The organism is Mesorhizobium newzealandense (assembly GCF_042682145.1).
GTDB classification, from domain to species: domain Bacteria; phylum Pseudomonadota; class Alphaproteobacteria; order Rhizobiales; family Rhizobiaceae; genus Mesorhizobium; species Mesorhizobium newzealandense.
The window spans coordinates 111,803-169,473 of sequence record NZ_JBHUGZ010000029.1; the positions used below are offsets into that span (position 1 = coordinate 111,803).

Annotated in this window: 51 protein-coding genes, 1 tRNA gene and 2 pseudogenes (2 of these 54 running past the window's edge); 29 read left to right on the plus strand and 25 right to left on the minus strand. The window is 59.4% G+C overall.

The window, feature by feature from the left end:
* The 7 genes from ACFSOZ_RS33805 to ACFSOZ_RS33835 all read right to left on the minus strand — a co-directional run.
* Positions 1-301, minus strand: the 5' portion of a protein-coding gene (locus ACFSOZ_RS33805; RefSeq protein WP_379105380.1) for a SagB/ThcOx family dehydrogenase. The gene continues 254 nt to the left of window position 1, outside the view; only the first 301 of its 555 coding nucleotides appear in the window; the start codon lies at positions 299-301; the stop codon falls past the left edge of the window.
* A 264-nt stretch (positions 302-565) separates the two neighbouring features.
* Complete coding sequence (locus tag ACFSOZ_RS33810) at positions 566-1,666, minus strand: YcaO-like family protein (protein WP_379105382.1); 1,101 nt, start codon at positions 1,664-1,666, stop codon at positions 566-568.
* 240 nt (positions 1,667-1,906) lie between these two features.
* Complete coding sequence (locus tag ACFSOZ_RS33815; RefSeq protein ID WP_379105384.1) at positions 1,907-3,049, minus strand: TOMM precursor leader peptide-binding protein; 1,143 nt, start codon at positions 3,047-3,049, stop codon at positions 1,907-1,909.
* 163 nt (positions 3,050-3,212) lie between these two features.
* A complete protein-coding gene (locus ACFSOZ_RS33820) occupies positions 3,213-3,419 on the minus strand; it encodes a hypothetical protein (RefSeq protein ID WP_379105386.1) in 207 nt (68 codons plus the stop codon).
* 92 nt (positions 3,420-3,511) lie between these two features.
* On the minus strand, positions 3,512-3,757 hold the full coding sequence (locus ACFSOZ_RS33825; protein WP_379105388.1) for a hypothetical protein: 246 nt from the start codon (positions 3,755-3,757) through the stop codon (positions 3,512-3,514).
* A gap of 14 nt (positions 3,758-3,771) precedes the next feature.
* Entirely contained in the window at positions 3,772-4,002 is a 231-nt protein-coding gene (locus ACFSOZ_RS33830) for a hypothetical protein (RefSeq protein WP_127209031.1), read from the minus strand.
* 31 nt (positions 4,003-4,033) lie between these two features.
* Positions 4,034-5,077: a radical SAM protein gene (locus tag ACFSOZ_RS33835; protein WP_379105391.1), complete on the minus strand. Its 1,044-nt coding sequence runs from the start codon at positions 5,075-5,077 to the stop codon at positions 4,034-4,036.
* A gap of 886 nt (positions 5,078-5,963) precedes the next feature.
* On the opposite strand from ACFSOZ_RS33835, the gene ACFSOZ_RS33840 reads away from it, so the two are divergent.
* The 10 genes from ACFSOZ_RS33840 (at position 5,964) to ACFSOZ_RS33885 (ending at position 15,259) form a co-directional block, all read left to right on the plus strand.
* Complete coding sequence (locus tag ACFSOZ_RS33840; protein WP_379105393.1) at positions 5,964-7,790, plus strand: sensor histidine kinase; 1,827 nt, start codon at positions 5,964-5,966, stop codon at positions 7,788-7,790.
* A gap of 8 nt (positions 7,791-7,798) precedes the next feature.
* Entirely contained in the window at positions 7,799-8,416 is a 618-nt protein-coding gene (locus ACFSOZ_RS33845) for a response regulator (protein WP_379105395.1), read from the plus strand.
* 115 nt (positions 8,417-8,531) lie between these two features.
* A complete protein-coding gene (locus ACFSOZ_RS33850; protein WP_379105397.1) occupies positions 8,532-9,011 on the plus strand; it encodes a response regulator in 480 nt (159 codons plus the stop codon).
* Between the two features lie 76 nt (positions 9,012-9,087).
* Entirely contained in the window at positions 9,088-9,882 is a 795-nt protein-coding gene (locus ACFSOZ_RS33855; RefSeq protein ID WP_379105399.1) for a DUF2092 domain-containing protein, read from the plus strand.
* On the plus strand, positions 9,879-10,091 hold the full coding sequence (locus ACFSOZ_RS33860) for a hypothetical protein (RefSeq protein WP_379105401.1): 213 nt from the start codon (positions 9,879-9,881) through the stop codon (positions 10,089-10,091). The genes ACFSOZ_RS33855 and ACFSOZ_RS33860 overlap by 4 nt, the downstream gene beginning before the upstream one ends.
* 196 nt (positions 10,092-10,287) lie before the next feature.
* A complete protein-coding gene (locus ACFSOZ_RS33865) occupies positions 10,288-10,722 on the plus strand; it encodes a DUF2721 domain-containing protein (protein WP_379105403.1) in 435 nt (144 codons plus the stop codon).
* A gap of 78 nt (positions 10,723-10,800) precedes the next feature.
* Complete coding sequence (gene gntH / locus ACFSOZ_RS33870; protein WP_379105405.1) at positions 10,801-12,246, plus strand: guanitoxin biosynthesis MBL fold metallo-hydrolase GntH; 1,446 nt, start codon at positions 10,801-10,803, stop codon at positions 12,244-12,246.
* A 54-nt stretch (positions 12,247-12,300) separates the two neighbouring features.
* Complete coding sequence (locus ACFSOZ_RS33875) at positions 12,301-13,332, plus strand: CobW family GTP-binding protein (protein ID WP_379105407.1); 1,032 nt, start codon at positions 12,301-12,303, stop codon at positions 13,330-13,332.
* A 267-nt stretch (positions 13,333-13,599) separates the two neighbouring features.
* A complete protein-coding gene (locus ACFSOZ_RS33880; RefSeq protein ID WP_379105409.1) occupies positions 13,600-14,271 on the plus strand; it encodes a VOC family protein in 672 nt (223 codons plus the stop codon).
* 385 nt (positions 14,272-14,656) lie between these two features.
* Complete coding sequence (locus ACFSOZ_RS33885; protein ID WP_379105411.1) at positions 14,657-15,259, plus strand: hypothetical protein; 603 nt, start codon at positions 14,657-14,659, stop codon at positions 15,257-15,259.
* Between the two features lie 296 nt (positions 15,260-15,555).
* On the opposite strand, the gene ACFSOZ_RS33890 is transcribed toward ACFSOZ_RS33885, so the two are convergent.
* From ACFSOZ_RS33890 to ACFSOZ_RS33900, 3 genes are all read right to left on the minus strand, one after another.
* On the minus strand, positions 15,556-17,976 hold the full coding sequence (locus ACFSOZ_RS33890) for a serine/threonine-protein kinase (RefSeq protein WP_379105413.1): 2,421 nt from the start codon (positions 17,974-17,976) through the stop codon (positions 15,556-15,558).
* A gap of 88 nt (positions 17,977-18,064) precedes the next feature.
* Positions 18,065-19,054, minus strand: coding sequence for a glycosyltransferase family protein (locus tag ACFSOZ_RS33895; RefSeq protein ID WP_379105415.1), 990 nt, complete (start codon positions 19,052-19,054; stop codon positions 18,065-18,067).
* 187 nt (positions 19,055-19,241) lie between these two features.
* Entirely contained in the window at positions 19,242-21,053 is a 1,812-nt protein-coding gene (locus ACFSOZ_RS33900) for a glycosyltransferase family protein (protein ID WP_379105417.1), read from the minus strand.
* Between ACFSOZ_RS33900 and ACFSOZ_RS33905 the strand changes: the two genes are divergently transcribed.
* Positions 21,021-21,296, plus strand: coding sequence for a hypothetical protein (locus ACFSOZ_RS33905; RefSeq protein WP_379105419.1), 276 nt, complete (start codon positions 21,021-21,023; stop codon positions 21,294-21,296). The genes ACFSOZ_RS33900 and ACFSOZ_RS33905 overlap by 33 nt on opposite strands.
* Before the next feature lie 174 nt (positions 21,297-21,470).
* Here the strand turns inward: ACFSOZ_RS33905 and ACFSOZ_RS33910 are convergent, their stop codons facing one another.
* Positions 21,471-21,905 carry a hypothetical protein gene (locus ACFSOZ_RS33910; protein WP_379105421.1) on the minus strand — a complete coding sequence of 145 codons (435 nt, stop codon included), beginning with the start codon at positions 21,903-21,905 and terminating at the stop codon, positions 21,471-21,473.
* A 95-nt stretch (positions 21,906-22,000) separates the two neighbouring features.
* The gene (locus ACFSOZ_RS33915; RefSeq protein ID WP_379105423.1) at positions 22,001-23,704 is read right to left on the minus strand and encodes a heparinase II/III domain-containing protein; all 1,704 of its coding nucleotides are present in this window, start codon (positions 23,702-23,704) and stop codon (positions 22,001-22,003) included.
* A gap of 532 nt (positions 23,705-24,236) precedes the next feature.
* On the opposite strand from ACFSOZ_RS33915, the gene ACFSOZ_RS33920 reads away from it, so the two are divergent.
* The 5 genes from ACFSOZ_RS33920 (at position 24,237) to ACFSOZ_RS33940 (ending at position 30,151) form a co-directional block, all read left to right on the plus strand.
* Positions 24,237-25,949, plus strand: a complete 1,713-nt coding sequence (locus ACFSOZ_RS33920; RefSeq protein WP_379105425.1) for a caspase family protein — start codon at positions 24,237-24,239, stop codon at positions 25,947-25,949.
* 246 nt (positions 25,950-26,195) lie between these two features.
* A complete protein-coding gene (locus ACFSOZ_RS33925; protein WP_379105427.1) occupies positions 26,196-26,768 on the plus strand; it encodes a caspase family protein in 573 nt (190 codons plus the stop codon).
* 10 nt (positions 26,769-26,778) lie between these two features.
* The gene (locus ACFSOZ_RS33930; RefSeq protein WP_379105429.1) at positions 26,779-28,407 is read left to right on the plus strand and encodes an extracellular solute-binding protein; all 1,629 of its coding nucleotides are present in this window, start codon (positions 26,779-26,781) and stop codon (positions 28,405-28,407) included.
* Between the two features lie 426 nt (positions 28,408-28,833).
* Positions 28,834-29,130, plus strand: coding sequence for a hypothetical protein (locus tag ACFSOZ_RS33935; RefSeq protein WP_379105431.1), 297 nt, complete (start codon positions 28,834-28,836; stop codon positions 29,128-29,130).
* A gap of 130 nt (positions 29,131-29,260) precedes the next feature.
* Positions 29,261-30,151 (plus strand): adenylate/guanylate cyclase domain-containing protein, encoded by an 891-nt coding sequence (locus ACFSOZ_RS33940; protein ID WP_379105433.1) that lies wholly within the window; start codon positions 29,261-29,263, stop codon positions 30,149-30,151.
* A 30-nt stretch (positions 30,152-30,181) separates the two neighbouring features.
* Here the strand turns inward: ACFSOZ_RS33940 and ACFSOZ_RS33945 are convergent, their stop codons facing one another.
* Positions 30,182-30,346: a hypothetical protein gene (locus ACFSOZ_RS33945; protein ID WP_379105435.1), complete on the minus strand. Its 165-nt coding sequence runs from the start codon at positions 30,344-30,346 to the stop codon at positions 30,182-30,184.
* Between the two features lie 174 nt (positions 30,347-30,520).
* Here ACFSOZ_RS33945 and ACFSOZ_RS33950 point away from each other — a divergent pair, with 174 nt between their 5' ends.
* The 6 genes and pseudogenes from ACFSOZ_RS33950 to ACFSOZ_RS33980 all read left to right on the plus strand — a co-directional run.
* Entirely contained in the window at positions 30,521-31,345 is an 825-nt protein-coding gene (locus tag ACFSOZ_RS33950; RefSeq protein ID WP_379092658.1) for an IS5 family transposase, read from the plus strand.
* A gap of 283 nt (positions 31,346-31,628) precedes the next feature.
* Positions 31,629-33,644: an AAA family ATPase gene (locus ACFSOZ_RS33955; protein WP_379105437.1), complete on the plus strand. Its 2,016-nt coding sequence runs from the start codon at positions 31,629-31,631 to the stop codon at positions 33,642-33,644.
* Positions 33,641-34,690, plus strand: a complete 1,050-nt coding sequence (locus ACFSOZ_RS33960) for a 5-methylcytosine restriction system specificity protein McrC (RefSeq protein WP_379105439.1) — start codon at positions 33,641-33,643, stop codon at positions 34,688-34,690. The genes ACFSOZ_RS33955 and ACFSOZ_RS33960 overlap by 4 nt, the downstream gene beginning before the upstream one ends.
* A gap of 597 nt (positions 34,691-35,287) precedes the next feature.
* A complete protein-coding gene (locus ACFSOZ_RS33965) occupies positions 35,288-36,199 on the plus strand; it encodes a PD-(D/E)XK nuclease domain-containing protein (RefSeq protein WP_379105441.1) in 912 nt (303 codons plus the stop codon).
* A gap of 187 nt (positions 36,200-36,386) precedes the next feature.
* Positions 36,387-36,953, plus strand: coding sequence for a hypothetical protein (locus ACFSOZ_RS33970; RefSeq protein WP_379105443.1), 567 nt, complete (start codon positions 36,387-36,389; stop codon positions 36,951-36,953).
* Between the two features lie 582 nt (positions 36,954-37,535).
* Positions 37,536-37,850, plus strand: a pseudogene (locus ACFSOZ_RS33980) (leucine zipper domain-containing protein); the annotation flags it as partial.
* Here the strand turns inward: ACFSOZ_RS33980 and ACFSOZ_RS33985 are convergent.
* The 6 genes and pseudogenes from ACFSOZ_RS33985 to ACFSOZ_RS34010 all read right to left on the minus strand — a co-directional run.
* A pseudogene (locus ACFSOZ_RS33985) lies at positions 37,838-38,131 on the minus strand (DoxX family membrane protein); the annotation flags it as partial. The pseudogenes ACFSOZ_RS33980 and ACFSOZ_RS33985 sit on opposite strands and share 13 nt — an antisense overlap.
* Positions 38,132-38,493: 362 nt before the next feature.
* Positions 38,494-40,431 (minus strand): GAP1-N1 domain-containing protein, encoded by a 1,938-nt coding sequence (locus tag ACFSOZ_RS33990; protein ID WP_379105445.1) that lies wholly within the window; start codon positions 40,429-40,431, stop codon positions 38,494-38,496.
* Positions 40,428-41,291: a TRAFAC clade GTPase domain-containing protein gene (locus tag ACFSOZ_RS33995; RefSeq protein ID WP_379105447.1), complete on the minus strand. Its 864-nt coding sequence runs from the start codon at positions 41,289-41,291 to the stop codon at positions 40,428-40,430. Before ACFSOZ_RS33995 ends, ACFSOZ_RS33990 begins: the two co-directional genes overlap by 4 nt.
* Positions 41,292-41,303: 12 nt before the next feature.
* Complete coding sequence (locus tag ACFSOZ_RS34000; protein WP_379105449.1) at positions 41,304-42,308, minus strand: TRAFAC clade GTPase domain-containing protein; 1,005 nt, start codon at positions 42,306-42,308, stop codon at positions 41,304-41,306.
* Positions 42,308-43,384 carry a GTPase-associated system all-helical protein GASH gene (locus ACFSOZ_RS34005; RefSeq protein WP_379105451.1) on the minus strand — a complete coding sequence of 359 codons (1,077 nt, stop codon included), beginning with the start codon at positions 43,382-43,384 and terminating at the stop codon, positions 42,308-42,310. The genes ACFSOZ_RS34000 and ACFSOZ_RS34005 overlap by 1 nt, the downstream gene beginning before the upstream one ends.
* The gene (locus tag ACFSOZ_RS34010) at positions 43,384-44,709 is read right to left on the minus strand and encodes a metallophosphoesterase (RefSeq protein WP_379105453.1); all 1,326 of its coding nucleotides are present in this window, start codon (positions 44,707-44,709) and stop codon (positions 43,384-43,386) included. The genes ACFSOZ_RS34005 and ACFSOZ_RS34010 overlap by 1 nt, the downstream gene beginning before the upstream one ends.
* Positions 44,710-45,231: 522 nt before the next feature.
* On the opposite strand from ACFSOZ_RS34010, the gene ACFSOZ_RS34015 reads away from it, so the two are divergent.
* From ACFSOZ_RS34015 to ACFSOZ_RS34035, 5 genes are all read left to right on the plus strand, one after another.
* Positions 45,232-45,600, plus strand: a complete 369-nt coding sequence (locus tag ACFSOZ_RS34015) for a DUF3489 domain-containing protein (protein WP_379105455.1) — start codon at positions 45,232-45,234, stop codon at positions 45,598-45,600.
* 76 nt (positions 45,601-45,676) lie between these two features.
* A complete protein-coding gene (locus ACFSOZ_RS34020; RefSeq protein WP_379100243.1) occupies positions 45,677-47,308 on the plus strand; it encodes an IS66 family transposase in 1,632 nt (543 codons plus the stop codon).
* A gap of 30 nt (positions 47,309-47,338) precedes the next feature.
* Positions 47,339-47,833: a DUF2924 domain-containing protein gene (locus tag ACFSOZ_RS34025; protein WP_379105456.1), complete on the plus strand. Its 495-nt coding sequence runs from the start codon at positions 47,339-47,341 to the stop codon at positions 47,831-47,833.
* The gene (locus ACFSOZ_RS34030) at positions 47,830-49,524 is read left to right on the plus strand and encodes a recombinase family protein (protein WP_379105458.1); all 1,695 of its coding nucleotides are present in this window, start codon (positions 47,830-47,832) and stop codon (positions 49,522-49,524) included. The genes ACFSOZ_RS34025 and ACFSOZ_RS34030 overlap by 4 nt, the downstream gene beginning before the upstream one ends.
* A gap of 517 nt (positions 49,525-50,041) precedes the next feature.
* The gene (locus ACFSOZ_RS34035; RefSeq protein WP_379105460.1) at positions 50,042-50,263 is read left to right on the plus strand and encodes a hypothetical protein; all 222 of its coding nucleotides are present in this window, start codon (positions 50,042-50,044) and stop codon (positions 50,261-50,263) included.
* On the opposite strand, the gene ACFSOZ_RS34040 is transcribed toward ACFSOZ_RS34035, so the two are convergent.
* From ACFSOZ_RS34040 to ACFSOZ_RS34050, 3 genes are all read right to left on the minus strand, one after another.
* The gene (locus ACFSOZ_RS34040) at positions 50,241-51,872 is read right to left on the minus strand and encodes an IS66 family transposase (protein ID WP_379078746.1); all 1,632 of its coding nucleotides are present in this window, start codon (positions 51,870-51,872) and stop codon (positions 50,241-50,243) included. The two genes, ACFSOZ_RS34035 and ACFSOZ_RS34040, sit on opposite strands and share 23 nt — an antisense overlap.
* 107 nt (positions 51,873-51,979) lie before the next feature.
* Positions 51,980-52,056: transfer RNA gene (locus ACFSOZ_RS34045), tRNA-Arg, on the minus strand.
* 84 nt (positions 52,057-52,140) lie between these two features.
* Positions 52,141-53,304, minus strand: a complete 1,164-nt coding sequence (locus tag ACFSOZ_RS34050) for a M20 aminoacylase family protein (RefSeq protein ID WP_379105462.1) — start codon at positions 53,302-53,304, stop codon at positions 52,141-52,143.
* Between the two features lie 216 nt (positions 53,305-53,520).
* Here ACFSOZ_RS34050 and ACFSOZ_RS34055 point away from each other — a divergent pair, with 216 nt between their 5' ends.
* Together ACFSOZ_RS34055 and ACFSOZ_RS34060 are read left to right on the plus strand one after the other, a co-directional pair.
* Positions 53,521-54,687 carry a serine hydrolase gene (locus tag ACFSOZ_RS34055; RefSeq protein WP_379105464.1) on the plus strand — a complete coding sequence of 389 codons (1,167 nt, stop codon included), beginning with the start codon at positions 53,521-53,523 and terminating at the stop codon, positions 54,685-54,687.
* Positions 54,688-54,756: 69 nt separating this feature from the next.
* Positions 54,757-55,860, plus strand: coding sequence for a CobW family GTP-binding protein (locus ACFSOZ_RS34060; RefSeq protein ID WP_379105466.1), 1,104 nt, complete (start codon positions 54,757-54,759; stop codon positions 55,858-55,860).
* Between the two features lie 3 nt (positions 55,861-55,863).
* Here the strand turns inward: ACFSOZ_RS34060 and ACFSOZ_RS34065 are convergent, their stop codons facing one another.
* The 3 genes from ACFSOZ_RS34065 to ACFSOZ_RS34075 form a co-directional block, all read right to left on the minus strand.
* Positions 55,864-56,106 carry a sulfurtransferase TusA family protein gene (locus tag ACFSOZ_RS34065; protein WP_379105468.1) on the minus strand — a complete coding sequence of 81 codons (243 nt, stop codon included), beginning with the start codon at positions 56,104-56,106 and terminating at the stop codon, positions 55,864-55,866.
* A 10-nt stretch (positions 56,107-56,116) separates the two neighbouring features.
* Positions 56,117-57,436, minus strand: a complete 1,320-nt coding sequence (locus ACFSOZ_RS34070) for a L,D-transpeptidase family protein (protein ID WP_379105469.1) — start codon at positions 57,434-57,436, stop codon at positions 56,117-56,119.
* A 218-nt stretch (positions 57,437-57,654) separates the two neighbouring features.
* Positions 57,655-57,671, minus strand: partial view of an acetyl-CoA carboxylase carboxyltransferase subunit alpha gene (locus ACFSOZ_RS34075; protein ID WP_379105470.1) — the 3' end only. Its footprint extends 934 nt past the window's final position; the window shows 17 of its 951 coding nt (coding positions 935-951); the start codon falls outside the window, past its right edge; the stop codon is at positions 57,655-57,657.

Below are 57,671 nucleotides of genomic sequence, written 5' to 3' on the forward strand. Positions count from 1 at the left end.
CCGCTGCATTGTCGACCGCCTCGGGAATGAACACCGCCTTCTTTACCGATGCCAGGCAGTCCGCTCTGCCAAGTTCGCACAGGGCATGCGAGCGCGGATCGTAGTGATAAAGACCGGCTGGCAACTGCTCCACGCGAGCGACCACCACATAGAGTTCGAGTGGATAGAGCCCGCCGCCCGACGGCACACAGCGTCTCTGTCCCTTGTCCGGCGTGCCCAGCGCGTAAAACGCCAGGTCCGCTACGCACTGGAGATCAATCTCCTCACCCGAGTAGCTGCGCCCCGATCGGCGCGACGTCATGATATCCCAGATGCTATCCGTCTCAGCCGTGCTTGGATCGGGCAATGCAACGCGGGGAGCATAGATGTATCGCTTGAATCCCGACGGGGCGACGAGAGCAGATTGCGGGCTCTGCGCAATCCGCGGCGCGGATCGGCTGATCCTGCTGTTCTCATGAAACAGCTCCGAGACGGAGAACAGATTGCGTTCGCCTAGAAGCCGGCCTCGGATTTTGGATATGTCAGTCCCATGAGGATTGGGCATGAATGACCTTTGCGAGATTGACTATGGGAAAGGATGCGGGTGGAGGTTGATCCGCTTGCTCGCACGATCGGCATATTCGACGCTGGTGGCGCGAACACTGATCCTGTGCAGGCCGCTGCCAAAGTAGAGCGGCTGTGCACCCGGAATGATGGCGCGAAATACATGCAGCCCGGACTCTCTGATATCCGGGGAGGTCACATCGACTACAATGACCTCCAGCCCGGCGCGCGCGATGCGTTCGACACAATGCGTAATCGAATCGAGTATGTCGGCAGGCCCGTCAAGGTCTTGCGGTATCTCGGTCTCACACGAAGAGGAAAGGACGAATTCGAAGGCCTGGCGGTTTTCCGGCAAGAGGGGCCATAGGACGTGCTCCTCGATCTGCGCAATGTCCTCAAGCGACGGGTTGGGCAGGTGCGCACCCTTATCGACAAGGCTGTTCACCCACAACAGGCATTGCGCCAGTTCGGTGAGCGCACCAACGGCCGCGCGACTGGCGACCAGACTGGCGCATGAGGAAAATGTCGCGCCGCGCTTTCCGGCCATGGGTACATCGGAGACGGCAACATAGGTTGGAATCGCAAGATCGGTCGTGACGTCGAGCAAGGTGACGTGCCCTTCGATCGGTCCAAAGCGGGCAAGCGTCTCCCGCACCACCTTTGGGGTCCGCAAGTCGATGACGGCTTTCGGCGGACGACGGCTTTGAAGCCACATGAGCATCGCGGCGTCGCGCTCCACGACCTCGCAGATGGCCGAAAGGATCGCTTCCTCCGCCGTGTTGCCGCAGGCCAAACCCGTCGTGATCTGTTGCACCACCGGCGCTTCTCCGGTGCGACCTATGTACGGTTGATAGACCGCGAATGCCGGAACGAGGATCGGCTGCTTGCGAGTGAGCGAGAAGCCGATGACCCAGCCGATCGTGTCATCGGGCCGCAGGGCGCAATAGCCGAAACCGGGCCGTGCCAACTGGACCTCGTCATATAGCGAGAGCGACCAGGGCGAAACCGCAGTAGCCGACACGAGGCTGATGGGGCGATAGATGATCTCGTCGTAGGGAACATAGGCGGCGGAATACCGTTCGACCGCCTCGCCGATCGCCCCGACAAGCGCCTGGTCGCGCACGAGTGACGTGGAGCCGCTGATCGGGCTTTCGGAGGGAAATCCGAAACGACTGTAGTCGCTGGACAGCGCTCCGCAACCGAATATCCTTGGCGAGTCGGGCGCGCATGGCGCCTCGTGCAGGATTTTTATGATCCCTGTCTCATCGTCGACAAGCCTGAGCGCCTTGTGCAGGGTATCCTCGATCGGCGATGCCATGTGGTGGTGAAGTTGCATTCGCACTTTCTCCGGATGCTGCCGTGCTCAGCCGACCGACCGCGTTTCGGTGGGGATGATGTCCCATATCTTGGTTGGTCTGCGGTCTCTCAGCCGCGAGCATGCCGGGCATCTCGGCAGCTTCAGCACCTCATGGACGCTCCGTTCCATCGTCGGAAGGTCGATATTGATGATGCGCCCCGCTGCTGCCGAAAGATGCTCGCCCGCAAGGACGCGTAACAAGTCCAACGCGACGAAATTCCCCACGATACCCGCGAAAGGAAGTAGGGACGGCCACATGTCGCGTCTGCCGTTCAGTTGTTTCCAGTGACGGTAGAGTGCCTCGTGATCTTCTGGATGATCCGCGTTGGCCCGACTGCGGGCCTCGAAGCACGCGAAGCACGCGGTCTGGTTTGGAATGACGAACGGGCCGATGATGGCGCGTTGGCGATCGATCCTAGCCGAAACCCAAGGCACGCCATGTTTGATGCATACTTCGTTCGCTCGGTCGTAGCCGCCCATCGACATGGTGTCGCTCAAGACCGCAACAACGCTCGCAGCGGCGACCGTCTCTTCCCAGCCGGCTGCGTCGTTGATAGTCGTCGGTATCGTCATGACGCGGCATGCATACTGCTCGCGCAGCGACAGTCCGGTCTTCTCTGCCTCCGACGCTTTGGCCTCTTGGCGGCCGCCCGATCGGGCCGAAGGTGTGGCGCCCTCGACAAGAACGAGGTTCCCGACGCCGGAGGCGGCGAGGATGGTGGCAACGATTTTGCCGACGTCCCCAAGTCCTGCAACCACCACGGTCGATTGCGCCAGTCGTCTTGCCGCCTCACTGGCGCTCGCGCCGTATAGAGACCAGTACGCGCAGTCCTTGCTCGACAGCATGACCGCGTCATCTTCTCGACCGTGCAGTGCCGCCTTGCCCAGGAAACCCTTGTGTTGGATCAGTGTCAGGAAGTCTTCGATCTCCGGCCGCAATGTCTCGTCGAATTTGGCCGCCAGCTCCTCAAACCCATGCCTTCCGTCGAGCAGCGGAAGAAGCGACGGAAGGACGACCGCAACGAAATCACCAGAGAGCATCACACTTCCCGTGAACGAGCGCAGGAGGACTTTTCCTTCCTCAACGGGAACGATCTCCACGCCATACTGGAGGCGAGGAAAGGACGGAATGGATAAAGGCTTGTTCATAGGTCACCGTAAACCGGACGGTCGTTTTTTGAGCAAACCCTGGCGCGCCGCTCCCGGACGGAAGGCGTGTCAAGCGACCGCCGCGGCGATCGCGTGAGGGCTCGTTGGGGTTGGAATGGAAGGCATCCCGATCGAAGGGATGCCTTCACACGTCCGACGCACCCTATCTTGCGATCGTTTCGAGCAGTGCGCTCTTGGAGGAACTGGAGCAGTTCCCGATGATGTTGCAGCCGGAATCTGAGGCGCGTTCGCCCGCCCGCTGCAACTCGCGATAAACTTGAACCGCAATCAGATCGCCAGCGATTTCAGCGACCTGCTCTCGCTGTTCGACGCTCAGTTTCAGAGTTGCAAGGCTCAATCTGTCAGCCATGTTACGTCTCCCAAGTTACGAGATAAGTTTTAGCGTTAGTCCAAGATGTTTCGTGCGAAGCCCTCCCTTGGTTGTTGAGCGCGAAATTGACTTCAGCCTCCCGGTTTTCGGCCACCCGGTTTCGACCCCGCGCGCTGAGCAGCGACGGCGGACAGCCGGCCTGGCGGTTCTCTTTTCCCGGGTGTCGCCGGTTTTCGATCGTCAAGATTCTCGCGCACGATCAGCGCGACCTCCTCATCAATGATTTGCGTCAGGACATCGACGAGCTTGTCGTCGCCAGGGCGACCAATCTCGATGGTCGAAAGGCTCTCCTCGACCAGTGCGCGTGTGCCGCTCATCCAATTGTCCTCCGTCACAGCATGTCCTTGGAAGATGACGAACAATTGCCGATGATGTCGCAGCTTCCGTTGGAGCAGTTGCCGATAATCGAGCATCCCGCCACTTTCGCCAGATCGTTGCGGATTTGCAGCTCGCGGTAGACGTGGATTGCAATCAGATCGCTGGTGACCTCGGCCACTTTCTCGCGGTCCGTTGCCGATAGGCCCAGTTGTGACAGCATTCCAGGTGATCGTGTATCCGACATCGTTCCCTCCTCGGATAGTGACCGTACTGCACTAGATCGGCAGCACCGATTGCGCCCCGAATTCCTTCAGGCCTGCCAGTCTTGAATTGTCGGCCGGCCACTCGCTTTCGGGAAGCGCGGCCAGATCGCTCACCAGCAGATCCGCCCACTCGGCCGCCATCTCGGCGTATTTCGGCGAAGACAGCATGAAATGGCATAGATGACACTGATCGCTGAAACGTTCCGGAATCTCGTCGTCAATGTCTTGCTGACGCAGGAAAGGCAGGAAAAACCCCGGCCCGACGGATTCCAGGACAGCGAGAAGCTTGTTCTGGTCCGATGCCTTCACGATCTCGCCAAGCGTGGAGCGATGCCCGCTTCCCATCCGTAGCGGCTCGGTAAAGCCCCCGGGTGAACAGCACGGATAGACATCGCCGGAAAGGTCCACTGCCAGCTTTTTGAAATGCTCCCGGCAGTTGCCTAGTGGCCAAGTGAATTCCGCAGGGAATTCTTGTTGTTCCACCCTCGTCAAGGCGCGGCCAGCCGGCAAGCAGGGCATGACGACAAACCGCACCCTGTCTCCCAAGTCATTGAATGCGTGACGGACGTCGTCAACCGCCGTAGTAGACGTCGAGACGATGTTCACGGTTACCTTCAGTCCGACACTCAGCGCTGTCTTTGCCGCGCCGAGAATCCTACTCAGCGACAGGAATTCCTGATGGAACGGGCTGGTGCTGATGTTGATGGCGCCGAGCCCTGCTTCCCTTAGCTCATCCAATTGCCGGCCCGCTCCTGACGAGCCGCCCCAAAACCCGTTAGTGGTTACGGAGGACGTATATCCGCAGGTGCGGGCGTAGGAGATGATCTCTTTTAAGAGCTTGAGGTAGAGAAACGGCTCACCGCCGCTTATTCCGATCTCTCTGATCGACGGAATCTCCGCGGCTTCGTCGATCAACTGGGAGATCCGCTCGAACGATGCCGATTCCGAGTTGGCGGGCTGAGAATCGTTACAGCAGTGCCTGCACGTAATGTTGCACTTGGAGGTCACCAATAGCCCCAGGACTTCGGGGCACGCGTGTGCGTGGCCGATGGTCATACGACTGGCTCCAACGGCACGCGGTGCCGTCAAGTTTCTATAACGATTTCGAAGGCGCATATGGCGTTGTGCAGTAACAACGTCGAAAATTAAAAATATGCGGAATTAAGATACATGAAGAGATTTCGATCATCAATATTAGATAAATCTTGCCTAACGGTATGGTTTCGGAATCGTTAACAGTTAGGCAGTTAAGCTACGTTTCGGTTTCCTAGGCAGGGCCAGTGCATCTTCGATGTCCACTCCGAGATACGGCACGGTGTTTTCGATCTTGGTGTGTCCTAGTAGAATCTGCACCGCTCGAACGTTGCAAGTCGCGGAGACACTACGCGTGGGCCATGGCCTTGGAAGCGGCTCTTAAGAGAGGTGTTGTCCTTCGATGTCGGAGATCCCAGATCTGTACCCGCGTAGCCGAGCAGGCGTATGCTTGCGAAGTTGCTGAAAGCATCGACGATTGGAATGCCGGAACCGGTTGTCATCGAATGTCCGCTTCTGACCCCACAGGCGACCTTCGTTACATCAATTTTCAACGGCGGCTTTGCGCCTCATATCGGTCACCAAAGTTAGCTGTGCCACTGCCTGAGAGCGGACATTACCGGCGACCGCGCTGGAGGTCGCTGTTGCGCCATAAGCGGGGATTCTTGGCGCTTCTGCGAAGCAGACCTTCGAGCAGGCCGGTGTCCGCCCGTGAGACATTCCTGGAGTGAAATTGCGATGTTGGGTGAACCACTTCGAAAGAGGCCCGCCCCCCGGAGCCGATGGCGCCTCGTGACCTAGGCCCACGCACCCGATGCTTAAGTACATCTCGGGATCGGATTTCGTTCGTGTCCCGCAACTGCTATCCTGAAGACATGAACGGCAATCCGCGAGCGGTCTGCTTAAAATTATGAAAGGCTATCCCTCCAGGACGTTGTTGTATCGGGCTTGGCTGGTGGGAGCCTTCCTCTTACTTTTCACGCTTGGGGCGAACGCAACGGACGCAAAGCGCGTACTTTTGCTGCACTCGTTCGGGCGTGATTTTGCGCCTTTCAGCGAGATGACCAAGAGTTTTCAGTCTGCGCTCGTGAAACGATCGCCGGAGCCGCTTGATATTTATGAAGCGTCGATTTTTACGGCCCGGTTTCAGGAACCCGAGAACGAGGGTTCGCTGGTCAAATACCTGCAGGATCTTTTTTCCGGACGCAGGCTTGACTTGATTGTTGCTCAAGGTGGGCCGGCTGCGGCCTTCGTTGAGAAGTATCGGCAACAGCTGTTTTTTGACACGCCGATGGTGATAGCAGGAGTAGATTCGCGGCTCATGGCTGATCCCGCCATTACACCCAATGCCACCTACATCGGGGTCAAGCTCGATCTGCCAGCTTTCGTCGAGAATATTCTGCGCGTGCGGCCCGAGACAACAGACATTGCGGTCGTCATCGGAGATTCTCCAAACGAGCAATTCTGGGCCAGTGAATTGCATCGTGAGTTTCAACCGTTTGCGGATCGCGTGCATTTCGAATGGCTCGACCAGGTGTCGCTCGACGAAATGTTGCACCGGGTCGCCGGTCTGCCGCCGCAATCTGCCGTTCTCTATTTCATGCTGGCGGTGGATGGTGCGGGTGCCGTGCACCCGCTGGATGCTGCCTTCACACGGATACGTGAGGTCGCTACCGTGCCTGTTTTCGGTTATGGCGACTACCACTTGGGGCAGGGCTCTGTTGGTGGGCCTTCGGATCAAACTCAAGCTGTAGGCCAGCAAACCGCTCAGGTTGCTCTCCGCGTTCTCGCGGGCGAGAGGGCGGGCGACATAAAGACCCCGCCATTTGGACTCGGGATACCAGCCTATGATTGGAGGGAACTGCAGAGATGGGGGATCAGCGAAGCCATCCTGCCGCCAAACAGCGAAGTTCGTTTTCGCTCGCCGAGCGTGTGGGATCTCTATCGCTGGTACATCGTCGGAACGTTTTCGCTAATCCTGCTTCAGACACTTCTCATTGCGAGCTTTCTCGTGCAACGCGCCAGGCGGCGCACGGCCGAGACTGGCATTCGCGCAAAGGAAAGCGAGCTTCGCGTCAGCTACGACCAGGTTCGCCAATTGGCTGGCCGGCTTATCTACGCGCAGGAGGAGGAGCGGACCCGAATTGCGCGGGAGCTCCATGATGATGTCGGGCAGCGCGTCGCGTCCCTGTCAATCGGATTGAGCAGCCTCAAGCGGCGCGTCCTGAATCCAGACGATACCGCACGAAGCGAGTTGTCGGGACTTCAGCAGCAGGTCGTGGGGTTGGCGAAGGACCTGCGGGATTTGTCGCACGAACTGCATCCAGGAGCGCTTGAGCATGTTGGATTTCTGGAGGCTTTGCGGGGCCGCTGCGACGAAATCAACAGCGAGTCCGGCACAAGGGTGGATGTCGAGGTCGCCGATGGATGGTCCGAAGTCGCGGACGAGATCGAACTTTGCCTTTACAGAGTCGCGCAGGAAGCGCTTCGCAACATAACGAAGCATGCCCATGCCACGACGGTCCGCATATGGCTCGCGCGTCGGAATGGAGAAGTCGTGATGCGGATTACCGACGACGGACGTGGGTTCCAGGAGAGCGGCTCGAATGGACAGCCCGGGATCGGGCTGCTGAGCATGCGTGAGCGCGTCAGAATGCTCGAGGGGAGTTTCGAGGTGGAGTCGTCCAGTCGAGGTACCGTCGCCACCGTCGTCATTCCGGCGGGAGAGAGGCATTGAGACCGCGCGTGATCCTCGCGGACGACCATCTAATGGTTGCCGAAGCACTTGGACGGCTGATCGATGAGGTCGCCGATCTGGTTGGACGGGCCGCCGATGGGCAGCAACTCGTCGAGAGCGCGCGGCGTCTCAAGCCGGACATCATCGTTTCGGATATAACGATGCCGGTGATGAGTGGTTTGGATGCTCTGCGTCAGCTCAAGTCGGAGCAATCCAGCGCGCGCTTCATATTCTTGACAGTCCACACCGAGGCGAGCGTTGCCGCCGAAGCCATGCGTGCCGGAGCAAGCGGGTATCTTCTCAAGGCGGCGGCGGGCGAAGAACTCCTCGACGCCATCCGCGCCGTCATGGCCGGCCGCATATATCTGACACCCCATATCGCCGGGGATGTCTTGCGGACAATGTCTCTGCCCGCGGATCGACGAGAGCCCTCCCTTACCTCTCGCCAAAGGGAAATCCTGCGGATGATCGCGCAAGGCAAGCGCATGAAAGAGATTGCGGCCGACTTGAAGATTTCCGTGCGTACCGTCGAGGATCACAAGTCACAATTGCTGCACGCCCTCGGCGTGCAAAGCACCGCTGATCTGATCAGGTATGCTGTGAAGCAGGGGCTGATTTCCGACTGATCTGATTTCCGGGCTCTTCCCGAGCCCGAACACCGCGATTTCCCTGCCCCTGACCCCGTGTTTTCCGGTCCGTCAACCCCGGGATTTCCACGCCCTGGCCCCCGGGGTTTCCCCGATGCGCCAGCGTGGCTGCGCTCGTAGCATCCAACCAACAGCACCAGACCCGTACTCAAGCCGAGGGACGCACGTGGCACGCAAACGTCTCTTACTTGCAGAGGATCATACCGAGATGGCTGAACACCTTCGCTCCCTGCTTGGCGACTACGACGTCGACATCGTGCTGGATGGACAGGGATTGATAGCGGCCGTGAACGCAAACATGCCCGACATGATTATTTCCGACATCGCGATGCCAGGCATCAGCGGGCTGGTGGCCGCACGTGACATCCTCGCCATGCACCCGAACCTCCGCATCATCTTCGTGTCGGTTCGAGATGAGCCGGCCATCATCAGAAAAGCAATCGACGAAGGGGCTGCCGGTTACGTGGTGAAGTCCGATGCGGGCGACGAACTGGTCGACGCAGTCCAAGCGGTCCTTGGCGGCGGCCACTACGTTTCCTCGTCTGCGCGTGCTGCGCTGAAGGGTGGACCTTGAGTTAGTCAGGAACCTTACCCGACCTGCCCACAATGCCTTGCAATATCAAAATACATCTCAACGGAGGAACGTCCTGATGAAGAAATCATTCGCACGCGCCGCCACAGCGGCATCTGCTCTGGCGCTGGTCCTGACGATCGGCCAGGGAACTCCGGCCGCCCGGGCCGATGAAGTGGAAGCGAAAGCCCTGTTCAAGGCCATGTCGGACTATCTCGGTGCGCAAAAGGCGATAGCGTTCGACTACGATACGAACCTCGAAGTCGTCACGACCGATCAGCAGAAGCTCGCGCTGGCGAGCTCGGGAGCAGTCACGCTCTCCCGGCCCGACAAGATCCGCGCCACACGCACCGGAGGTTTTGCGGACGTCGAGTTGATATTCGACGGCAAGACGCTGACCGTCCACCGTAAGGACGACAATCTCTTTGCACAGGCCGACGCGCCGGGCTCGATTGACAACCTCATCGACACGTTGAGGGACAAATACCACCGGCCTGTCCCCGGCGCCGATCTGCTGACGTCGAACGTCTACGATCAGTTGATGCCGCTGGTCGTCGACACGAAGGATCTCGGTAGCGGCGTGATCGGCGGCGTCGAGTGCAATCACATCGCCTTTCGAACGGAGGAGGTCGATTGGCAAATCTGGATTGCGGTGGGCGACCGTCCATATCCGTGCCGCCTGGCGATCACCAGCAAGCTCGTTGCCGGCTTCCCGCAATACACCGCACAGATCAGCGATTGGAAGTCCGGTAGCGAGGTTGCCGCCGATGATTTCAGCTTCAAGAATCAAACAGACGCCAAGAAGGTGGAGCCGAGCGACCTCCCCAACATGGATGAATTACCCGACGAGTTTACCCCAGGAGCAACAAAATGATCACCTCGAAACGGATTGGACTTTATCTGCTGATGGCGGCTGTCGGCCTTGGCGGTCTTGAACTCGGCGAGCGCATCGCGATCCCAGGCGTGTACGGCCTGGTCTCACCTGCCGAGGCCAGAGTAGGTCGGCCACGGACGCCGGTGAGCGTCGCTGGCGTAGCACGGCGGACCGTCAGGCGCTGCGCCGTTGGTGTTTACTACTGCTAAAGCCAGCGTTGCAGTGGATTGCTGCCGGCAGAATCTCGCCGTCGTGGGAGGTTCTGGGCAGGAGTGTTTCGGCGGACGAGTGTACGAAGCATCGTTGAGCGTCTGAATACGAAGGAGGAACCAATGTTTCAGGGGCTCACGGGGGAATTGCCGGAGCCAAATTGCGCTTACTCACTTCCAGGAGAGGAGCCGAAAAATGTTCGACTTCCTCCCTGACACAACACGGTTAGCTCAAATCTTCGCACAAGCGACCGCCCCTACGTTTTTCCTCGGTGCAGTCGCCGGTTTTGTTTCGCTCATGGCGTCAAGACTGTCAGGAGTCATGGAGCGCGCCCGGGCTCTGAACGCAATAGCCGAAGACGACCACGCTCGAGTCCATCTCAAATCCGATCTTGAACGCTTGAGACGCCGTGCTCGCTTCTTGAACAGTGGCATCCTGGCGGCGTTGCGCGGCGGCCTTTGTTCCACTCTGCTTCTGGCTGTTCTGTTTGTGACTGAATTCATCGGGCTAAAATACGCATACGGCGCTGGCTTGCTTTTCGTGATTGCTACCGGGTTCCTCGGCTTTGCACTGTTTCGCTTCGCCCAAGAAGCGCGGATCAGTCTCAGTGAGATCGACGAACAACAATAGCGCCAATTGGACCTCTCGCGCGGAACTTGGAACCTGGCAGGCGCGCAAACGCGCGACAAATCACAAGGAGTTCTTGATATGGAACGACGTGACCTACTCAAGGCAATGGCGATGGGTGCAACGGTTGGCATTATGGCTGCTGATACGGCAACAGCCGGTCCAGTTGATGAAGCCGTCCAGGCAAAGAACCCTTACGGCGGCGTGCCGGGCGGCGGTCTCACGTTCCCGCCTTACTACCGCCCGACGCCTTATCTCGCCAGCAACAACATCTATTACCCCGGCCAGGAGCCGATCGGCCCCGACGAGATGCGGATCTCCTTCATCGGCAGCACGCCGATCCCGGTCACTCGCGCGCAGGCCGGTACCTGCATCATGGTCGAACTCGGCAACGGCAATCGGTTTTTCTTTGATTTCGGCTCTGGCTGCATGCGCAACATCATCGCGATGGCCGTGCCGTTGCAGACGGTCAACGATATTTTCCTGACCCATCTCCACGTCGATCACTACGCAGACCTGCCATACATATTCGCCTTCGCGCCGTGGATGGGACGCTGGAAGCCGCTGCGCGTGCATGGGCCATCGGGCCGGACGCCGAAGGACGGCATCAAGCACCTGATCGATGGCATGAAGATGATGACCCATTGGCACACGGACTCTTTCAATGCCTCGCCAATCGGCGACGGCTACGAGGTCGAGGTCAACGAATTCGATTTCCGAGACGACAATGGCATTTGCTACGACAAGGACGGCGTGACCATCCGCCACTGGCGGCGGTCGCACACCAAGGACGGCGCCTCGGCCTACCGGCTCGACTGGAATGGGCTGTCGTTCGTCTGGACCGGCGACGGGCGGCCCGACGAGCTCTCGCTGGAATTGGCCAAGGGCGTGGACGTGTTTGTCACCGAAGTGCAACCGGATACGGCCAACCTCCAGGCGTTGAAATTCGGCATGCCGACCGTCGTCATGAACACAACGATCGACCAGGCTCACACTCCGCACTACGCCGTCGGCTACATGTTCGACAAGATCCAGCCGCGTCTGGCGATGGTCACCCACACAAGTTACGACGAGGAAATAATCCCCGAGATCGTCGCCGGGATTCGTGCCCACTACAGTGGATTGTTCCAGTTCGGTGCGCCCGACATCGTTGTCGTGAACGTCACCAAGGATGCTGTCTGGACGCGCAAGGCTGCGATCCCCGATGCCGGCAACATGGCTCGCCCGAGCCCGAGAGAAGCCGTCGGACTGTTCGACCTCACCCCGGCGAATCTCAGGGTCAGATTCCCGAATCCTCGGCATACCGTCGCCGACATACAGGAGCAGGACGTCCGCGATCGGGAGGTCGACCCGAAGCGGTACTACCCAAGGGACCTTTACCGCGAACCGAATCGGGTTTTCCCGAACGGTTTCACGATCGACGTCCGCGAGGTGGCTCTCATGCAGGCAAAGAAGGCCCAGGCCAAGCTCTCGCAGAAGAGTGCCCAGATCCAGGCAGTCATCGACGCAATCGAGGCGATGAAATAGGGCTAGTTCGTTGCGACATCACCATCATTCCGGAGATTCGGAAGGACAATCGAGATGACCGCGATCCACCAACCCCATGCACAAGCCGTCCCTCTGACGGTCCTGACGGGCTTTCTTGGTGCCGGCAAGACGACGCTCCTGAACCGCATTCTTAGCGGGGATCACGGCCTTCGGGTTGCGGTGCTGGTGAACGACTTCGGTTCAATCAACATCGATGCCGAACTCGTTGTCGGCATCGAAAGTGGGGGGGACATCATCAACCTCTCCAATGGCTGTGTCTGCTGCAATGTCCGCGACGATCTGGTCGCCGCGGTGAGGCAGGTGATGGCCCGTCCCGAGCAGCCCGAATACATCCTGCTGGAGGCCAGCGGCGTGGCCGACCCGTCTGGCATTGCGCTTACGTTCATGGGCGAGGCCATGCCGGATCGTATCAGGTTGGACAGCATCATGTGCGTCGTCGACGCGGAGCAGATATTTGCTGCACCGGAGATGATGGAACTGAAGCTCCGCCAAGTGGCATTCGCGGACATGCTCATCCTCAACAAGGTCGATCTTGTCACCCCGGGGGAGATCGAGCGGATCAAGACTTGGCTCGACGACCGGTTCCACCGCTATCGGCTCGTAGAGGCATCCCACGGAAACGTGCCGTTGGAAATCCTGTTGTCGGTCGGCCGGTTCGATCCGACCCGGCTCGATGGCGCAACTCCAGGTGACCAGCACAATCATTCTCATGACTGTGATGATCCCGAATGTGCGCATCACGCTCATGACCATCTGCATGACCACACCGAGGCCTTCAGCACCTGGAGTTACGAGACCAATCAGCCGCTTTCGCTGGAAGCACTGCGGGAGACGGCCAGGAAGTTGCCGGCGGCTATTTATCGCGCCAAAGGCGTGATTCATTCGTCAGACGAACCGACACGCCGAGCGGTCCTTCAGGTAGTTGGCAAACGCGTCGACCTCTGCCTGGAAGATGATTGGGGCGGGCGGACGCCGCGTACGCAAATCGTGATCATTGGTGCAGCTGGCAGTATCGATGAAGCAATTCTTCAGGAACAATTTCAGAAGGTAGTCGCGCCGAACTAGGTATTTTTCGCTCCAATGTTCATTCGTAGAGGATAGCGAATGCCTCGCGTGACTTGTAGTCCACAATGCTCGATCAGGACGTTTCTCATGACGTGATTGCGTCTTTCGGCTCTTTTCGCTTGAGCGTCTCTGGGAGATTGCTCGCAAGAGGCGGGGAGCCTCCCGCGACTGGTGGGCGGGCGTTGGATATCCTCATCGTTCTGGTGGAGCGCCCGGGACAATGACCGGTCCACCGCACATTAACTCAGCACGAACTAGGAGATTGTTATGAGCAGAACTCCACAACGCACCGAAACTGCGATCGCAACGCCGACAGCGCGAGGAGTAGACATAAGGCTCGAGGTCGTGGTCATTCCCGTTTCGGACATCGACCGTGCCAAGCACTTCTATGGCGGCTTGGGCTGGCGCCTGGACGCCGACATCACAGGCGACGGATTTCGTGTCATCCAGTTTACGCCTCCGGGCTCCCCGTGTTCGATGGTCTTCGGCTCAGGGATCACGCCGGAGCTCTATGCCCGGGTCGAACTCGATGTCCTCAAGAGCGTTGGCGAGCTCGTCGTGTCGGACATCGAGGTAGCACGCGCCGAACTCGCCGATCGCGGTGTCGACGTGAGCGAGGTGTACCACTATGCCGGTAGTGAAGGCCGTGTCATCGGTCCGGACCCTGAGCGGCGCAGTTACTCCTCGTGGGCGTCCTTCAGCGATCCGGCCGGAAATATCTGGCTGTTGCAGGAGGTCACCGCGCGAGCACCCGGCCGCGTCGACACGGACGAAACCACATTTGTCTCGTCGGCCGCGCTCGCGGCCGCGCTCCGGCGTGCGTCTGTGGCCCATGGCGAGCACGAGAAGCGGACAGGCGGCCAGCGTGATGAGAATTGGCCGGACTGGTACGCGGAGCACATGGCGGCGGAGCAGGCGGGCAAGGAGCTGCCTCTATAAGACGGGCTGTCGGTTGGTTTGAACCAAAGGAGCGGCGTGGCTCACCGCCAAGCCCGACTATTCAGAGACGGCCCAGTCTATCCCACAGATATGTCAAGCGAATTTGGAGCCAGTGCGAGCCCAATTTTGCTGTGACTGAGTGGTGAACCGAGCAGTCACTGGCGAACCAGTCTCCATTTGATATTCCCTGATAACAGGCAAAAACAGGGAATTTGCCTGAAATGCCGCGCTCCGGCGGGCAGGCGCTCAATATTGTGAAGCGATTTCATGTACTTAGCGATATATACCCTGCGCAGGCCATCTGGGAATTCGACCAGATATTCGCTGTTGGCCGTGAATTAACAGGGAAATCCGTTGCCGTTATGAAGCTGTCACACAAAGAATTTTGGTTGACGCGATCAAAGGCAATGCCCGCTCGCAAGGATTGATGTCGGACTTGTTCACGAGAGCCGACGAGGCAAACGCGCGAGAAGTCCGTCAGCGAAACGAGAATTGGCAAACTTACAAGCTCGCCGCTATTGCACGGCTTCAAGAGGCAAAAGAGCGGGGCGAGCTAGAGCCTAGGTTTCTGCCGCGCCCGGACGACATCGTCATAGATCCCGAAACGGGACAGCAATTTCACGGGCCTGTGGACAATGCCGAGCAAAGGGAATTGGAACGGCCTCTATCATGCAGGATGCGCTCGATCAGCGATCGGCTTTCAGGCCGGACGGCCAACCATTTGATGATCCGGGGTCGGCGATGGTTCTGGCAATGCTTGCGGAGAAGGGGTATTCCACCTCGTCTACGGCTTTCGGAGCTGGAGTGGATTCACAGGCAGTTCAAGTACGAGGCCACGCCGAAGCGAACTTTGCTGAAATTGTTGTTTGCAGCATGGCGCACGGTCGGATGTCCGCGCCCGCGCGGGTATCTGTCGCTTGACCTGACGGTGGTCAAACAATGGTTCGAGGATCTCGGCGCGCTGCGACGCAAAGTGGTTCGATCTTGATGAATTAGCGCGAGGCGAGTTCAACGAGGTTGCAGTGGAGTTCATGAAGGAAAGGGGGCTGCATTAGAGGCGCGCGGCTACCTTCGCCGCGCGCCAGAGCGGAACCCGCTTCCTTTGGTGATACCTGCTGTATTGATCGCCTTACTCAGTCAGTTCTGCGGCCCAGCGGACCTTCATGGGTCTGAACCCGTGGTGCGGGTGGAGTACGAACCGGGCTTGGCCAGGTTTTGCCCCCGCTAATGGCCTCGCGGCTTCGTCCAGGTTCTTGCCAGAGAAACGGCAACCAGGAACAGATTCTACTGAGCGCTTGAGCGTTGTTCCTCGTCGTATGAAAAAAAACCAAAGTCTACTCCGGTCACGTCGCCACGCCTCGCCAGTGTTTCGGCCAATGCGGGCAAACCGGAAGCTGCAGCGCCAGCTCGGCTCAGATCGATCGCTCTGATGCTCGTCAGCGCGACGATGATGCCCGGCGGCATAAAGTTTGAGCGCGCACCGTTAAGAGTCATTTTGAATAGCGATGTGGTGTTGGCGGTAGTCGTATCGTCTTGCAGATCGAAGACCGTTCCTTTTCCGTCGACTGCAAAGAGATGAAGCATCCGCGAACCGACGTTGGTGACGGTGCCGGCAACTTCGCCTCCGCTCACGCTGCCAAGCTTGGTGAAGTTCAGGTTCGGGTTGTCACTGGTCGAATCGTTGATTGTCTTGAGAAAGGCTGTGATCGGACATTGGCGGGCTGTAATGATGTGGCCGTCTATGTGAGCGTCGCCACTGCCCGATGAGGCCAGCGCGGACTTAATACGATCGAATGGCGCCATCGAGAGGCCAATGCCCTTGATCGCCATCGCGTTGTCCGATTGGGCTATGATTGAGGCGAAGAAGCATTCGTCTGGGTTAAGTGCTGAGGCCGAATTTGTCTCGTCCGACGTAGCGTTCTTGTTGAGCGCGACAGAAGGCTGCGTCGTGCCGCCGTCGCTCTGTTCCTTCGCCGATGCGACTGGCCCGGAGCTCAATCCCGTATTGCCAGCGCCATCTGCGCTTGGTTTCACAGCCTTCAGCTTGCCCTCCTCGACTTGCCCCGCGCCCGTGGCGGTGCTGTCATGGGTAACCTCGCTGCTGGCAAGGGGCCGATCCGCGCGAGCGTAGGCTTCCTCTTGATTTGCCTGGGTGTTGACGCTGGGCTGTTCCGGGCCGGTCGGCGTCGGGTGCTGACTAACCGCGGAATTGGTACCGGGCGGCTTGGCGGTGGGTGGGGTCTGCTGATTTGCCGGCGTGTTGACGCTGGCCTGTCCCGGACCGGTCGGCGTGGTGTGCCTATTGACCGGGGTATTGGCGCTGGGTGGCTTGGCGGTGGGTGGGGTCGGCTGAACAGTTTGGCTGTTGGCGGATGATGGAGATCCGTTTCCGCCTGAGCCAGATGCTTTGTCGCCGTTCTCTGTGAGATCGGTTTTGCCATTTCCAAAATCGATCAATCCCGAGAAATATGCGCCTGTGCCGGCGATAGCTGTGATTACGAGAAATACGCCCGCGAGCAGGCCGGTTCGTGACAGTCCCACGCTCTTGGTAATTTTCGCGGCAGACTTGCTCTCCTGCGCTCGGAAAATCGTCTGGCCCTTCAGCACCGGCGGGACATGCTCTACGAACTGAGCATTAGCCAAAGCCGGCCTTCTAACCGGATCGGTGGTGGCCCCGGCTTGGATAGCAGCGCGCGCCGGGTCATCGTGTGCCTGCTGCTGCGAGGAATCCTCAAGACTAGCCATCACAGCAGGAGAGCTGCGCTTCTGGGCCTCGGACTGGACGCCTTGGGCGGGTTGACCGAAGGCGCGGGGAATGGTGGCCTCAAGCGAGGGCGCCTCTGCTGCGTCTGCTGGCAGCTGCAGCCAATGGGCGATCTGCGTCATGCTGCGCGGCCGGTTTTCGGGATCGGGCTGCAGCATTGCTGCCAGCAGTGGCCGCAGGCTGATGTCGATATCGCTGAGATCGGGCACCGTGCCGCGCTTCTCGATCACGTCGGCGGGGAACGAGCCCATGTCGAGCGGCTTGCCGCGCAGCGCGGCCGCCATCACCAGCCCCATGCTGTAGATGTCTGAACGGTTGGTCACCTGGCGGCCAAGCAGACCAAGTTGTTCGGGAGAGACGAAGCTGAACTTTCCAGCAAAGCTGTCGCCGAGAATAGTGTGTTCCCCGGAGCTGGCGGCGCGTGCGATGCCAAAATCGATGATCTTGGGGTCAGTCACATTGCCATGCTGCAGGATGATGTTGTCTGGCGACAGATCGCGATGGATTACGCCCGCCTTGTGGGCCAGCGCCAGTCCGCCGGCCACCGGACCAAATAGTTGTCGTGTCTCCTCCAAGGAAAGGGGGGCCGCCTTCAGGCGTTCGGCCAGAGACTGCCCTTCCACAAACTCCATGACCAGATAAGGTCGCCCGATCTTGGGATCCCGAGAGAAGGAATAGTAGCGCACGATGGTCGGATGATTCAGGCGGCCGAGGATCGTGCCCTCCTTTCTGAACAACTCGAAGACCTTTTCGTCGCCGACGAGTTCGGGACGCACCGTCTTGATGGCGACCGGCTCGCCGGTCTCGATATTGTGGCCACGGTACACGTCGCCCATCCCGCCCGACGCAAGGTGTTCGTCCAGCTGATAGGTGTCGTTGAGGCGCACCCCGGGGTCGAACCGGTTCGTTGAGTGAATGCGCGTTTGCTCGAAAGACGCCATCATCGCCCAAAAGTTGCGCAGCGGACGGGTGGCCGACGCATCTATAGCCTAGCCCGGTTCATGATACTAACATCATGATGTGCCCCTGTCAGACGGTTTTGCGCTGGGCGGCGATCGCATGTTCCTCGATGAACCGTACGATGGCGTCTGCGCCGTTCGTCCAGACGATCTCGTTGCAGCGCTCCGCCATTCTTTGCCGTTCCGTCGAGTCGAGAAGCCGTTCGATCGACGGGCCTGCGCCGGCGAGATGATCGTCGCGGCGCAGCAGCAACGCCATACCCCGCTGCTCCGACCAGCGCGCCCGGCTGAGCTGCTGATCCATCCCTTCTGCTTCGTTGGGAACAAAGAGCGTGGGAATCCCGCCAAGGATACTCTCGTGGAAAGCGTTGTAGCCAGGCGCGCAGACCGCCGCATCGAAGGCGCGGCTGTGGCGAAATGCCGGGAACAGGTCGATCACCCGGTGCCGTGGCTCGGTCGGGATTTTGGCGCCGCCTATCGGGCGGACACTCGATCGTAGGTCGAGAACAACCACTTCAGGACGGCGCAACAACGCCGCGATCGCGGCTTCGCGGACTGGCCGCATGTCGAAATTGGTCCCGGAACCAAGCTGCAGCGCGACTACAATCGCGCCCTCAGGCAGCGCCAGTTCCCTTCGTGCTTGTTCGCGTTTTAACCGTTCTTCGGGTGCGAGCAAGAGCACGGGTGGGACGCGATGAACCTGGTGCTGATGTTCCTTGGTCGGACCCTCGTCGAACTCGTCGGCCAGTTCACCGGGCTCGATGACGGCGTCGAAACGATGGGACAGCGCAAGGAATTTGCGGTGCATCTCGCTCCACATCGGTCTGCGCAACCACACCGAATAGATCTCGTGATGACGTGCCATGGTCTCGATCACGCCACCGTAGACGGCGGTGGCATCGTAGACCAGGGCCGCCGGTGGCGCGTATCGGATCAGCAGCTCCAGTTCCAGCTCCAGCTGCGGATTCCAATCGTCGGGATCGGTGCCGAGCGCGTAATGATGTGGTATGAACAGGGTCGGATGGCCACCTTGCGAGGCCAGCGCGGCGGCATAGGACATGGTCAGGAAAAGCGGTCGCCAGTGCGGACCCATACGCTGCGAGACAGCTAGCTGTCGCGTAAGGTGACCAAGACCGACGCCATTGGACGACAAAAAGTAAATGGTTCGCTTTTCCGTGATCGTAAGTCCCCCAAAGTCGTGCAAAAAGGCCTGTAGAAAACCCCAGCGATGCGTCTGTGGTTTGCGGTCAGCTGTGTCTCGAGACGTCCCAGTCCGTCCGCACAATCCTCGCATGGTCCTCGATAAAGCGGGCTATGTCATCCGCGCCGTTCCTCCATTCGAGCTTGCGGCAGCGCGTCACCATTGCGGCTTGTTCTATGGGATCCAGCAGTTGCGCGACGAGGTCGCCCGTTCGCGACAAATCGAAATCCCCGCGCAACAGCAAGGCCATGCCGGACAATTCTGCCCAGCGAGCGCGGCTCAGCTGCAAGTCCATGTTGTCAGCCTCGTTAGGGACAAAGAGCGAAGGGACCAAGCCTAGAATGTTCTCGTGGAAGGTGTTGTAGCCGGGAGCCGCGACAGCAGCGTCGAACGCCCGGCTATAGCGGAACGACGGGAAAAGCTCGATGATGCGGTGACGCGGATCGCGCGGCGGGTCAGGCGTGAAATCAGCACGGATCGGTGATCGCAAATCGAGGATGATCGTGTCGGGCCGCGCCAGAACGGCACCCACCACTGCCTCGCGGACCGGTCGCATGTCGAAATTCGTGCCCGACCCTAGCTGCAGTGCAACCACCGTTGCGTCATCGGGAAGGTTGAGGAATCGTCGCGCTGCCGCTCGTTCAAGCCGCTCGTCCGGCGCGAGCAGCAGTACCGGCGGGACAATATAGGCCCATTCCTTCATTGCCCTCGTCGGGCCATGGTCGAAATCGTCCGCCAGTTCGCCTGGCTCGATGACGGCATCGAAGCTGCGGGCACACTCCAGAAACCCACGGTGGCTTTCGCGCCACATCGGTCGGCGCACCCATACCGAATAGATGTTCGGATGCGTTGCTAGCGCTGATATGACGCCGCCGAATACGGCGGATGCGTCGTAGGCGAAGACTCGCGGTCGCAGGTGCGTAAAAAGGTCGAAGAGCTCCTCGGCTAGCACGAGATTCCAGTCCTGAGGATCAGCACCTATACCTTGATGGTGTGGCAGGAAGTGCGCATGGTATCCAGCGTCCGTCGCAAGTTTCATAGCATAGGACATGGTTGCGAAGACGGCCTTGAGATCCGGCGTCAGCCGTTGGGCGATCGCCATCTGTTGGGCCAGATGGCCTATCCCAATGCCGTTGGTAGAAGCAAACAGCACGGAACGCACGGGTAAGGCCGACATCAGGGCATTAGAGCCCTTCGATCCCTGTTTCTGCGTCGGAATGCCGAACAGCTCATTCAGCCTGCGAGCAAACAATTCCGACCGGTGATGGTCTGCGACGAACTTCCGCGCCTTTTCCGACTGTTCGACATAAAGTGCGGTTTCGTCTACGAAGCGAGCGATGGTGGCCTTGACCTCGCACGGCTTTGCATAGACGGCAGCATCTCCGAACAGCTTGCGGAAATGCGCGGGCAGGATCACGACCAGTCCGACGGCGAGCGCCTCGAGTATGGTCCGACCGAACGCCTCCGACCATGCGGCGCTGTGAAAATAGACATAAAAATCCAGTCCGTGCAGGAACTCGGCGACGCCGTCGTATGAGAAAGGCAGTATCTCCCAGTTGGAGGGCGGCAGGCCATACATTTCCTCTAGGAACTGGCCCCCGCCCAGTATGCGGATCCGATAGGCGCTGCCATCCGGCGGATAGGCGCAGATGGCGTCGGCAACATTGTCCGGCCATTTCTGTTTGTCCGGCCGGGCGTGACGTCCGATGACGACGGGCGTTGACGGGGCGCGCGGCGGGCGCGGTGGCCAGTCGGCCATGTGAATCAGGTTGATCCAGTCTTGCTCAATGACGGTCGAGCCCTTCGGCAGGCTGCGCGGCAGTGAATGCCGCACGATCCGGCTGACGGGCGCGAGCATGACATCGGTGTCGAACGCTGCGCAGCAGTTGGCGACGACCCGATCGAGATCGTACTGAATCTTGCCGGCGCGATCGAATACCGGATGGTGCAGTACGACGACCAGTTTCTGTGTGGCGATATGCAGGCGACTGGTAAAACGATTGCTGACAATCGTTGGATGATGAAGCAGGACGAGATCGGCTTCGACTTTGGACTCGGGGTCGATGCGCTCGACCCCCCCCGCTGTCGATCAAAGACCTGAGGTCGGGGTGCATGGGAAAGGGGTGGCCGAGCAGCGGACCCTTGACCGCCAGCAGGCCGACCTTCAGGCCGGCGCGCCCTCCCTCCCTGATTTCCAGTGCAAGCGCAGTCGACGTGCCGCCTTCAAAGCGCACATCTGCAATGAAGACGACGTCGAGCTTCATCATGAGGAAGCCTATGTCCGCGGCGGGATGCTCGTAGGCGCAGCTGCGAGAAACGCGTCAATATTCATGCCGTAGGACAGGATCAGCCGCGGCTTCCACTTTGCGAGAAGCAGGCCCCATCGTTCCCGCAGATAAGACTGCCAGGGCATGTCAGCGGCATGGACGCGTTGTTCGACGAGGGGTGGCATATATTCAAACGCAACGGCTTGTTCGCGAAACGCGGTGAAGTCGCTGTCGTCAGTCAAAAACACGAGCTTGTCGGCCTTCGGGAATTTCTTTTTGATCGTTTCGATGATCTCCGGGACAAGCTTTGCCTCAACGCCAATAACGACAACCAGCACAGTGTCGAGCAGACCTCTCGACCGGTAGATGTAAGGTTCGTCGTCAGCCAGTGTCTTGCCCCTCGGCTTGGAGAACTGGCGCAGCATCGAGAAGAGTTTTTGCATGGTTGTTCTCGCGACCGAAGGCTGGCGATTGTCCGCTGAATTAGCGTACCAATGCGAGCTTCAGACTGTCAAACGCTGGTGTTGCCACGCGGATTTCACGGGTTCAACAAAGCAAGCCATTCTTGGAGCCGCCTTCCGACATGCGCCACCTCATTTTCATCGGATGGCTTCGCTGCAAAGAGAGCATTCAGCTGGGCGGGTTCGCCTCCGACACGGAATCGACAAAGCACCCGGGTGAATGCATCGTTGTCGCCTTCCCGCGGCTGGGTCGCGACGCGCGCTGCGGCTAAGTCCGCCCCCTTTAGGCCAGTGACCCGCAAGACGACCGATTTGTTTCCAAGCGTCAACGTTGCGCTCGGGCCGTTAAGTTCGACCTGCGCGAGGGTGTTGATGCGCCAATCCGCTGCAACAGGCGTGTCCCCTCGGGGAAGAATTCGGTCAGCGATTGCGACGCCACGCCCAGGCAGCACGGCAACGGCGCGAACAAAATGACACGGCGCGTCGGGATCCTCAATCCGATATGCCGCTGAGAAGTCCTCAATTCCGGAGCAGGATCCGAGGAAAATGGCATGCGCCGCGACGGCCTGGTTGTTGTCTTCGAACACTAGTGTGTTGTGAGCAGCCGTGGTCGTTCGAAAGTAACCGAAACGGGCATTAGGCGAGAAATAGCCTGGCAGGGTGTAGTCGTCGCGGCCAAGATCGCTGACAAACCGCCGGCCGTCGACCTCGAGGATAAAGCTGCCGAGATCCAAATGAGCATGGTTGATGTTGTTCGCTCCACCTTTGAGCGCGACGTAGAGATCTCCACTTCGGATGACGGTGACTCCGGCCTCGATAAAGCTTTCGGCACTCTGCCTGCGCGTTGTCGGCTTCGCAGGTGGGTCGGCGCGCCAAACAAGATCGAAAGGGCGCGGAGGGCCGGGAGCTTCCTGCTGCCATGCCGCCGCTTCAGGATCGCGGACTCGATTGGCCAGCCAACCCAAGGCATGGCAGCGATCCGGATTCGCGACGTTGTCGCCATAGTCGAAGAACATGCCCGACGGAGCTGTCATTGCCTTGCCGAAGCGCCAAGTCGAGGCGAATGGGTCTGGCGAGTGAAAGCCGAGCGTCTTGGCCTCCTCAAGCGCTGCCACAGCCAAAGCCGCATAATCCGTCGCATAGGTCCAATATGTCGGACCTTCGTTGTACCCGCCATCGGGACTATATGTGTCGAGGCCGCGCGAGAGTGTGGCCACGGCCATGTCGATAACCTGTTGTGAAAGGACGGGTTGCGAACGCCGCAACGCCAGGGCTGCGATGATCGACCCTGCCGAACAAACGATGGTCCAGTTGTCCGCGGTACGGACCCAGGCAGAGGGGAGAAGAAAAGACTCTCGAGCCGGGACAAGGCCAAATTCCATCAACGCCGCGTCGATGGCGCTGCGCTGGTCCGTTCCGAGAAACGAAACAATCCAATCTCGCCCCATGCCGACGGCAGCCATGATCTCCGCTGTGTCGATGAAATGTGTCCGGTTCCAATCCGGGAACATCGCCGCAGCGACGAGCTCATCGGCGAGCCGCGTCCGATATCTTGCATCGCCAGTGACGAACCATGCGACGCCAAGTGTCTGCACTCGCTTGGCCAGCTGCCGCGCCACGTCGAGCAGCACTTTGCGCTCATCGAGCGTATGGTGGACCGGCAGAAGATCCAGCATCTGGTTCGCTTCGGCCAGCAGGTGGTCAGCCGCTTGGCTAGCCCATTCATCGTGCTGGAGGCGCTGCCGTATTCGATTAACGCCGCCTGGGCCGAGAAACATCATTTCAGGATTCGCTTTGTTTGCGTTCTCACCAATATCGAGGTTATCTTCACTGATTAGACCGAATTGTAAATTATGACGGAGTTAAGCTTGGCGCTAGCGGGGCGCTCCGAACAAAAGAACGCGACGGCAGGGTTCCCGCCATGTCTTTCTCTCTTAATGCGAACATGATATCTTGACTGCGGACATGATATGCGGTCTTCTGGGGTGACAGCGATAGGTGACTATCTCGGTGTTTCGTAGCGCGTGGAGCGTTCACGGCCGTCCGAGATGAGGGGCACGCCGATGGCAAGATTTTTGATTGCAAAGCTCGCTTCAGTCGCGGCTCTGGTTTCTGGTTCGATCACGCTCAGCGGCTGTCAGACCTCTGCGGGAAAGCCGGTCCTTTGCGATCCTGGCTATGCAGCTCGAGATGGTCGCTGCTATAAGGTAGCTATCAATAAATCCGGGGCGCACACCGCCGACCATAGCAGAAGCTCGGTCTATTGAGGCATGCAGGCAGCCGCGTCGAGGGGAGGAACTGAAGGTTCCGCGATTGTTTTGGATCGGCGATCTTTTTCTCGGGATTCATCCGGCGATTTACGCGTTTCGCCCGCCTTGGCGATCCATCGTGGTCGCCGCGTTCATGCTTGCTGCCATGCCGACGCAACTTGCCCATGCCCAACAGGCCAAGAGCGCCGCGCTCGTCATCGCCAACACGACCTATGCCGCGCTGCCTGCAGACAAGGATGCAGCGAGCGACGCAAAGACAATCGTCGATGCCTTGAAGGTTATCGGCTTCGAGGTCGAAATGGTATCCAATGTCACAAAAGCGGATATGGCACAGGCGATCTCCGCGACCAAGGCTCGACTTGGCAAGGGTGCGACGCTGCTTGTCTACTATGCCGGTCACGCCCTGCAGTTCGACCAGAAGAACTATTTGGCGCCGGTCGATCTGAAACTGGCAAGAGCGGCCGAGCTACCGACCGCCGGCATTGCGCTGGAACAATTGCTCGATGATTTGGGCGGGAGGCCTTCGGCCTCCACGATCGTCATCATCGATGCAGCTGAAAAGAACCCTTTGGCCGGCGGCAAGATTGCGGACGCAGACTCGATCAGCGACGGCCTTGCACGCGTCACAAGCTTGCCATCCGGCACTCTGTTGGCGTATTCCGCCGCGCCTGGCTCGGTAGCGACCAAGACTGGCAACTACGCCAGCGCGCTTGCCGCCGCTTTCAAGGCGCGGGGCAAGGGTTTGGATACAGTGCTCAAGATGACCAGGGCCCGCGTTGTGGTGTCGAGTGGGGGCAATCAGATCCCTTGGGAGACCACGGCGCTGCAGCAGAGCGTGATCCTCTATCCGGAAGAGGACAAGCCTGTCGCAGAGGAGCCGAATGCATGCGATCTTTCTGCCGGCCATCCCTCCGATCCCGAGCGTGTCGGCCCGAGCGTGGACTATGCCAATCTTGACCCACAGATTGCCATCCCGGCCTGCGAGAAGGCGGTTGCCACCGAGCCCGGCAACATGCGCTTCAAGGTGGAGCTTGCGCGTGCGCTGGACAAGGCAGGCCGCGGTGAGGAGGCCGCAGTGCTGAACGCGGAGGCGATGAAGGCCAACTACATCGGCGCCTATCACAATATGGGCAACCTTTACCGCAAGGGGCTTGGTGTCGAGCAGAACCTAGAAAAGGCGTTCGATCTATACCTCTACGCGGCGGAGCGCGGACATCCGGAAGATCAGTCAAACGTAGGTTTCATGTATATGCGGGGCGATGGCGTCGCTAAGGACTACCAAAAAGCTCGCTTCTGGTTCGAAAAGGCCGCAGCGCAGAATTGGGCCACGGCATATGACAAGCTCGGATTGCTCTATCTGAATGGCTGGGGCGTGGGGAAAGATCCTGATCGCGCCTTTGCAGAGTTCGGCAAGGGGGCGAATCTTGGCGACGCACCATCCTTGGTGAACTACGCCAATTGTCTCAAGGACGGTGTGGGTACACGAAAAGATGCTAGGCGCGCCTACCAGTATTACACTCAGGCCGCCCACCTTGGCAGCCAGGCAGCTTACATAAATCTGGGTTTTCTAAATCTGTCCGGCGAAGGGACAGAGAAGAACCTGACGGAGGCGGCGTTCTGGTTCACGCTGTCGTCTCGCGAAGGCAATGAGGAGGCGCAGAAGAGGCTCAACCAGGTCAATGCGATACTCTCGGACAGCGAGAAGCAGAAACTTCAGGAGCGGCTGGACCAGTGGAGCCGTCGCCGCTTCGGATGATTTGATCGGCAACCGACCGCGAAATCTCACAGTGACAGAGGCCTCGAGAACAACGCGCGTCGCGCCTGGAAGATGTTGAAGACCACGAGTCGGTGCTGATGCTGTGGTGGTTCTGTGAGATCAGTGGTAGTTGGCTAGTCAAACGTGCAAGGGGCGGGTAGCGAGCGACGATCGCCGAGATGAAAGGGCTTCCGTGCGTCCGCGTAACGCGCTACGATATTGATGGTGAGCTGATGCGAGGCCAGTATGGTGATCCGTCGCTTCATTTTGATGGCATTTCTAATGCTTGCCTTTGTGTGCGGTTTCGGTTCCCCGCCGAACTGTGCATTCGCGAAGGTGGCTGGGTCAGCTTCTGAGCGACGCGTGGCGTTGGTTATCGGTAATTCACGCTACGCCTCCGCGGGGCCGCTGGTCGATCCTGAACGCGATTCCAGGGCAGTGGCGGCTGCATTCTCCGAACTTGGCTTTTCTAACGTTCTGCTCGAAGCCGATCTGCCCAGAGATCGTTTTTTGTCACGGATCAGAACGTTCGAGGAACTTGCCGATCACGCCGATTGGGCAGTTATATATTACGCCGGACACGGGATTGAAGTTAACGGTGACGACTTCATGTTACCCGTGGACACGCGCCTCCTAACGGACACGGACGTCGAAAAAGAAGCAATTTCGCTAAGCCAGCTGACTGCAGCGACAGCTAAGGCCACAAAGGTGCGTCTTGTTATTGTCGACGCATCTCGCGACAATCCGTTCTTGATGGCTCGGAAGGCAGGCGACCACCGCAACGCCGGCGGCCTGGCGCCCCCCCAAGCAAGCAGGTGACGTTGCAGTCATGTTGTCGGCGAAGGCAGGGCAGCTTGCCCGCGAAGGTGGGCAGTTTGCTAACAGCCCGTTTGTCACCTCGCTGGTGAAGTCTCTTCGCGAGCCGGGCCTCGATCTCGACTCTTCTTTCAATCGCACGCGGAACGAAGTCATTGTCGCGACGGGTGGACTTCAGCAACCTGCTCTCTACGGGACACTTCCGAAACTGGCGGTCATCGCTGCCGCAACAAAGCAAGGGGTTGCCCTGCCAGACGATGCCGCGTGGGACTCATTAGGGATCGCTGCCGATCAGATGAGTCTCGCGCATTTCACTCAGCAGTTCCCAAGAAGTCCATGGTCGGCGGCGGCGCATGTCAGATTGGCCGAACTACAACGAGCACTCGTGGTTTCAGACGCGATGCGCGTGGACGATGAAAGCGCAGCGGACACTATTGACAACAGTCCAGTCACCATTTCGTGCGGAACACCCGGGGTAGAGCTGACATTTTGTCAACGGGAAGTCGCGACGTGGTCCCGAAGCACTGGCAACAAGGTTAAGGTAATCCCAGCACCAGGGCCAATGGACGACCGACTCAGCCTTTATCGAAAGAGCTTCGAAAAGCAGTCAACTGATCTGGACATAGTTCAGATCGACGTAACATGGTCTGGCATGCTCGCGGACTATTTAGTCGACCTCTACGCCTACTCAAATGGCGTAGAAAAGGAGATCTTGCCGAATGCGCTCGACGCCGCAGTTGTGAACGACCGTCTCGTCGCTATGCCTTGGTTCGTCGATTCCGGTTTGCTTTTTTATAGAAGAGACTTGCTGGCGAAGTATGGCCTCAATCCGCCTCAGACTTGGGAGGAGCTAGCTGAGAGTGCAGCCAAAATCCAGAGGGGCGAGCGGGCGCGCGGCGTCAAAAAATTTCAAGGCTTCCTTTTCAACGGCCTCGCAGCGGAAGGGCTAACGTGCTTCGCGCTCGAAATGATAAATGCTTATGGCGGTGAGGTGAAAAATGATGGGAACGGTGGTCTCTCCATAGATACCGCCGCGACCGAGCAAGCTCTGGAGACGATGACCGGCTGGATCGGAAAGATTGCTCCGAAAAGGGTTGTGGGTTTGAGCGAGGAGGCGGCGCGACAAGAATTCCAGAATGGCAATGTCGCCTTCATGCGCAACTGGCCGTACGTGCTGTACCTTGCTGAAGAAAAATCAAGCAAACTCCGAGGGAAGGTTGGCGTAATCTCACTTCCGCGCGGCGGAAATTTTGGCAATCGCACAGGTGTTCTTGGCGGTTGGCAACTTGCAGTATCGAAATATTCTCAGCATCGCAAGAAGGCTGTCTCGCTAGTGATGTTTCTCGCCGGCATCGAGGTTCAGAAAGAACGGGCCATCCAAGGTGGCTACGCACCAGCCTTTGGGGCACTCTATAGTGACCCTGCCGTGCTGAAGTCGAATGCGATATTCCCGGATATGTACACGGCAGCGACAAACGCCATCATACGGCCTTCGCGCTTCCTCGGCCCGAAATACGATGAATTCACCTCGACTATGCGAGAGGAAGTCGATATGGCCCTCAGGGGCAACAAGTCTCCGAAGGCGGCTGCAGAAGCAATAAACGCGCGGTTGAAGGCGATCCGCGTCCCGTTGCAGAGATAGCGAACAGTTCCATGTCGGCGACAGTGAGCCTCTGACTGCCTTCACCAATGCCGGCGCAGCATCACCTGCAGATCGGCCCGCGACGCGTCGGCGATATGGTCAGCGGTGCTTTCCAGTTCGTGCACGAATTGGTGGCGGGACATCGGTTGCTCCTAGAGGAATTTCTCGCCCGCGGCCCGATGCTCAAAACAAAACAGTGTGGCTCCTGCTTCGGCTTGGCGAAGCCCCATCCGGCATCCTTTCTGCAGCCGTCGTGCTCGCATAGATGATGCTGCACACCGGGCGGCGTGGCGCATTCCGGCTTTGGCAACCTGATCTCGTCGCTCATGGGCAACAGTGAACGAAATGAGAACAAAGGGTCAAGCCGGCACTTGACCGGAAAGGAATATGTTCTCAATTCGGATGCATGCCCGAGCAACCCGACAAGTGGCCGAGGGGGCCGCCTGGACCCTGACGCATGCCCATGACGCCGGGCAGGTGGCGGGCATCCGCTGCGCGCGCTGCAACGTCACGCGCTACTACAAGCCCATCGAGCTGCGCGAAGTGATCGGAAACGTCACAATAGACGACGTGCGGGATAAGGTCCGTTGCCAACAGTGCAAAAGCCGCGAATGGATGAGCGCGCAGCTATTCCATCCGACCGGCGAGCAGGCGCACACGATCCGCTTCCGGCGCCTGGTGCAGATCCGATGGGAAAAGCGCGTGATTTGGCGAGATGAGTGAAGGCAGACGCCTGTCCGTCCGAGGCGATCACGCCGAAGCACCGCCCCGGCCCCCAGGCGCGCAATTAGATAAGTCAAAGGCAACTTTGGTGTGTTATATACGCTGTGTTCTCGGTGCGGATACGAGATCGATGGATCAGGAAAGACTTCTAGCCGCAGTCCTCTTAGCTGATGTCGTGGGCAGCACGCCCCTCTATGAGCGCATCGGCGACGATGCCGCTCTGCAGCAGGTCTCGGATTGCCTGGACGCGATGCGCGAGATCGTCGCCCGGCAGGGCGGTGATTTCATTCACTCGAAAGGCGATGACGTATTTAGCCTGTTCGAGAACCCGGAGGCGGCGCTGAGGGCCGTCTGCCAAATCAGCCGCCAACTGACGAAAGGGCCGTTGAGCGCCCGTATCGGATTGCATTTCGGCGCGGTCATTCGCACGCGGGGCGAGGTATTCGGTGACGTTGTCAATGTCACTGCAAGGTTGTCCACCACGGCCAACCCCGGGGAGGTGCTGATCAGCCAGAGCTTCTGCGAAGCCCTTTCCGCGAGAAGCCGCAAGGCATTACGGCTCCTCGACAAAATGGCCTTGAAAGGGAAGCAAGAACTCTTCGATGTCTATACCCTGTGGAGCGACGATGGGGCGCTCGGTACGCAGATCACCAGCTGGGGCACCATTACCGATAAGCGCTCCGCCTCGCCGCGGCAGATCAATCTGGTCATCCGCTATGGAGATCAGTTGCGATCCTGTCGAAACAACGAATTCGTGACCATCGGCCGATCTCCGGAATGCAATATTGTCGTCGAGCGGCCCTGGGTTTCAAGGCACCACGCGACCTTCACTATTTCGAATGGCAGGGCCCGGCTTGTCGAGCGAAGCTCGTCGGGCACATTTGTGTCGATGGGACCCGGCCATGAAGTATTCGTACGCCGCGAAGATATTCTCCTCTTCGGCTCCGGCGTCATCTCGCCTGGACTGAGGTCGACCCTCGGCGACGCCCAGCTTCTTCACTACGAAATTGTCTCAGACTGACCCGGCCGGACTCGTTAGCCGCGACCGGCTTCAAGCGGCTGCGACGATCTCCTCGCCGCGCTGGGCACGCTGATCAAGGCACGCGAGGGCTTCAAGCACCTCGTCCTGGCGATCGGCTTTACTTTCATGATCCTGGCGGACGCAGCCGTGCTGCAGTTCTGGGCCTAAGGATGCAATCCTGAATGTTGCGGCCATTGAGGTCATGCAACGGTGGCAGCGAGAGCTGCCACCGTTTCGCTGTAGCCGACCTCCGCTCGGGGGTCGCGACGGGATCCGAAATGACCGCTATAAGTGTCTGCTCCAAAAAGAAGTGAGTGATTTCAGCGGGTTGTGATTCTGTCGGATTGCTGAGATTCGACGGAGATCATGATGCCCTGGACCGAAACCACTCGCCCTCACTATGAACGGCGCTGCCCGCGCTACGCAAGCGACCTGACGAACGCGGAGTGGGCGCTGATCGAGCCGCTGATGCCGGCGCCGAACCGGATCGGCCGGCCCCGCAAGACGGACCTGCGCGAGGTTGTGAACGCGCTGCTTTACATGGCGTCGTCGGGCGGAGCATGGCGGCTTCTGCCGAAGGACTTCCCACCGTTCTCGACGGTGCAGAAGTACTTCTGGCGCTGGCGGGACGAAGGATTGCTGCGCGCCATCAACAATGAACTCGTCATGGCGGCGCGCGAACGCGAAGGCCGGGAGGCAAGCCCGTCCGCCGGCGTCATCGACAGTCAGAGCGTGAAAACCACCGAAAGCGGCGGCGTTCGTGGCTTCGACGCCGGCAAGAAGATCATGGGCCGCAAGCGGCACATCGTCGTCGACACGCTGGGCCTGCTGGTCGGCGTCGTCGTTCACGCCGCCGACATTCAGGACCGCGACGGCGCCCCGGCCGTCCTGAAATCCATCCTCAAGCGCTGGCCGTGGCTGCGCCATGTCTTCGCCGATGGTGGCTATGCAGGGCCGAAACTGCGGGGCGCCCTGCAAAAGATCGGCAAGTTCACGATGGAGATCATCAAGCGATCGGACAGCGCCAAGGGCTTCGAGATTCTGCCACGCCGATGGGTCGTTGAGCGGACCTTCGCATGGCTGGGTAGGTGCCGTAGGCTGGCAAAGGACTTCGAGCGGTCCATCGAATCCGCACAGGCCTGGGTCCTCATCGCAAACATCCGCATGCTTACCCGACGGCTCGCAAGGGCCTGAAAACACGGCGGTCATTCCGATTCAGACACTAAGGCGCAAAGCAGTCATGCGCGCCTTCACCTGTGAAAGTCTGCTTGGGGTCAGAAGTGGCCTTTTTCAGTATCTCTTTGGCTGACTGAATGTCAGATTTTGCAAGCATGGACATTTGGCCGAATTCCAGTCTGCATTTTATGCAACCTTAGTCCGCGCACTTTGAGTCACAGGCACCTTCCATAAAGCTTATGTGAGTTTGACTACGTAATGTGGGATAGTCAAACTCTGGATGGGTGGAGCGTGGCGAGACATGAACGAGAGCGGCTTTCGAGAATGGCTTAGAACGAATTACAAGCCAAACACGGTCAGTACGAAGCTACACGAATGCCGGAATCTCGCGGCTGCCTACGGCGATTTGGATGAGCATTACGATGCCGATCGACTGGACGGCGTCATGCAAGCTCTTGCTTACACTGCTCAGGATCGAGCAGCGGATCGGCCCAACCCCTCCAAATTGAGCATAACTTCGGATCTCTATCGCGACCTCAGCAACTATCGCACCGCCATCAACTACTACCGAAACTTTCGGCAGGGTGCCTCGCGACGGGGCGGCAATCGACGTCCTGACATCGATGCCGTCCACAAAGCGATGAATGAATACGATGCGCTGGGTTTCGACGAGTTCATGGAGGCTTACAATTTTGGTTCGGGTATCAGTTACTGGGTATTGCGAGACGGTAAGCGCTACCCATCAAAGGCCATTTTTGGCGTCGCCCATCAATTCATGCCGAATGGCGCGCCCCTCGATAACGAAGGATGTAGTGGGACGGACGCACGTAAGCATCTCGAGAGCTTGGGATTTGAGATCCAAACTGACGACGGTCAGAGTACGTCGCACGATCGCTCTCGCCGCTATTGGATCGAAAAGACCCTGGTCACTGGCCGGTTAGATCGTGAGCAGGGCGAGCACAGCCTCGGACGCGCCTTGTGGTCGCCCCAGCGCTCGAAGAGCGGCGGTGACATATATTCCAACATGCGTGCCGTACAGCCCGGAGACGTTGTATTCCACCTTACCGACAATGAAGCCATTACTGGGGTCTCGATCGCATCGGACGCTGTTGACGACAGTTTTCAAGGCCTGGCTGGTACGGATTGGGAAGGTGCTGCATACAGAGTTGCTTTGCGTGACTATGAGGCACTTGTTCCCACGCTCGACCGGTCAGCATTTCTTGCAACCGAACCTTTTGCGACCGAACTGTCGGAGCTCGCCAAAAGCGGAGCCAAGGGGCTCTTTTATAATGCGCACCGCGGGCTCAATCAGGGCGCTTATCTAACCGAAGCTACCCCAACACTTCTTTCGATCCTTAACCGTGCGTATCAGGCCTTCGCAGGGCAGTCTCTTCCTCATGTCGACGAGGACGTAGTCGTATCTTCGGCACCCGCCGCCACGGGGAATTCCTACACACTCGATGATGCGCTTGAAGAGCTCTTCTTAGATCGCGCCGAAGCCGAACAGATTATGCTGCTCTGGCAGGCGAAGCGGAACATTATCCTGCAAGGCCCGCCAGGCGTAGGTAAGTCCTTTGCTGCCCAGCGTCTAGCCTTTGCTCTCATGGGCGCCACGGATCGCGATCGACTGGGGTTTGTTCAGTTCCATCAGTCATACTCGTACGAAGATTTTGTAGAGGGCTATCGCCCGACCGCAGAGGGCTTTGAGCTTCGACCGGGTAAGTTTGTCGAGTTTTGTCGCCGGGCCGAAGCCGACCCTCAAAACAGTTATGTCTTCGTGATCGATGAGATCAACCGAGGTAACCTGAGCAAGATACTAGGCGAGCTTATGCTTCTCATCGAAGCTGATAAGCGGTCGCCTGATTGGGCTATGGCACTAGCTTCGGGCAAGGTACCGTTTCACGTTCCAGGTAATGTTTATCTTCTTGGTTTAATGAACACTGCCGATCGATCTCTTGCGGTTGTAGACTACGCGCTGCGCCGTCGTTTCGCGTTCGTCGACCTTGTGCCGAAGTTGAACTCGCCGAAGTTTCGTTCGCAGCTGGATCAAGCTGGCGTGTCGCATGAGGTCATCAACGCGCTGATCATGCGCGTTGATGCACTCAACGACGAAATCGCATCAGACACCACCAACCTCGGACGCGGATTTGAGATCGGGCACAGTTTCTTCTGCTCCTATCCCTGGAAGCTCGAAGATGGCTGGATTTGGTATGAGCGTGTTATCCGAACTGAGATCCTACACCTTCTGCGGGAATATTGGTTTGACGCCCCAGGCAAGGTTGCACATTGGGAAAGCGAGCTGCTTGCGCCGCTATGACATTGCTTGCTCCATCAATCCCAATCGAGAACATCTACTATCTGTTCTGCTATGCCTGGGATCGATTTGAAGAGGCGAAAGCAATCTCGGTTGAAGGCATTTCCAGTCCCGATTTGCCGAACTTGCTAGCAAGAGTTTTGTTGGTAGGCACGCGCAATCTTCTGAGGCGCGGCCTCGATCGCGGTTACCAGCCGCATGAGGAAGACATTGCTACCCTACGTGGTCAGATAGATCTTGGCGGAACGGTGCGGCTGTGGTCGCGTCGGGCGCGACGGCTCCATTGTCTTTTTGATGAGCTCAGCCACGACGTTCTGCACAACCAGATTCTTAAGGCTTCCCTTTGCCGGCTTGCCAAAGCACCGACTTTAGATCGCAATCTGGCGCGCGACCTATTGAAGGTTTCTCGTCACTTTGTTGACGTGACCGACATACGGCTAGATCGCAGAGTTTTCTCGCGTGTGCAGCTCCATCGCAACATTTCGGGTTACGGCCTCGTTTTGCGTGTAGCCGAGCTCGCTTTCGACTCGTTGCTCCCCGCTCCAGGTCGCTCAGGATACCAATTCCACGACGTTCTGCGTGACGAGCGAAAAATGGCCGCGGTGTTCGAAGCCTTCGTCCGCAACTTCTACCGCAACGAGCAGCGGAAGTATTCCGTTGAGCCTCTGCATATAAGATGGGATGCAGAGCTGATATCTGATGACGGCGCCGGCCAGCTTCCAAACATGCGTGTGGACGTTTTTCTTCGTTCACCTCAGAGGCAATTGATCATCGATACCAAGTACTATTCTGATGCTCTTCAGACTTACCGAGGAGCTTCGACCTTCCACTCAAGCCACCTCTACCAACTATTCGCGTATCTTCGTAATGCGCACGGTGCTGGCGAACATACTAGGTGCGATGGACTGCTGCTGTACCCCGAGGCTAGGAGCCGGCCTGACGCGGTATACCGGGTACATGGCCACGTTGTAAAAATTGCGACCGTGAACCTGGCTCAACCATGGCAATTGATTGCCCGCCGGCTACACGACCTTGTCTTGGAACCATAAATCGCAAGACCTGCGTCGGAAACTTCCCTACGTTTTAGGTTCTTTCCCCGCAGGGCTGTTTCGACGCCGCCATCAGCGCCTATTGGACAACGCCTCTATAGGAATCCGCCTCCAGGCTCAAACCGCTACATTAGTCCTGTCCGCTTTTCTTCCTGTCGGCAAACACCCCTTTCTACTTTCGCCTCCACCTTGGCCCTCGCGCTCGCTCTTCGAATGTCTGCTATCGACCAGTCCTCCTGGCAAGAACCGCCAGTCCATTTTCGGCCCCAGATCCGCCTTGGGAACCATTTCCCAGCCGCGTTCGGTTGGACCGACGCCAACGGCCAAACCGGGGTGGCAAGCGGTCTGTCCGCTCGGCGGAATGCTAAGCAAGAAGCGAACGTAGCCTCGTCGGAAGGACACGGCCGCCAATGCCACGGCAGCTTTCGGCCCGTTGCGCATGAAAACGGGCGCTGCCGGCCCACCCGGTTCAGGCCCAACTGAGACGCCGACGGGAATTCGGCGGATTTGCACGATCCCTCGACGCGCCGACGCTGGACCCGTATCTTAAGCGTCCTGTTCGTCCAGCTGAGCCCTGGCGCGCCAAGGATCGCTGTTATGGACAAAATGGAATGGGCGGTTTGGAGTCTCGAGTACCTGCAAAAGGCTCGGTTGGCTATCCACGACGATTTCAATGGCGCGATGGAAGAGCTGCGCGGTTACCATGGCGCTCACCGCGACAGCTGGTACAGCAGCTGCAAGAACATCATCACTACTCTCTACCACCGATCAGCCGAGTTCGCGGCCTCTACCCAAATCCCCAACGAGGAGTTCGCCTCGCCCGAGGTCTTCGAGGTCGAACTGGTGAATTACCGGGCTTGGGTCCAGACTATGGCCGACGAACTCGAAAGGGAATCGGTCGAGTACCAGAGCAAGGAAGGAGTTGATGGGGCGCCCTTCCTGGTCGACGTCGCCAAGCGCCAGGTGCGCAATACCCTCGCAGCCGTCGACTACGTGCTGGAGAAGAGGCCGGCGGCGACCCCGAACGTGATTAGCCCGGAGACAGCGGACCTCAACCTCATTGTGGGGCTCGCACGCCGGTTCCACGAGGCGGTGCTGAGCCTGAAGCACCACCCTCACAATGGTGCGACCTTCCTGGTCAACGACGAATGGGACTGCCAGTACCTGTTCCGATCGATACTGGCCGCCTATGTGCCCGACATTCGCGACGAAGAGTGGAGTCCCTCGGTCGCGGGATCATCTGGACGGTGCGAGTTCTTTCTCAAACCGCTGCGAACGATGATCGAGCTGAAGTTCGCTCGCAAAGTCTCGGACGCGAAGAAAATTAAGGGCGAACTAGCGACGGACTTCCTCGACTACGGCGGCAACAAGGAGGTTGATCGGGTCATCTGCCTCATCTACGACCCCGCATGCGCGCTAAAAAACCCCGCCGCGATACAGTCGGATCTCTCCGGTCCCAAGACTGGCCTTGAGCGTGTCGACGTTGTGATTTCGCCACCACGTTCGTAACTGAACTGCGAACGCCGTGGCGGTCTGCTCTGCAGTCCCACGAGAAGGCGGTGGGGTCCGACACAAAGACGTTCTTTCCCGAGGATAATACCAGCGCCCGGACCTGGTACCTGGATTTCGTGTTCCGAACAGCACAAAGGTATAAAGTTGTCACCGTCAGTGTATCCTGGCCCACATGGAGAGAACGATGCCGGTCGACCGCCCGAGTTCCTTCATCGGCAGTTTCAAGCTGGCCGATAATGTCGCGCACAGCCTCGACGTCGTCCGTACATTGTGGAAGTTACGAGAAGAAGCGAACCCTGCCCGGAAACGCTACCTCCAGAAGCCGATGATCATCCTGAACGTGGCGATCATCGAAGCCCTGCTCTACGACCTCCACAAGCGAGTCAAATGGTTCACTCGCGAAGGCGTGATGGGCATGCCGGCGAATATCATCACCTACATCCGCGGCAAACAGATCGACAAGCTGGAGACCCTCATCGTGAGTTGTCGGAAGCATGACCTTTTCGATGAACCCGGATCAACCTTTTACGACGATCTTGACCTTCTCAGGCGGATTCGGAATCGGGTTCATCTGCAAAACGAGAAGAACGATCTGGAGCCGGATGACGCGAACGCGTTTTCGGCCGAACGGCTTGAACTGTCCGAGCGGGCCGTCGAGTTCGTCATGATGACGCTCGAAGCCAAGCATCCGCGGCCTGGCAACACCTACACGCAACCGTTTCATCTGCCGTGGTCAACTTATTTTCCCTAAGTCGAGCGGGCTCCCATTGTGAGGCGCTGGCGGGGAGACCGAAGGACTGCCTCCCGCAAAGCCTACACAGCCAATAAGGGTCTAGTGACTCTGAAGCGAGGTGAGCGGTACATCTCAGTTTCAAGGCTACGGCATTCCTTGGCAGACGTAGACCTCGCCTATTTGGACGACTACCCCTTCACACTGCGGTGGTGACCATCGCTGTCCGCTCCTACACAGAGCCAGACCGCTAGCAGTTCCGACCACGCGGACAGTTCGCACCGTAAAGAGCGACGGCTTTTGGGAAGCCGCCAAGGAACCCTGAAACGGCCGCAGTGGGGTCGTGAGCGGACCGGGCAAGCTTTGCTTGGCGAGGCAGACACAGTGGCCTGCTGCCGGTTTTTCGGACACGAGGTTAAGCTAACATAGCTTGTTCCTCGAACTCCACGGGGCTGAGATAGCCGAGTGTCGAGTGCCGCCGCCGAGGATTGTAGAAGCGCTCGACAAAGGATGGCCTAGGTGTGAGCTTTCAGGAGGTTGTCCATTCGGACCAGACCGGGGAGACTGGAGTTACCAAGCTTCAGCACTCACCGGAGGGTCCGAATGAACATCCACAAGAATGCCCGTCTCACGCCCCTGCGTCGAGAGGAAATGGCGCTGTCGGTCGTTGAAGGCCGCCTCTCCAAAGCCGATGCGGCGCAGACGTATGGTGTGTCGGCGAAGATCGTGACGCGCTGGGTCGAGCGCTACACGGCCGAGGGACGGGCCGGCATGGCCGACCGCTCGTCGCGGCCCCATGTCATGCCGGGCATGACCGGACAGGCGGTGGCCGGGCGCATCGTGGCATTGCGCCGCCAGCGGCTGACCGGCCAGCACATCGCCCTGGAGGTTGGTGTGTCGTGCGCCGCCGTTGCCAGGCAGAACAAGCCGAGGCCAATGGCGCCGAGGCGTGTCAGCAGGCCGAGCGCAACGGAGAGCCCCGCCGCCAGTTGCAGTGCGATGGTCGCCATTAGCAGCGGCAGGCTGACGCCCAAAGCGGCCATGGCCTTGGTGGCGCCATCGAAATGGGTGGCTAGTGTCAGGCCTTCATGAAGGAAGAGCAGGGAAAGCAGCAGGCGGCCGGCCAGCAGGGTGATGTCCCTAAGTCGGTATTTCGTGGCAAGGAGGTGCAGCCTCGTGGTTAGTTCGGTCGGTGTCATGATCAGGCTCCAATTTTTAGAACAGGCAGGCGCCGCGCGTCCTGCCGGACGTATGAAATGACGCTGCAAGCGTTTGATATTTGAATGGGTCGGAGCCGGCGGAGGGAGAGACGCCGGCTCCGGTTTTCGGGCGCCAGCCCACCGGCGCCCAAAAGTCTTGGCCCGTGCTGGCCGCGCGACCTTACTTGGTCACTTTGGTGTCGATCGCTTTCTGCAGGTCCGAAAGCTCATCGCAACCTGCCGGACAGATTTTTTCCAGCGACGCCAATTGCTCGTTGGCCTTGGCCACGTCGCCGGTCTCGACAGTAAGTGTCGCTTTGTAAGGCGCTTGCGATCATGGGAAGACGGCAAATGCTGCGCCTCTACAGCCAGTCCCACAATTTAGCGAATGGGTACTTCATCGAGCGCTCTTCTCCAGCAAGAACAATTTCCTGCTCGGCGGGGTTGAGTGCGAGACGGTGCAGTGCGTCGTCATTAGGAAATACTCTGTATAACTTCGATAAACTAAGAAGAATTCTCTTATTCAGATCCCAATATCCTGCCGAGTAAAAACTCGGAAGATCTTTACTCAGTATCGTATCAGCAGTTCGTGGTAGAACGCCCTTAAGAATTGTAGTCCGAAGCTCTGGCAGAACCACCGAGATAAGAGACCAGCTTTGCGCAGATTCTATATCCACCGCGGCCCTCAGCAACGCAGCCTGCATGTTCGTACGTTCATCGCCTTGCGCATCGTCGTGCAATTCTGATAGGCGCTGTGCAATTTCGGTAGAACTATTCGCAAGGTTTCGAGGATAGCGAAGGATCGCGAGAGCCGCCGCAAGTCCTATCGTCGACTGCAGTTGTGAGAGCCAAGAACCCGCAAAAATTGCTCCAGAATGGTGAGGAAGCCGTCCGAGCCAAGATTGATCGATCCGGTTCTCGCAGTACGCCTCGACGGCTGATTGGAAAAAGAGATCCGGCTTGGAAGAAATCATGGTGCCTTCCAAATCGCCCATATCGCGACGAAGCATTTCGTCGATCACGGCGCGGCAGACTTGCGCGGGAGCATCGTCTTTTAGAAGGCGCGGAAGGACATCATTCGCAGCGAGCGGAAGCGTATCACCGTCGATGAGGTCGTCTCGCGCCAGCAGCACGTCCGCGATCATGTCGGTCGGATACTCTGACATAACCAACGATTTGTCCGCGAGAGCGATGATGGCGCCATAAATTGGGTTCTTCCATGGCGACAATGCCTCCTTGTTGGTGTCGTAGTAACGAGCGACCTTTCCGATCTCACGCGAGGTCAGCTCTTCCAACCTCCGCTCCACCTGTGAGGCTGTCGGCATCTCCGGCAGCGACTGGGAGGTCATAAGCTGCAGGAAATCGACGGCCGATATGGCTGCGATCAACCGCGGCGAACTCGGACCTATGCCCAAGATGTCGCGCTTGAGAACCGCCCCCTCGGATGGGTCCTGCAAGGTGTTGAAGACTGTCAAAGCCGCTTCTCCCGAAATCTCATTTGCGCCCTCCGTCTGCTCGAACAGATCGACGAGCATCTTGTATTGGCGCCGGGAGGCCGAAAGATCGCGGCCATAGCGCCACAGAAAGCGTCTGAGCGGTGTGACCCTGTTCTCAGCCGCATCGATCGCTCCGAACGACACCCAACGCGGCAATTTGGACGACGCAGCCTCGCCTAAGGCAGAGACTTGGATGTCGTATTCACCGCCCTCGGAACGTCGGCGCTCGTTCAAGTCTGCGGTGCAGAAAGAGAAGACCGTTCTCAGTCGCGGCCACTGCTGGGACCAGACCGCGAGTATCGAACGTTCAATTTCCTTAGGACCATTCTCGCTGGAGGAAAGGGTCACTATCCTGTCCGAGTAGTACCCGTCGATGATCGCCGATATCAAATCAACAGGTCCCGACCCCACCTCAAGCGAGGAGGCCAGGTTCAAAGGTTTTCCATAGTTCGAAGTGTCTCGTCCGACCGGACGACGGAACAATTTCAAGAATTCGGAAAAGGACGCAATCGAAGACATCGTCCTGGAGTCCAGCAGCAGCGTGTGGCTCCAGACGCAGCCCGGACGCGGCATCTCCGGAGCAGCCCATGTACGGAGGAGGGCATACCTCTTCGATTCCGGCAGAGGCAGTCCGGTCAGATAGCTATCATCATCGCCAAGGCGTGCGCCACTGGCCAAGTCACTCGCCGAACTGAGAAGGAAGAGATCTTTCGGAGGCAAGCGGTAGGAAGTCGCAATCTGACGATGACCGTCCGCATAGCCGAACAGGGCCTGATCTACCGGATCTGGCAAAACGACGTTCAATTCACAATCTCCAGGCCTGCCAACCACAGCAAAGGGGCGGTGAGATCATGTTCGGATGCCTCTGCGCCTACGATGCGTATGCGCTTGCTCGGCGGGGTGATCGCCAAGAGCCGCTGACGGTCAGGGCCCGGCCCGTCTCTCCTTTTCGACAGCTTGCCGCCCTGCGCAGACACGCCATAGACCTGTACATCGGTCACTCCCTCGGAGTTGTTGAGGTACTGCGAAAGCAGCGGATAGCGATCTTCCAGCCACTTGCCCGCATCAGTGGCCTCCGGCGGCGCTAGATCCCACGCCGACACGATAACGGCGATCTTCAACGGCGGCTTCTCGAACGGTGGGCGCTGAAGACACTGCAGCAGGTCCACCAACTGTACCTGCAGCGGCGCTTGTGCAGGATTCCATGCAGAAGCCTCGGCGTCCGGTTGCGCCTCGTCCTCTTCGGCATCGAACGCGTCGAGAATCGTGACACTGTCATTCGTCCTTGACGCGCTGATGAAAAGAAGGATGCCCTGCGCATTCCGAACAAGATCGACGAACTTCTCGGGACAAAATCTCGTCGAGAAAGCGTTCTCGAACGTCTCGCCCGAGAGGTCATCGAACTCGAGCTCCATCTCGGTGCCCGAAGAGGCATGCACGAGGTTGACAAGTATGTTCTCCACCTGCGTTGATGGGGTTCGCTCGACCTCGAACCCATCGGCCCAGGATTGAGACATTTCTTCGAGGTAACTAAAGTCGCCGGCATGCTTGCCCTTCTTCAGTGCGGTCGGGATTTCCTCACTGTCGACAAGATGCCACAGTGCAGCGGCAAACGTCGTCTTGCCTGCGTGTTGAACGCCAAAAACCATAAACCGTCCGTCCACGTCCGAACCTCCTCAGAGCTTGGCCAGCAACCTGTCGAACTGACGCGTAGCGTTATGAACCGGTTGGGGCGCCACCTCGGGCAGCGGCCTCCGCGCGGTCCACCGCTGGACCATTTTATCAAGTCCCACGAGCCCAACCCCACGATCCGCCTTGGGCAGTGCGCAAATGTGATGGGAGGAAATGGCGAGCCCCTTTTTTTGGAAATCAGAAACGAGGCGCGCTTGGTATTCGTCGAGGAATTCGACGTTCTTCTCGTCCTGATCAGCGGTGCGGGTGATGTCGAATTTGGTAGACAAAATCTCGACATCCTGCCCGGCAGCGAGTGCGCCACTGTCATTCAGGGCATTGATCATCTGCCTGAAATGCCTAGTGTAGGCTGTCCGGTTGTCCATCGACGCGAGCCGCGCTCCATCGAGAAGGAAGCAGACCCGATCAGCATGACGCAGTTCTGCAAGGGTCGCAATCACGTCAGTGGACGTGCGGGCCGTAGTGTAGGTCTCGCCCGAACGATCGGCGATCGCGAGATCCACAACCTCTCCACCCGCACGGGCAAGCGCGAGATGAAAAAAACTGAGCGGATCTCGCCGGCTGGTGCGCGGAATGGTCGGCGACCCCCGCTCCGAGCTCACCAGCGCGAACGACTGCAGCCTGGCAAATGCGAGCAAGGTTTCGCTGCCGACGAACGTCAGATCAGCGAACGGGCCCTTGCAGTATGCACCGTAGATCGACGCGAGGAGGGTCGTCTTGCCAACCTTTTGCTCGCCGACAAGCGCGATCGTTCGAACCTGTCGCCGCCGCTTGAGGGCGACGAGGTCATCGAGAAGCAGCGCTTCGCTCGACCATATTGGGACGGGCTGCGCAACCCTCGGCTCCTGTTCTTCGGCAGGCACTTCGATCTCATCCGTCTCGATGGCATAGTGGGGGCAGCCTTCGACGGGATCGTTTCCCAGCCGGCACACCCCGTCGACTTGAACCTGGCACGCCGTGTCGCTGCAGATCGGTGCGGCTACATTCATCAGTCCAGACTTCCCTGATCGATCAAGATGCGCTCACGGTAAGCCTGCAAGCCGAGTTCGTAGAACGAGATCTCCATATCCGCGACGTCGGAAACCGCGTCGCCGGCGTCCTTGTCCCATTCCGTCCCAGTTCTAGCGAGAGCTTGAAGTGCCGTATGCACCGGAACGAGCGATGCCGAGGAGGGCGAGATATTCCTTGCGAGCTTGCCTGCGTCGACTTGAGAAACTGCCGTCACCGCGGCGCGAAGGCTAGTCTTTGCGTCCGCATCGGATGCCGCGATCCTGCGAAGCAGCCCGTATGCCCCGTAGGGACCAGGGACTTGTCGCACTAATGTGCCCAGTTCGATTCCCGACGCGAGGATCTTCGTTTCACGATTAGCGTCCGACCTAGGCTTCTCCAGCAATTCATGCCAATCGCCGATATGCCACCACAGCATGTCGACTTCCTCGGCAAGCCTGACGATGTCGGCACGCGCCGGCGCCTGCGATGCTTCAGTCGCCTCGGCAAGCGATTTGGCGGCGGCTTCGGTCGAAGCTAGGACGGCCTCGATGGCCTGCCTAACTATTTCTCCTGGTACCGGGTTGGACGCGGCCACATTGGCGATCTCTGTCGCAGCCGACTTAAACTTCGGAGCGACTATCGGCTTTCCACCTTGCAAAGTCCGATGTAGGCGAACCGCAGTGGAAAGCGCGTCGTTCGCATCCATGGTTAAGGCATCTGCGTCGGCGGAGTGCCGCCTGCCACAGAACGACGTAGTGAGCACGGCGATATTGCTGACGCCGCCCGTCCAAGTGAGCCGCTCGCGTAGAAGCAAAGCGGCAAGTTTTCCGGCTTCGGCCTTGTCCTTCTTGAGCAAGAAATGGGGATCAAGATCTCGAATCGGCTTTTCGAACCACTCGGCCTCGGACGGCGCCTCCAACAGAAACGCAATCTTGCACAGGTCAAAGACGCGAAGCATTGACTTCACGGTCCCCTGGATTTTGTCGTGGCTCTTCTGACGCGCATCAATGATTTCGCGCGAAGCATCCGGATCCAGATCCCTGTAGGACTGGATGAAATCGAACTGGCCGACCATCAGTGCTTTCCTTCCTTCAATGCCTCGTCGATAAGCTTATCGAGATCGGGAAGGATTCCTTGTTCCTGGCTCCTCCTCACTGTGGCTATCACTAGTTCGTAATCCTTCAATTCACTATCCCCCGACTTATCAAGTTTCATCTGCGAGATCAGACGACGCTGTTCGTGCTCCTTGAGCTTGAAAAACTTAATCGTGACGCTTCTGACAGACGGCGGCGAGGGCGGGGGCGCGGACATCGGCATGGTCTGTGACTCCAGCACTGGCAGAATCTTTTCCCCAATATTGGTCTCGACTAGCGGAGCAGCCGGCGCGCGCCATTCAGGCAGGTCGTAGCTGTTCACCCACACGGTCTCGCCTTCCTGGTCAGGTACGGCGAGAAAATTGTCGGTTTCATATTGCCTCACCCAGACCTTTACGGCGAGCTTGCGTTTTCCTTCGACCCGATCAACGGCGATATCGATCCAATTGTAGCCCGGCTTCCAATCGGACTCGTCCCGTTCAGGATGCATGGCACCGGCCCTGATCCGAAGATACCGCTTTCCTTCGTCGACGCGCCTAGTGTGTTCGTGACCGAAAAGCTGGATTTTCGCAACTAAGTTACAGCGGTCCTCGAAGTCCTTCCGGTTCTTTAACCAGTTGAAGGGGTGGTGGGCCATGACCATGTGGCACACGCCGTCTTCCTCCTCGATCTGTGCCGCGGCGGGGTCGATCAGCATACGCCGCTCGTCGTCCGCGATGTCGGACACCAGAACCGTGTTGAAGCCCCACATGCGAAGCGTCGAGCCGTCATTTAACGGCACGTCCCTGCAGGCGAACGGCCGGGCGGGATTGTCTCCTGTTCCGTCGTCGTCGATGTACGCCCGCAAAGGACAAAGGAACTTGGCCGCGAAACGGTTGTAATTCTGGATGGGTCCGAAAATCACGCTGGCGGCGATCTTGCCCCGCATCCACTTTCGGAGTTCACCATTCACCTCGGTGGCGGGTTTGCTTCGAAGGGCCTCCCGAGCCAGGACCTGCGCAGGATCGGTCTCGACCTTCCTGTCTACGTCGTGATTGCCGGGGATGACGAACACATCCTCGATCTTGCAGCCGGCCGCCGGACAGAGCTTCTCCTCCAGCCATTGGTAAGCGAAGTCGTATTCCGCTGGGTGACCTGCAAAGGCGATGTCGCCAGTTAGCAGGACGCCATCGGCTGGCTTGCCGATCTCCTTTCGGATTCGTTTGACATCCTTGATGATGTCGCTGCGCAGCGCCAGGTTCGGATCGTCCGGTTGCCCGACCTCGGTCTTTTTGAAGTGGATGTCCGAAAAGTGCAGCAGCAGCATTTTCTCGCCCTTGTATTATGCGACCAGCTGATCAGGCCTTCGTTTATTGTCGAGCCCGTCATTCTTCTGCCGCCTCTTCCAGAATCTCCGAAAACGTGTTGTCGTGGTCGATGGCGGTCTTCTTGATCGACACTGAAACGCCAGCCATTGTTGAGAAGAATTTGCGCCTGTCCCCTGCCTTGTTGGTAGGCTCCCCGGGAACTGGTCATCCGTCGTAGGATGTTCGTTGTCAACATTCGCTTACTCGCAAACGTCCAATGTCCACTCCTTGGCGCAACTTCGACCAACCGTTCTGCTGACGATGTCTGCCTTCGGGTGACAGTGAAATCAGTCTGGATGACCGACTTTGGGCGCCAAAGCGGTCATTAAATAATTCTTGGTGCAGCTGGACTTCGTTGGGACAGCAAGCATTGCTGTCTGGACCGGGCGACTAAGTCACCTCGGTTCGAGGCCCGCCCCCCTGCGGGCTCCAGTCAGTACAGGCATCGGGCGGTCCGGCGCCGGTATTGATGGAGAAGGACAATGCGCGTTACCGACACTGCCCAGAGCGCAGGCACTGGAAGCGGGGAACCTGAGAATCTCCCGGATCAGTCTGTCGCAAAACCTCTGACGCGCCATCGGAAGCTGCCCGCCGATGAAGCAGAAGTTGCAAACAAGCCTAAGAGCCCTAAGCCTGCGGAGACGAAGACGGACATTGTCTTGAAGAAACTTCGGTTGGCCAAGGGTAGCACGCTTGAGGCATTGATCGAGGCCACTGGTTGGCAGGCTCATTCGGTACGCGGGTTTCTCTCCGGAACGGTGAAGAAGAAGCTCGGCCTGTCACTACTCAGCGAAGTCGGCAAGGACGGCGTCCGACGCTACCGGCTCGACACCAAGGCCAAGGCCGTTTGAGGTCATGGGTAACCGGGGCAGATTTCCGGGCGGAGGTGGGGTTTGCAGGGGGGCGGGTTTGTGATTCACCCTTTGCGTGACTCTGCCGCCGAATGATTCGCTTGAAGGCCTGTCGCTGGCGGAACTCCGCGGGCTGGTTGGGACGCTGCTCGGCGAAGTGCGGGGTCTTCACGGACAGGTCGAGAGCCTGCAGATGGAGAACCAGGCGCTGCGCGCCGACAACCAGAGCCTGAAGGACGAGATTAAGCGTCTGAAGGACCTGCCTCCGCGGCCGCCAATCAAGCCGTCCAAACCGTCGGGGATGGAGAAGGCGACGGGGGCGAAAGCGGCCAAGGGCAAGCGTCGGCGGCGCGGCGCCAAGCGCGACAGCGCTCGTGTGAGCCGCGAGGTGACGGTTGCGGTGAGCTCCCCTGCGGGCTCCCGCTTCAAGGGGTATGAGACGATCCTGGTGCGCGATCTGGTGTTGTCGGCCGAGGTGGTGCGCTACCGGCGCGAACGCTGGGTGAGCCCGAGCGGCGAGACGATCGTGGCGCCACTGCCGTCGGGGATTGTCGGCGGCTGGGGCGCGAACCTGCGCCGCTTCATCCTGGCCTGCCATATTCAGGGCCAAGTGACGACGGAGCGATTAACCGCACTCTTGACGGGCATTGGCGTCGACATCTCGAAGCGTCAGGTGGTGCGGCTGATTTCGGAGGGCCTCGAGGTCTTCGTTGCAGAGGATCGTGACGTGTTGCGCACCGGACTTGCCACGGCGCGCTGGATCACGGTCGATGATACGTCGGCGCGCCACGCCAACCAGGACGGCTACACCGCTCAGATCGGCGATGACCGCTTCACCGCGTTCCGCACCGGGCGATCGAAGTCACGGGGGGCGTTCCTGGCAACGCTGCGCGCCGGGCACGGCGATTACGTCATCAATGACGAGGCGTTGGCCTATATGCGCGGCCGCAACCTCGCTGGTCCGGTGATCGACCGGCTGGCGGCTTTCCCGCAAAAGGTGTTTGCCGACAGCGCCGCCTGGCAGGCGCATCTGGCAGCACTGGGCCTCGACCAGCTTGCGGTTGAGCCGAACCCGGTCAAGATTGCCACTGAGGGGGCGATGTGGGGGGCGATCCGCCATCATGGCTTTCTTGCCGACGCCGTTATCGTCTCCGATGACGCCGGCCAGTTCCGCATCGCCGACCATGCTCTGTGTTGGGTCCACGCCGAGCGGCTCGTCCACAAATTGGTGCCGATGACGCCAGACCAGCGCCAGGCCGTTGACGTCATGCGCCAGTTGATCTGGTGGTTCTATCACGACCTGAAGAGCTATCAGCGGTCACCTTGTCCGCGCCGCGCGGCGGCCTTGCGTGCCCGCTTCGACCGCCTGTTCAAACGACGAACCGGCTACGTCATGCTCGACAGGCTGCTCACCCGGCTTCACCGCCGCAAGCATGAACTCCTGCGCGTTCTCGATCGCCCCGAGATCCCACTCCACACCAACGGTTCGGAAAACGACATTCGCGCCGTGGTTATAAAACGCAAGATCTCCGGCGGGACCGTCAGTGACGCAGGCAGAGATGCCCGCGATGTCCTGCTCGGCCTGATGAAGACCTGCACCAAGCTCGGCGTCTCCTTCTTCGCCTACCTCGGCGACCGCCTTGGTATCCCCACACAAACCGCCGTTCTGCCGCTTCCCGATCTCGTCAGCCAAGCCGCTCCAGCCTGATCGCCCGGAAATCTGCCCCGGTTACAGGTCATGGCTACTAACCCAAAGCTTCAACAGGAGGTCGTCGCGCTCGGCGACCTCTCTCGCGATCAACTCGCCGCACGTTGGACAAGGATTTATGGCTGCCCGCCGCCGAGCGGCGTGCGGCGTGAGGTTCTGGTCAGAGCCGCTGCCTGGCATCTGCAGGCAAAGAGGCTTGGAGGCCTGTCGACCGAAACCAAGAAGCGTCTCGCCGAGGCGGTTCGCCGGTGTGGCATCAACGGGGCAGGGACAGTGCGAAACCCAGCTTGTGAGGTGTCAAATAGTCTAGGCGGTGCTGCGGAAAATGCCCGCGCTGTCGCGAAGCCGCGTCGTCCCCAATCAAAAGGGACCCGTCTCCTGCGTGACTGGAATGGCAAAACCCACATCGTCGACGTGATGGCAGAGGGATTTCTCTTTGATGGTAAGCTCTATCGGTCTCTCACCGCCATCGCCCAAGAGATCACCGGCGCCCATTGGTCCGGTCCGAGGTTCTTTGGGCTATGAGCAATCAGCAGAAACTGCGCTGTGCGGTCTACACCCGCAAATCCACCGAAGAGGGCCTTGAGCAGGAATTCAACTCGCTCGATGCGCAACGCGAGGCATGCGTGGCTTTCATCGCTTCGCAGGTAGGGCTGGGCTGGAAACTTGTTCCCGATTTCTACGACGATGGTGGAATTTCGGGAGGGACGTTGGAGAGGCCGGCGCTGCAGCGCCTGCTTCAAGACATACGTGGCAAATGCGTCGATGTAGTCGTAGTCTACAAGATTGACAGGCTGACGCGGTCGCTGATGGATTTTTCCAAGATCGTCGAGACCTTCGATGCGCACAGCGTCGCTTTCGTCTCTGTCACCCAGCAGTTCAACACCACGACGTCGATGGGCAGGCTGACGCTCAATGTCCTTCTATCGTTCGCGCAGTTCGAACGTGAGGTCACCGCAGAGCGCATTCGCGACAAGATCGCAGCGTCCAGGAAGAAAGGCATTTGGATGGGCGGCACCACTCCACTCGGCTACCGTGCTATCGACAAGAAGCTGGTGATTGACGAAGTGGGAGCGGCAACCGTTCGATCGATATTCCATCGCTACATGGAATTGAAATCGGTGCTAGCCTTGGCAGATGAACTCAATCACCGCCAGACAGACGCGGAGACTGATCCTGCTAGGCGTTCTGTCAGCCGTGGGCGACTTTATCACATGCTTTCAAACCCGGTTTACATCGGCCAGGCTCGTCACAAAGACGCATGTTACGATGGCGCCCATCAACCGATCGTAGATGTTCAGTTGTTTGCATCTGTTCAGGCCCTGCTAAAGCAGCAAGGGCCGAGACGGCGGTCGCGGTTGAATGTCGCGGATTTGCATCTGCTGACAGGCCTGGTCTTCGACGAGACCGGTGATCGATTGAGCCCGGCTTATGCCAACAACCATGGCAAGCGCTACCGCTACTATATCTCCAATCGATTGAAGGTCGCGCGGCGCAAAGACGATAGTGGTTGGAGAGTTCCGGCCGACGAACTGGAAGCAATTGTCGATCAGCAGCTGATCGCGGTGCTTAACGGCAAACTATTACTGGCCGAATGGATCGAGCACTACGCATCGAAGGAGTCGATTGGGAGGGGGTTGAACACGGCGAACGGCCTTGTGAGAAACTCGCCAGAATCTAATGCTCAGCGTAGATCGATGGTCAAAAGCGCAATCGTGCGGATTACGCTCGCGCCAAGGGCCATCGAGCTTGAAATCAATCCTGCTGCTTTGGTGAGGTCGCTGTTGCATTCACGAGGCGATGAACGAGCCGACACAACGAAGTCCGAATCACCTCTTGTCTCGGCAGAAACTCACAAGATCACCGTAGCATGCGAAATTCAAAGGCGAGGAAATGAGGCTCGCTTGGCTATTGGAGATCAGCCAAAGTCGGAAAAATCTCCTGATCCAAGTCTGGTCAACCTACTGGCCAAGTCGCACGCCATGTTGGCGGCACTTACAAATGGCTCGGCTCGAAGTATCTCTGAGCTCTCGAAAGTTACCGGCATCCATCGTGCCGACCTAAGCAAGGCATTGCCATTAGCATTCCTCGCTCCGGCGATCGTGGACGACATCTTCTCGGGCAATCAACCTGCTAGCTTGACCGCCCGGCGACTCGCTCGGCTCGTCGATCTTCCGGCCGATTGGGATCAGCAACGGACCGCCCTGGGCTTTTGATAGCCTCATTGGTCGATAACCCAAGTCAGCCGTCTGGCGTTGGGGCACATTCTTCAGGATGTCCAACGATCCTCATTGCATCGTTATTCAAAACAATAGGGCGCGGAAAACCGCCTGGTGAGACGGGTCGTGAAAAGGCGAGAGAAACAGAGACGGACGGAGCGTGCAAGCCCGACTGTTCAGAGACGGCCCAGCCTATCCCACGGATATGTCGACGGAATTTCGAGCCACCCCAATGCGAGCGATTTTTGCTGTGACTGCATGGTGATCCAAGCAGGAATCGAACCGTTGACCTACGAGCGTTTGCAAGCCTCGGAAACCTTTAATGAATTAGGCCCGGTTTTCGGACTTATGCAAAACAGAGACAAAATGGCCAAAATGCAGGAACAAGTGGTCAGAGACGTCGTCGGCGGATGCACATTGCATCGCCCCGATCTTGAGGGATGGTTCTCACAGAGATGCCCACTAAGTCATTGATAACAAAGACTGAATGGTGATCCAAGCAGGAATCGAACCGTTGACCTACGAGCGTTTGCAAGCCTCGGAAACCTTTAATGAATTAGGCCCGGTTTTCGGACTTATGCAAAACAGAGACAAAATGGCCAAAATGCAGGAACAAGTGGTCAGAGACGTCGTCGGCGGATGCACATTGCATCGCCCCGATCTTGAGGGATGGTTCTCACAGAGATGCGTAACCGGGGCAGATTTCCGGGCGATCAGGCTGGAGCGGCTTGGCTGACGAGATCGGGAAGCGGCAGAACGGCGGTTTGTGTGGGGATACCAAGGCGGTCGCCGAGGTAGGCGAAGAAGGAGACGCCGAGCTTGGTGCAGGTCTTCATCAGGCCGAGCAGGACATCGCGGGCATCTCTGCCTGCGTCACTGACGGTCCCGCCGGAGATCTTGCGTTTTATAACCACGGCGCGAATGTCGTTTTCCGAACCGTTGGTGTGGAGTGGGATCTCGGGGCGATCGAGAACGCGCAGGAGTTCATGCTTGCGGCGGTGAAGCCGGGTGAGCAGCCTGTCGAGCATGACGTAGCCGGTTCGTCGTTTGAACAGGCGGTCGAAGCGGGCACGCAAGGCCGCCGCGCGGCGCGGACAAGGTGACCGCTGATAGCTCTTCAGGTCGTGATAGAACCACCAGATCAACTGGCGCATGACGTCAACGGCCTGGCGCTGGTCTGGCGTCATCGGCACCAATTTGTGGACGAGCCGCTCGGCGTGGACCCAACACAGAGCATGGTCGGCGATGCGGAACTGGCCGGCGTCATCGGAGACGATAACGGCGTCGGCAAGAAAGCCATGATGGCGGATCGCCCCCCACATCGCCCCCTCGGTGGCAATCTTGACCGGGTTCGGCTCAACCGCAAGCTGGTCGAGGCCCAGTGCTGCCAGATGCGCCTGCCAGGCGGCGCTGTCGGCAAACACCTTTTGCGGGAAAGCCGCCAGCCGGTCGATCACCGGACCAGCGAGGTTGCGGCCGCGCATATAGGCCAACGCCTCGTCATTGATGACGTAATCGCCGTGCCCGGCGCGCAGCGTTGCCAGGAACGCCCCCCGTGACTTCGATCGCCCGGTGCGGAACGCGGTGAAGCGGTCATCGCCGATCTGAGCGGTGTAGCCGTCCTGGTTGGCGTGGCGCGCCGACGTATCATCGACCGTGATCCAGCGCGCCGTGGCAAGTCCGGTGCGCAACACGTCACGATCCTCTGCAACGAAGACCTCGAGGCCCTCCGAAATCAGCCGCACCACCTGACGCTTCGAGATGTCGACGCCAATGCCCGTCAAGAGTGCGGTTAATCGCTCCGTCGTCACTTGGCCCTGAATATGGCAGGCCAGGATGAAGCGGCGCAGGTTCGCGCCCCAGCCGCCGACAATCCCCGACGGCAGTGGCGCCACGATCGTCTCGCCGCTCGGGGTCACCCAGCGTTCGCGCCGGTAGCGCACCACCTCGGCCGACAACACCAGATCGCGCACCAGGATCGTCTCATACCCCTTGAAGCGGGAGCCCGCAGGGGAGCTCACCGCAACCGTCACCTCGCGGCTCACACGAGCGCTGTCGCGCTTGGCGCCGCGCCGCCGACGCTTGCCCTTGGCCGCTTTCGCCCCCGTCGCCTTCTCCATCCCCGACGGTTTGGACGGCTTGATTGGCGGCCGCGGAGGCAGGTCCTTCAGACGCTTAATCTCGTCCTTCAGGCTCTGGTTGTCGGCGCGCAGCGCCTGGTTCTCCATCTGCAGGCTCTCGACCTGTCCGTGAAGACCCCGCACTTCGCCGAGCAGCGTCCCAACCAGCCCGCGGAGTTCCGCCAGCGACAGGCCTTCAAGCGAATCATTCGGCGGCAGAGTCACGCAAAGGGTGAATCACAAACCCGCCCCCCCTGCAAACCCCACCTCCGCCCGGAAATCTGCCCCGGTTACCAGAGATGCCCACTAAGTCATTGATAACAAAGACTGAATGGTGATCCCGACAGGAATCGAACCTGTGACCTACAGATTAGGAATCTGCCGCTCTATCCTACTGAGCTACGGGACCACGCGGCCCGACACATAGCCGCTTCGGATCGTTTCGCCAAGAGGCCGGCCGAACGCAATTCGGCCAGTCCTTTGGCAAGAGGCATCAGGCCGCCAGCGCGGTTTCAGCCAGTTTCACCCAATAGCTCATGCCGTGCGGGATGACCTCGTCGTTGAAGTCGTAGGCCGGGTGATGGAGACCGGCGGTGTCGCCATTGCCGATGAAGATGAAGGCGCCGGGCCGGGCTTCCAGCATGTAGGAGAAATCCTCGCCGCCCATCACCGGCTGGATGCCGCGGTGGACATGAGCGTCGCCGGCGACACCAGCCGCGACGTCGCTGGCAAACACCGTCTCCTCCGCATGGTTGAAGGTCACGGGGTAGTTCGCCTGGTAGTCGACCTCGATCTTGGCGCCGAACGCGGTCGCCAGCCCATCGCAGATGCTGCGGATGCGCTCTTCGGACTTTTTGGCGATTTCCTTGCGCAAGGTGCGCACGGTGCCGGCGATTTCCGCCGTTTCCGGGATGATGTTGTAGGCATCGCCGGCGTGGAACTTGGTCACCGACACCACCACGGCCTCGACCGGATCGGTGCTGCGCGAGGCGATCGTCTGCAAGGCGCCGACCAGCTGGCTGGCGATGACGATCGGATCGATCGTGGCGTGCGGCATCGCCGCATGGCCGCCTCTGCCGCGCACGGTGATGGTGAACTCGGCCGTCGCCGCCATGATCGGGCCTGGGCGGATGGCGAACTGCCCGACCGGCAGGCCCGGCATGTTGTGCATGCCGAACACCCTGGAGATGTCGAAGCGCTCCATCATGCCGTCCTTGACCATCTCGTTGCCGCCGCCGCCGCCTTCCTCGGCCGGCTGGAAGATCACCGCCACCGAGCCAGTGAAATTGCGCGTCTCGGCGAGATATTTCGCGGCACCCAGAAGCATCGCCGTGTGGCCATCATGGCCGCAGGCGTGCATCTTGCCGGGATTGGTCGAGGCGTAGGGCTTGCCGGTGATCTCGTTGAGCGGCAGCGCGTCCATGTCGGCGCGCAGGCCGATGGTGGGGCCTTCGCCCTGGCGGCCGCGGATGATGCCGACGACGCCGGTCTTGCCGAGGCCGGTCACCACGTCGTCGCAACCGAAGGCCTTCAGCTTCTCGGTAACGAAGGCGGCGGTCTTGAAGACGTCGAAGTTCAGTTCCGGCGTCTGATGCAGATGCTGGCGCCAGCCGGCAACTTCGTCCTGCATTTCGGCGGCACGGTTCAGGATTGGCATGATGGTTCCATTTCGCTGTTGGGACAGGCGGGTGTCGTCCGCTGCCTTGCAATTGTGATCGTCAGGCACTTTGCCATCTTGGCGTCACATAGAGTAAATAGCACCGCAACGATGTGGTCCGGTTTTTGAGGGTCGGACGCATCATGCTGGCGATCGCGTAACGAAATCTTACGGAGCCAGGGGCGACTACGGCAAGAGGCGATTTCGGATTTGATCATGCGGCACAGGCATTTCCTCAAACTATTCTCGGCTGGCGCAATCGTGCTGTCGGTCCTGGCTGGGTCGGCGCAGGCCAATCCAGTCGTTCTGTTCGACCTCAACAACGGCAAGATCCTGCAGCATCAGGACGCGTTCAAGCGCTGGTATCCGGCCTCGCTGAGCAAGCTGATGACCGCTTATGTGACCTTCCGGGCGATCGCGGCCGGCGAGGTCCAGCTCGATTCGCCGATCAAGGTGACCAAACACTCGGCCGCCGAGCCGCCAAGCAAGATGGGCTTCAAGCCGGGCTCGGTGATGCGGCTCGACAACGCGCTGAAGATGATGCTGGTCAAGTCGGCCAACGACATCGCCATGGCTGTCGGCGAAAATGTCGGCGGCTCGCAGGCGGCCTTCGCCGAACGGATGAACGCCGAGGCGACCCGGCTCGGCATGAACGGCACGCATTTCGTCAATCCGAATGGGCTCTATTCGCCGGACCAGTACACGACGGCGCGTGATCTCGCCGTGCTGGTGATGGCGATCCGGCGTGAATTTCCGCAATATGCGCCATGGTTCTCGATCGAGGGCCTTGCGGTCGGCAAGAAGGCGATCTCGAACTACAATCTGCTCATCGGCCGGTATCCCGGCGCCGACGGCATGAAGACGGGCTTCGTCTGTCCTTCCGGCTTCAACATGATCGGCTCGGCGACCCGCAACGGACGCACGCTGGTCGCGGTGGTGCTTGGCGAGAAATCGGCAGTCACCCGTGCCGAGACCGCCGCGAAACTGCTCGACCAGGGTTTTGACACGCCAGCGTCCGGCTCTGCCACCATCGCCACGCTGGCACCGTATGGCGACACCGTCTCGCCCAACGACATGCATGACGAGATCTGCAGGAAGAAGGCGCCGGCGGAGCAGTCCGAGGCAGCGCCGGCCGCTGCCGCCAAGGACGTGCCGAAGTCACCCTACCAGGAAAAGCTCGACCATGTGCCGACGCTGGTAGCCGTCGGCCTTGGCGGCGCCACCGGTCCGGCGCCGAAGGCGATGCTCGACCAGGGTGGCCAGGAATATGCCGACGTGCCGGTTCCGAGCTGGCGTCCCGACAGGCCGGCACCAGCCGGCACGGGTCCGGTCGTTGCCGGTCCCGCTGCGCAGGGCGACCAGCCGGTCAAGGTTGCCAACTAGAGCATGATCCCGAAAAAGTGGAATCCGGTTTTCGGAAAAGATAATGCTCAAACAAACAGATAGAGCCCGATGAGCGGCTTTCCGATCCCAGTCTCGGTGCTGACCGGTTTCCTCGGCGCCGGCAAGACGACGCTGCTCAACCGGCTGTTGAAGGATCCGGCGCTGGCCGACACGGCGGTCATCATCAACGAGTTCGGCGAGGTGGCGATCGACCATCTGCTGGTCGAGCAGGCTTCCGACGGCATCATCCAGCTTTCGGACGGCTGCCTGTGCTGCACGGTGCGTGGCGAACTGGTCGACACGCTGGCCGACCTGGTCGACCGGCTGCAGACCGGCCGCATCGCCCGGCTGGCCCGCGTCATCGTCGAGACCACGGGTCTTGCCGACCCGGCGCCGGTGCTGCAGTCGATCATGGCGCATCCGGCGCTGGTCCAGGCCTTCCGGCTCGACGGCGTCATCACGCTGGTCGATGCGGTCAATGGCAATGCCACGCTCGATGGCTATGTCGAGGCGGTCAAGCAGGTCGCCGTCGCCGACCGCATCGTGCTCGGCAAAGCCGATCTCGTCACCGACACCAGCGACCTGGAAACGCTGCGGGCGCGCTTGCGGCAGATCAATCCGGGGGCCGAGCTGCTCGATGCCGCCGACACGGGGACAGGCGTGGCGGCGCTGTTTGACTGCGGGCTCTACAACCCGGCAACAAAATCCGCCGACGTGCGGCGGTGGTTGGGCGAGGAAGCGGCACATCACCATGATCACCATCATCACGGTTATGATCACCAGCATGACCATGGCCATCGCCACGATCAGCGTGTGCGTTCCTATTCGCTGGTCCATGACGGCCCGGTGCCTTTTTCAGCGATCGAGATGTTTCTCGACCTGCTGCGCTCGACACATGGCGAGCATCTGTTGCGCATGAAGGGCGTCATCGAACTCAGGGAAGACCCCTCGCGGCCATTGGTGATCCATGGCGTGCAGAAAATTCTGCATCCGCCGGTCCAATTGCCGTCCTGGCCGGATGGCCAGCGCGGTACGCGGTTGGTGCTGATCACGCTCGACATGCCCGAGGGCTATATTCGCCGGCTGTTTGCCGCCTTCACCAACCGGCCGTCGATCGACACGCCCGACCGCGCGGCGCTGGAGAACAACCCGCTGGCGATTGCCGGGCATTAATCCCTACGTTCGCTGCTCGCCGCGCTCGACCAGAAAACGATGGCCGCCTGAGACCGACGCCGTTTCTATCAGTTGATGGCCGCTGTCGGAGCAGAAAGCCGGGATATCGATGACGGCGAGCGGGTCGGTGGTTTCAAGCCAAAGCCTGCTGCCCGGCTGCATTCCGGCAAGGCGCTTCTTCGCCTTGAGCACGGGCAAGGGGCAGTTCAAACCCTTGAGGTCATAGACAGCGTCGTCCTGGGCCAAGGCGAAGACCTCAGCCGCCGAACATGCCGAGCAACTTGTTCTTCAGCTTGGTGACCCGGCTCTCGTCGGCGCTTGCCGCCTGCGTTTCGGCCTCCGGCGCGGCGTCGGTGGGGGCTACGATGGTGGCGGTGGCGACAGGCGCTTCCTTGGCGGTCTGGGCCGCCAATTTTTCGGCCTTGGCCGCTTCCTTTTCGGCCAGGGCCTGCGCTTTGGCGGCTTCCTTGGCCTGCTTGGCAGCCTCTATGGCGGCAAGCCTCTGCTCTTCGGCCTTCTGCTTGGCGGCTTTTTCGGCGTCGAGTGCCGCCATCTTGCGGCCGGCCGGCGAATCGATGCGGCCCATGCGCGCCGTCTCGGTCACCGAACCGTCGGTGTTGAGCGACGGCGGGTCGATCGGCACGCGTTCGCCGCGCGCCCGGCGCTTCGACCAGTCGGAGACGATGCTGGCTTCCTTGATGCCGGCGATGGTCGGCTTCGGCGGGGGCACGCTGGCCTTGAGCGCGCCGTTGAACGCCGCGTCATAGGTGCTCTGGTAGGCGTTGTAGGCGCTCTTCAAAGAATCCGGTTGGGTGGTCACCGGGCACGGGCCGGTGGGGTTGAATGTCTGGCCGTCGGCGGCAACCTGGTTGAAGACGTAGCGCTTCTCGCAAACGTCGACCTTCGGCGGCACCTTGGTGACCTCGAAATTGTCGTAGCCAACCTTCAGCATCTTCCAGAACTGATAGTTCGGGTCGTTGCGGTAGCGCGCCATGTTGGCGGCGGTCATGCGGAACGGAAACGCCTGGATCTGGAATTCGGTCTGGCCACCCTGGAAGGCATCGCGGCCGAAGGCATAGATCTGCTCGATCTGCGCATCGGTCATCGAATAGCAACCCGACGATGAACAGGCGCCGTGCACCATCAAATTGGCGCCGGTGCGGCCATTAGCGCGGTCATAGGCGTTGGGAAAGCCGATGTTGAAGGACAGATGGTAGTTCGAGCGCGGGTTCATTTGCGCCGGACGCACCGTGTAAAAGCCTTCCGGCGCCTGGCGGTCGCCTTCGGTGTATTTCGGCCCGAGCTTGCCCGACCATTTGCAGATGTCGTAGCTCGCGACCATGTCGTAGCGGCCGTTGGTCTTGGCCTTCCAGATTTCGAGCTTGCCCTCTTCCTTGAAGATGCGGGCCATCACCGACGAGGTCCGGACCATGCCCTTGGCCCTCATGTCGGCGAGGATCTTGTCGGGCAGCGGCTTGTTGGCCTCCGGCGCGAAATCCTTCATCGACGAATCGTTGCAGCCGGCCACGGCGAGGGCAGCGATCAGGATTCCGGTGCGGGCAAGCTTGGCGAACATGGCTGCGGATATCGTCTTTTTCTCTGCGCCAAGGCAATTCATGCCACGGCTACTGCATTGAACGTGTACGGACACTAAGCCCGTTAACCTTGAAAATTCCTTACCACAAGTGTCGACGCGTCCCCTTGCGGTAGTCTCATTGAGCCGAATGCAGCGGCATTTTTGTGGCAAAAATGCTCCGCGCCGCCACATTGCGGCGGGCAGGGCAGGGCCATGGTTTAGAGACTGCGACCCA

Excerpts from the sequence above, each read along its gene's own strand:
- ACFSOZ_RS33815 (WP_379105384.1), bottom strand. The coding sequence starts at position 3,049 with ATGAACAAGCCTTTATCCATTCCGTCCTTTCCTCGCCTCCAGTATGGC.
- ACFSOZ_RS33820 (WP_379105386.1), bottom strand. The coding sequence starts at position 3,419 with ATGGCTGACAGATTGAGCCTTGCAACTCTGAAACTGAGCGTCGAACAG.
- ACFSOZ_RS33825 (WP_379105388.1), bottom strand. The coding sequence starts at position 3,757 with ATGAGCGGCACACGCGCACTGGTCGAGGAGAGCCTTTCGACCATCGAG.
- ACFSOZ_RS33830 (WP_127209031.1), bottom strand. The coding sequence starts at position 4,002 with ATGTCGGATACACGATCACCTGGAATGCTGTCACAACTGGGCCTATCG.
- ACFSOZ_RS33835 (WP_379105391.1), bottom strand. The coding sequence starts at position 5,077 with ATGACCATCGGCCACGCACACGCGTGCCCCGAAGTCCTGGGGCTATTG.
- ACFSOZ_RS33840 (WP_379105393.1), top strand. The coding sequence starts at position 5,964 with ATGAAAGGCTATCCCTCCAGGACGTTGTTGTATCGGGCTTGGCTGGTG.
- ACFSOZ_RS33850 (WP_379105397.1), top strand. The coding sequence starts at position 8,532 with ATGCGCCAGCGTGGCTGCGCTCGTAGCATCCAACCAACAGCACCAGAC.
- ACFSOZ_RS33855 (WP_379105399.1), top strand. The coding sequence starts at position 9,088 with ATGAAGAAATCATTCGCACGCGCCGCCACAGCGGCATCTGCTCTGGCG.
- ACFSOZ_RS33860 (WP_379105401.1), top strand. The coding sequence starts at position 9,879 with ATGATCACCTCGAAACGGATTGGACTTTATCTGCTGATGGCGGCTGTC.
- ACFSOZ_RS33865 (WP_379105403.1), top strand. The coding sequence starts at position 10,288 with ATGTTCGACTTCCTCCCTGACACAACACGGTTAGCTCAAATCTTCGCA.
- gntH (WP_379105405.1), top strand. The coding sequence starts at position 10,801 with ATGGAACGACGTGACCTACTCAAGGCAATGGCGATGGGTGCAACGGTT.
- ACFSOZ_RS33875 (WP_379105407.1), top strand. The coding sequence starts at position 12,301 with ATGACCGCGATCCACCAACCCCATGCACAAGCCGTCCCTCTGACGGTC.
- ACFSOZ_RS33880 (WP_379105409.1), top strand. The coding sequence starts at position 13,600 with ATGAGCAGAACTCCACAACGCACCGAAACTGCGATCGCAACGCCGACA.
- ACFSOZ_RS33890 (WP_379105413.1), bottom strand. The coding sequence starts at position 17,976 with ATGGCGTCTTTCGAGCAAACGCGCATTCACTCAACGAACCGGTTCGAC.
- ACFSOZ_RS33895 (WP_379105415.1), bottom strand. The coding sequence starts at position 19,054 with ATGTCCTATGCCGCCGCGCTGGCCTCGCAAGGTGGCCATCCGACCCTG.
- ACFSOZ_RS33905 (WP_379105419.1), top strand. The coding sequence starts at position 21,021 with ATGCCGCACGATCCGGCTGACGGGCGCGAGCATGACATCGGTGTCGAA.
- ACFSOZ_RS33900 (WP_379105417.1), bottom strand. The coding sequence starts at position 21,053 with ATGCTCGCGCCCGTCAGCCGGATCGTGCGGCATTCACTGCCGCGCAGC.
- ACFSOZ_RS33910 (WP_379105421.1), bottom strand. The coding sequence starts at position 21,905 with ATGCAAAAACTCTTCTCGATGCTGCGCCAGTTCTCCAAGCCGAGGGGC.
- ACFSOZ_RS33915 (WP_379105423.1), bottom strand. The coding sequence starts at position 23,704 with ATGATGTTTCTCGGCCCAGGCGGCGTTAATCGAATACGGCAGCGCCTC.
- ACFSOZ_RS33925 (WP_379105427.1), top strand. The coding sequence starts at position 26,196 with ATGGTGATCCGTCGCTTCATTTTGATGGCATTTCTAATGCTTGCCTTT.
- ACFSOZ_RS33930 (WP_379105429.1), top strand. The coding sequence starts at position 26,779 with ATGTTGTCGGCGAAGGCAGGGCAGCTTGCCCGCGAAGGTGGGCAGTTT.
- ACFSOZ_RS33940 (WP_379105433.1), top strand. The coding sequence starts at position 29,261 with ATGGATCAGGAAAGACTTCTAGCCGCAGTCCTCTTAGCTGATGTCGTG.
- ACFSOZ_RS33945 (WP_379105435.1), bottom strand. The coding sequence starts at position 30,346 with ATGGCCGCAACATTCAGGATTGCATCCTTAGGCCCAGAACTGCAGCAC.
- ACFSOZ_RS33950 (WP_379092658.1), top strand. The coding sequence starts at position 30,521 with ATGCCCTGGACCGAAACCACTCGCCCTCACTATGAACGGCGCTGCCCG.
- ACFSOZ_RS33955 (WP_379105437.1), top strand. The coding sequence starts at position 31,629 with ATGAACGAGAGCGGCTTTCGAGAATGGCTTAGAACGAATTACAAGCCA.
- ACFSOZ_RS33960 (WP_379105439.1), top strand. The coding sequence starts at position 33,641 with ATGACATTGCTTGCTCCATCAATCCCAATCGAGAACATCTACTATCTG.
- ACFSOZ_RS33965 (WP_379105441.1), top strand. The coding sequence starts at position 35,288 with ATGGACAAAATGGAATGGGCGGTTTGGAGTCTCGAGTACCTGCAAAAG.
- ACFSOZ_RS33970 (WP_379105443.1), top strand. The coding sequence starts at position 36,387 with ATGCCGGTCGACCGCCCGAGTTCCTTCATCGGCAGTTTCAAGCTGGCC.
- ACFSOZ_RS34000 (WP_379105449.1), bottom strand. The coding sequence starts at position 42,308 with ATGAATGTAGCCGCACCGATCTGCAGCGACACGGCGTGCCAGGTTCAA.
- ACFSOZ_RS34005 (WP_379105451.1), bottom strand. The coding sequence starts at position 43,384 with ATGGTCGGCCAGTTCGATTTCATCCAGTCCTACAGGGATCTGGATCCG.
- ACFSOZ_RS34010 (WP_379105453.1), bottom strand. The coding sequence starts at position 44,709 with ATGCTGCTGCTGCACTTTTCGGACATCCACTTCAAAAAGACCGAGGTC.
- ACFSOZ_RS34015 (WP_379105455.1), top strand. The coding sequence starts at position 45,232 with ATGCGCGTTACCGACACTGCCCAGAGCGCAGGCACTGGAAGCGGGGAA.
- ACFSOZ_RS34025 (WP_379105456.1), top strand. The coding sequence starts at position 47,339 with ATGGCTACTAACCCAAAGCTTCAACAGGAGGTCGTCGCGCTCGGCGAC.
- ACFSOZ_RS34030 (WP_379105458.1), top strand. The coding sequence starts at position 47,830 with ATGAGCAATCAGCAGAAACTGCGCTGTGCGGTCTACACCCGCAAATCC.
- ACFSOZ_RS34050 (WP_379105462.1), bottom strand. The coding sequence starts at position 53,304 with ATGCCAATCCTGAACCGTGCCGCCGAAATGCAGGACGAAGTTGCCGGC.
- ACFSOZ_RS34055 (WP_379105464.1), top strand. The coding sequence starts at position 53,521 with ATGCGGCACAGGCATTTCCTCAAACTATTCTCGGCTGGCGCAATCGTG.
- ACFSOZ_RS34060 (WP_379105466.1), top strand. The coding sequence starts at position 54,757 with ATGAGCGGCTTTCCGATCCCAGTCTCGGTGCTGACCGGTTTCCTCGGC.
- ACFSOZ_RS34070 (WP_379105469.1), bottom strand. The coding sequence starts at position 57,436 with ATGTTCGCCAAGCTTGCCCGCACCGGAATCCTGATCGCTGCCCTCGCC.